The sequence below is a fragment of the Streptomyces sp. DT190 genome, from assembly GCF_049846985.1.
Taxonomy (GTDB): Bacteria; Actinomycetota; Actinomycetes; order Streptomycetales; family Streptomycetaceae; genus Streptomyces.
On the sequence record NZ_JBNCNM010000029.1, the window covers coordinates 1 to 55825 of the forward strand.

Here is a 55825-nt window from a genome sequence, read left to right on the forward strand (position 1 = left end):
CTAGACAGCTCCACCACATCGGAGGTCTTCGCCATGATCAAGCCCGGCAAGCGTTAACAACGCTCGTGATCAATACATCTAGCGCGCGGCCCGGGCACAACCCGAAAGCAACAGCGACAGCGACAGCGACAGCGACAGCGACAGCGACAGCGACAGGAAAGGACGTCGAACACCATGCGTATCGCGTTTCTGGTGGCACCCGAGGGCGTCGAGCAGGTCGAGCTGACCGATCCGTGGCAGGCGGCGAAGGACGCCGGCCACGAGCCCGTGCTGGTGTCGACGAAGGAGGGTGAGATCCAGGCGTTCAACCACCTCGACAAGGCGGACACCTTCCCCGTCGACGAGGTCGTGGGCGAGAGCGCTCCCGGCTCGTTCGGCGCGCTGGTACTGCCGGGCGGCGTGGCCAACCCGGACTTCCTGCGCATGGACGACAAGGCCGTCGCGTTCGTCCGTGACTTCTTCGAGCAGGGCCGCCCGGTCGCGGCGATCTGCCACGCGCCGTGGACGCTGGTCGAGGCGGACGTCGTACGCGGCCGGGTGCTGACCTCGTGGCCGAGTCTGCAGACGGACATCCGCAACGCGGGCGGCACCTGGGTCGACGAGCAGGTGAAGGTCTGCGACCACGGCGCCAACAAGCTGGTCACCAGCCGCAAGCCGGACGATCTGAAGGCCTTCTGCGAGACGTTCCTCGACGTCTTCGCCCGTGAGGCCGCCTGACGGCCGCCTGACGGCGGCCGGCACACCCCGAAGGGCGAGGGGCTCAGGTGCCGGGAGTCGTGGGAGTCGCCGACTCCCCGCTTCCGCGCTCCCGGGCCCCTTCCCGCGTGCGGCCGGCGGCGACGGGGCGGCTCGGATTGCGGCGCAGGTACTCGCCCTCCAGCTGCGCCATGCGTTCGTTGTGGGCCCGCAGCGCGTCGTTGGAGCCGTACAGCAGCGTGTCGTGACGCGTGCGGTGGATGGTCTCCAGCTCCTTCATGAGCTGCTGGTCGTCCAGCCGGTCAGGGTTCACTCCGGTCATCGTGTCGCCCCGCTCGTCGTGTTCGTTCATGCCGTCCGGGTACCCGCCCCGGGAGCAAGTGAGCACTGCCGCCGAGCGGTATCCGGAGGGAGCCATGGATCTCGCTTTCCTGCACCCACTGTACGAACACCCCGGCCCTTGGGCCTCCGTGTACGTCGACACCTCCCGGCACACGCAGGACACTCCTCACGAGCGGCAGCTGACGGCCCAGGCCATGGCGAGGCAGCTCGCCGCGCAGGGTGCGGACGAGGCGACCTGCCGGGCCGTGCAGAGCGCGATCGAGGATCTGCGGCACTCCTCCGACCCCCACGGCAGGGCCCTGTTCGCCCGCGCCGGCGAGGTGGTCCTCGACCCGCCGCTGGTCCGTCCCCCGCAGGGCGGCGACTGGGCCGAATGGGCGCCGCTGCCCCGCGTCACACCGCTGCTGGAGCTGGCCGGCGAGGACCCCGTGTGCATCGTCGCGTACGTGGACCGCAAGGGCGCCGACTTCGAGCTGCGCAACGCGCTGGGCCGGCAGGACGCCGGGGGCGTCACCGGCCGGCAGTGGCCGGTGCACCGGACGAGCTCCGTGGACTGGTCCGAGCGGCATTTCCAGCTGCGGGTGGAGAACACCTGGGAGCACAACGCCGCGGAGATCGCCGACGCGCTCGCCGTGTGTCAGGAGGAGACCCAGGCCGACCTGCTGATCCTCGTCGGTGACGACCGGGAGCGGCGGTCGGTGCGCGAGCGGCTGCCCAAGCGGCTGCACGGCCTCGTCGTGGAGGCGCCGCACGGCACGGGCAGCCGGCTGCTCGACACCGACGTGGAGCGGGCCCGCGCCGAGCACGTGGCGCGGCGGGCCGAGGCGGAGCTGGAGCGGTTCCGCGCCGCCCGCGCCCCCGACGACGAAGGCCGGGCCGGGGCCGTCGAGGGCGTTCCGGCGCTGATCGAGGCGGCGCGTGAGCACCGCATCGACGAGTTGCTGATCCGGCTCGACGGGCCCGACGCGCACCGCGAGGTGTGGATCGGGGAGGATCCCGACCAGGTCGCCGTGCGGCGGACCGATCTGAAGATCCTCGGCGAGCAGCACTCGTGGCCGGCGCGGGCGGACGACGCGTTGATCCGCTCGGCGGTGGCCACGGACGCGGCGGCGCTGTCGGTGTCCGAGCACGAGGTGCCGACGGGCGGCATGGGGGCGCTGCTGCGCTGGAAGTGAGCGACGGGGGGCCGGGCCGGGTGGCCCGGGCCCCCTTCTTTCGCTTGGGTGCGGCCCTGTTCCGGTTCGCCGGTGGCGCCCCGGTGCGGTGGCCGGCCGTTTCCGGCCGGCGGTCCCGTTTGCTAGCGGGCCCGTTCCACCCGGCGTTCGTCCCAGACCGGGTCCGGGGTCTCCCGGACCCGGCCGTCGCTGCCGAAGACCAGGTAGCGGTCGAAGGAACGGGCGAACCAGCGGTCGTGGGTGACCGCGAGGACGGTGCCCTCGAAGGCCTCCAGGCCCTCCTGGAGCGCCTCGGCCGACTCCAGGTCCAGGTTGTCGGTCGGCTCGTCGAGCAGCAGGGCCGTGACGCCCTGCAGCTCCAGCAGGAGGATCTGGAAACGGGCCTGCTGCCCGCCGGACAGCCGGTCGAACGCCTGCTCGGCCTGGTGGGTCAGCTCGTAGCGGCGCAGCCGGGACATGGCGGCGCCGCGGTCCTGCGCGTGCTCCTTCCACAGGACGTCCAGCAGCGTGCGGCCCTCCAGCTCCGGATGCGCGTGCGTCTGCGCGAAGTGGCCGGGTACGACCCGGGCGCCCAGTTTCCAGTCCCCCGTGTGCGCCACGTCGTCGCCGGCGAGCAGGCGCAGGAAATGGGACTTGCCGGAGCCGTTGGAGCCGAGGACGGCGACGCGTTCGCCGTAGAAGACCTCCAGGTCGAAGGGCTTCATCAGGCCCGTGAGCTCCAGGTTCTCGCAGGTGACGGCCCGGACGCCGGTGCGGCCGCCCTTGATCCGCATCCTGATGTCCTGCTCGCGCGGCGGCTCGGGGGGCGGGCCGGCCTCCTCGAACTTGCGCAGCCGGGTCTGGGCGGCCTGGTAGCGCGACGACATCTCGTGGCTGACCGCGGCGGCCTGCCGGAGGTTCAGCACGAGCTTCTTCAACTGGGCGTGCTTCTCGTCCCAGCGCCTGCGCAGTTCCTCGAAGCGGGCGAAGCGCTCGCGCCGGGCGTCGTGGAAGGTGCTGAAGCCGCCGCCGTGCACCCAGGCGTCGGCGCCGGTGGGGCTGGGTTCCAGGGAGATGATCCGCTGGGCCGCGCGGGCGAGGAGCTCGCGGTCGTGGGAGACGAACAGGACGGTCTTGCGGGTCTCGGCTAGGCGTTCCTCCAGCCAGCGCTTGCCGGGGACGTCGAGGTAGTTGTCGGGCTCGTCGAGGAGGAGGACCTCGTCGGTGCCGCGCAGGAGCGCCTCCAGGACGAGGCGTTTCTGCTCGCCGCCGGAGAGGGTGCGGACCTGGCGCCACTGCGCCCGGTCGTAGGGGACGCCGAGCGCGGCCGTGGTGCACATGTCCCAGAGCGTCTCGGCCTCGTAGCCGCGGGCCTCGGCCCAGTCGGCGAGGGCCTGGGCGTAGGCCAGCTGGGCGGCCTCGTCGTCGACGGTCATGATGGCGTGCTCGGCGGCGTCGACGGCCCGGGCCGCCTGCTGGATGCGGGGGGTGGCCACGGAGACGAGCAGGTCGCGCACGGTCGTCTCGTCGCGTACGGAGCCGACGAACTGGCGCATGACGCCGAGTCCGCCGCCGACGGTGACGGAACCGCCGTGCGGTTTCAGCTCCCCGGCGAGCATGCGCAGCAGGGTCGTCTTCCCGGCGCCGTTGGGCCCGACGAGCGCCACGACGGCGCCCTCCCCCACCCGGAACGAGACGTCACCCAGCAGTGCCCTTCCGTCGGGCAGGTAGTACTCCAGGTGTGCGGCTTCGAGGTGACCCATGGCGGTGATTCTGTGCGGCCGGGGGTGACGTGGGCAAACCCATTTCGGTTCGGGCGGGCGCGTCTTCGCCTGCGCGGTGGGGGTGGGGCGGGGCCGTGCCGGGGGGTGTCCGTCCTCGGAACGGCGCGATGGGGTTGCGTGCCGACTCGCTGTTCGTCGACGCGCCAACCGCTGCGGGCGGACACCCCCCGGCACGGCCCCTTGCGCCGTCCGGCGGGTGCGGGCCGTGCCGTTGGCGGTCAGACCTTCCGCAGCGGCCGGTGCGGTTCCGGCGGGAGTTGCGGCTCGACCGCATCGCCCGGGTGTACCACGCCGCCCTCCCGCACCACACTCATGATCCCGGCCCTGCGCACCAGGTTCCCCGTCTCGTCCCGGCCGACGACCCGCTTCAGCAGCCCTTGCTGGAAACGGTCGATCTGCACACAGGGATTGCGCAGCCCGGTCACCTCCAGGACCGCCCGGTCGCCGACGTGCAGCAGCGTGCCGGTCGGCAGGGCGAGGAGGTCGATGCCCCGGGTGGTGATGTTCTCGCCGAGTTCCCCGGGCGCCACCTCGAAGCCGGCCTCTCGGAGTTCGGCGAAGAGCTCCTCGTGGATGAGGTGCACCTGGCGCAGGTTCGGCTGCGTGGGGTCCTGGGCGATCCGGGACCGGTGCTTGACCGTCACACCGGCGTGCACGTCCCCCTGCACTCCGAGGCCGGCGAGCAGCGTGACGCTGTCCCGGTTCGGCTTGGTGAACGAGTACTCCCCGTTGCTGCTGACCGCCGTCACTCGCCCGCTCATGGCCCCGGTTCCCCCTCCGCTGCAGCGATGACCGGCCTCGAGCCTAGCCGCCGGCGGCGGTGCGCCGGCCCGTGCCGGGTACCCGCTCGGCATGACGACCCCCGACCTGGACCTCACCGCCGCGAAGCCCGGGCGGCATCCCCTGCGCGATCGCGCCCTCGCCCTGGACGCCCGTCTGTACCGGGCCGTGGCGGCCCGGCGCGGGCGGGGTGTGCGCCCCGTGCCACCGGGCGCGGGGCGCGGTGCGGTGTGGCTCGCGGCGGCGGCCGCGCTCGCGGCGAGCCGCACGCCCCGCGCCCGCCGCGCGGCGTCCCGGGGGCTGGCCTCGACGGCCCTGGCCTCCCTGGCGCTGAAGGCCGTCGGGACGCGCTCGGTCCGCCGGCCGCGGCCGGCCGCGCCGCCGCTGCTGCGGCGGCTGCGGCCCTTGACCACCTCGTTCCCCTCCCGCCGCGCGGCGCGGGCCGCCGCCTTCGCGGCCGGGGTCGCCCTGGAGTCGCCGGCCTGGGGGGCGGTCGCCGCCCCCGTGGCCGGCTCGGTCGCCCTCGGCCGGGTCCGCACCGGTGCGCACTTCCCGAGCGAGGTCCTGGCGGGCGCGGCCCTCGGCGCGGGCGCCGCGTTCGTCCTGCGCGGCCTGGTGCCGACGCGCGGGCAGACCACCCCGCCGCCCCGGCCGCGCGCCGAGGTCCCGGCCCTGCTGGAGGGTGACGGGCTCGTGCTGGTGGCGAACACCGCCTCGGGCACCGCCGAGCGGGCCCGGGCGCTGCGGGACGCCCTGCCGCGGGCGGACGTGGTCGAGTGCGAACCGGCGGACGTGCCCGCCGAGTTGGAGAAGGCGGCCGCCCGGGCCCGGGTCCTCGGGGTGTGCGGCGGCGACGGCACCGTGAACACCGCGGCCCGCGTCGCGCTCCGCTTCGGCGTCCCCCTCGCGGTCCTGCCCGGTGGCACCCTCAACCACTTCGCCTACGACCTGGGCGTGGAGGACGCCCGCGATCTCGCCCGGGCGCTGCGCCAGGGGGACGCCGTGCGCGTGGACGTGGGGCGGTACTCCTGCGGGGACCGGCACGGCGTCTTCCTCAACACGTGCAGCGTCGGGGTGTACCCGGAGCTCGTACGGGAACGGGAGCGCTGGTCGCACCGGATCGGCGGCTGGCCGGCCGGGGTGCTGGCCGCCCTGCGCGTGCTGCGGGCCGACCGGCATCCGCTGGAGGCCGAGTTCCAGGGTCGTACCCGTCCGCTGTGGCTGCTGTTCGCCGGGAACGGCACCTATCACCGCATGGGGCTGGCGCCCGGGCGGCGGGTGGACCTCGCCGACGGGCAGCTGGACGTGCGGGTCGTGCACGGGGGCCGGCGGCCGGCCGTGCGGCTGCTCGCCGCGGCGCTCGCCGGGCCCCTGACCCGCTCCCCCGCCCACGCGGCCGTCCAGGTGGGGCGGCTGCGGCTGGACCACGTGGCGCCCGGCACCCTGCTGGCCTACGACGGCGAGGTGACCGAGGTGGAGGGCCGCGTGACGCTGGAGAAGCTGCCCGAGGCCCTGACCGTGTACCGCCCCGTCACCCCTTACTGACACTCCGTCAGTCCGTATCGCGAGACGCGGGTCTCATCATGCGGTTGCGCTGCGTACGGTGATGCCATGCCGACCGGAACGGAAGGGGTGGGGTCCGCCATGCCGGAACCACGGGAGACCGCCGTCTACACGCACGGGCACCATGAATCGGTGCTGCGCTCGCACACCTGGCGGACCGCCGCCAACTCGGCCGCCTACCTGCTGCCTTCGCTCAAGCCGCACATGCGGATCCTGGACATCGGCTGCGGGCCGGGCACCATCACCGCCGACCTGGCGGAACTCGTGCCGGACGGGCAGGTCACCGGGGTCGACCGGGCGCCGGGGATCCTGGAGCAGGCGCGCGCCACGGCGGCGGCACGGGGACTGGCCAACATCGACTTCGCGGTGGCCGACGTGCACGCCCTGGATCACCCGGACGACACCTTCTGCGTGGTCCACGCCCACCAGGTGCTCCAGCACGTCGGCGACCCCGTGCGGGCCCTGCGTGAGATGAGGAGGGTCACCAGGCCCGGGGGGTTCGTCGCCGTGCGGGACGCCGACTACGCGGCGATGACCTGGTACCCGGCCGTCGAAGGGCTCGACGCCTGGCTGGACCTGTACCGCCGGGTCGCCCGGGCCAACGGCGGCGAGCCGGACGCCGGGCGCAGGCTGCGCTCCTGGGCGCTGCGGGCCGGGTTCACGGACGTCACGGCCGGCTCAAGCACCTGGACCTTCGCCACCCCCGAGGAGCGGGCCTGGTGGAGCGGGCTGTGGGCCGACCGCACCCTGGCCTCGGCGTACGCGGACCGGGCCCTGGAGGGCGGGCACGCGAGCGAGGAGGAGCTGCGGCAGGTGGCCGCGGCCTGGCGGGAGTGGGGCGCACGGGAGGACGGCTGGTTCAGCGTGCTGCACGCAGAGGTCCTCTGCCGCAAGGACGGCTGAACCGCCCTGCCCCCGCCGTGCCGCTTCAGTCCCTGGGGAGCAGCGGTCCCAGGGGCCCGAGGTCCAGGTTGAGGTCCTCGGGCCGCAGCCCGTAGCGGTCGCGCAGCTCCGCCATCCGCTCCTCCAGCAGCATGAGCGTGAGCCCGATCCGCTCCTCCTGGTCCTCGCTCAGGTCCCCGACGTCGAACCGGCGCAGCGCCTGGCGCTCCATGAGCTGGCGCAGCAACTCGACCACCGTCAGCACGAGTTTGATGAGGTCGCGCTCGACGGTGTCGGGCTCCAGCTCGACCTTGCGGCGAGGCCGGTCGGGCCCGCCCGGGTCCGGCCGGGGCTCGGGGGAGGTCACAGCAACTCCTCGAACGGTGAGGGCACCTGGGCGTTCACCGAACTGATCAGCGCGTTGAGGTCGATGCGGACGAGGTCGACGTCGGCGATCCGCAGCGTGATGTCCCCCGTGATGACGACACCGCCGGCCAGCAGCCGGTCGAGCAGGTCCACGAGGGCCACCTCACGGCGTTCCACTACGGTCACGGCTTCTCCCCGTCGGTCATGCGTCCTCCCCGGCGAACGAATAGGCGGCCCAGGGGCCGGTGAGCTCGACGCGCATCCCGGGTGCCTCGTCCTTGGTGCGGTCGACCATTTCCACGAACTCCTCCGAACGCGCGCGCGGCACGAGGTAGGCGGCGTTCAGCACGTTGCGTCCGGTCGCCTTGGAGAGCGCCGGATTCTGCGGCGGGTGCAGCCGGGCGTCCTCCGCGAACGCGGCGAGCCGCTCGTGCAGCCTCGTCGAGAACGCCTCGGCCTTCTGCCACATCTCCTCGTGCGACCGGGTCTGCATGCGCCGCTGGCGCAGGTAGTCCCGGCCCGAGGCGGGCTTCTGCGCCGGCCGGGCGCTCTCCTGCGGTTCGGACTCGGCGTAGACCTTGACGCCCCACTCGACCCGGCCCTCCAGCCGGTCGAGGGTGCGCCCGAAGTCCTCCTCGCGGGCCTCCATCATGGTCCGGACGCCGCTGTCGTCCCGGAAGACGGTGCCGAGCCGCAGCGGCAGGGGGGTGGTGACGGTGGTGAGCGCGTCGATCACGCCCTGGTGGGCGCGGGCGGTCGCGGTCAGCCAGTCCAGGTCCTCCAGATGGGCCCGGAGCGGTTCCTCGGCGAAGTCCCGCTCCGGTACGTGACTCACCACGGCCACCAGGCCGCGGTGAGTCAGCGCTCTGGGCGGATCGCCCGCCACCCCTGTCAACTGGGCCTGGAGCGGGGTACTGAAGGGGCGGCAGACGGCGTAGACGTACCGCAGTCCGGTCACGGTGCCTCCTTCTTCTCCGCGCGGCCGGGCTCCAGTTCCTCCAGCCGGGCCAGCCTCTCGCGCAACTCGGCGTTTTCACGGGTGAGTTCGTCGCGGCGGGCCCGAGAGCTGAGAGCCGGGTCGGTCTCCCACCAGTCGATACCCATCTCCTTCGCCTTGTCGACGGAGGCCACGATCAGCCGCAGTTTGATCGTGAGGAGTTCGATGTCGAGCAGGTTGATGCGGATGTCGCCCGCGATCACGATGCCCTTGTCGAGCACCCTCTCCAGGATGTCGGCGAGGTTGGCGCCGCTGGCCTGGCCGTAGGGTTCGGGCATCCTGCTGGGCGTCGTCATCGCCGGCTCCCCGCCTCGACGTCCTGGTCCTCGTCCTCGTCCTCCTCCTCGTACTCACCCTCCGGCTCGTCCTCGGGCTCCTCCTCGGGCTCGGCCTCGTCCTCGTACTCGCCCTCGGGCTCCTCCTCGTCCTCCTCTTCCTCTTCCTCGTCCTCGTACTCGCCCTCCGGCTCCTCGTCCTCCGGCCGCTCTTCCCCGGTGTCCTCGGTGTCCTCGGCGTCCTCGGCGCGGGGCTCCTGGTCCGAGCCCTCCTCCGACTCCGACTCCTCCTCGGCGAGGGCGTCCTCGTGGCTGGTCACGACCTCGCCGTCGCGGATCTCACCGCGCCAGCTGTCCTCCGCCTCGCCCTTGATGGTGATGAAGCGGGCGAAGTTCTTCAGGTCGAGCCGGGCCCGGCGGCCCTGGGCGCGCCAGATGTTGCCGGTCTTCTCGAAGAGACCGGACGGGTAGTACTCGATGACCAGCAGCACGCGGGTCAGGTTCTCGGCGATCCGGTGGAAGGAGACGACGCCCTTCGTGGTGCCCTTGGCGCCCTCCGACGTCCACACGATGCGGTCGTCGGGGACCTGCTCGGTGGTCTTCGCCTTCCAGCTGCGGTTGGACCACCAGATCTTCGCCTGCCAGTCCGAGGTGGTGTCGTCGGCGCGGCTCGCGCTCTTGACGCCCTTGGCGAAGGTGCTGAAGTCCTGGTACTGCGTCCACTGGTCGTACGCGGTGCGCAGCGGCACACCGACGTCGATGCTCTCCATGATGACGGTGGGCTTGTTGCCGGAACGGCCCTTGCCCTTCTTCTTGCCGCCGAACAGGTTCTTGACGGAACCCGTGACCTTGTCCTTGAGGTGCGAGCCGCCGGTCTCCAGTGCGCTGCGCAGCGGCCCCTTGCCCTCGGCGAGCTTGCGGCCGCCGTCGAGGGCCAGCTTGGCGAAGCCCGGGCTGTTGCCCTCCGCGATGTCGTTCAGCTTGCCGGTGGTCTCGCCGAGCTTGCGGCCGACGCCGGTGAGCATGCGGGTGGCCTGCGCCGCGAGGTACTCCTGCAGTTCGGCCTTGAGCCGGTCCGCGGCCTCGCTGTGGGCCACGTCGGTGAGTGGGTTCTTCGACGCTCCGCGCGCGGCGGAGGACGCCGATCCGAGGGTGTCGGTCATTCCTCACCGCCTCCCTTCGGCAGCCGGGACCGGGCGCTGCCGCCGCCGCTCCCGGAGGTCGCCTTTCTGGCGGCCGTGGTCTTCTTGGCCGCCGCCTTCTTGGCGGGGGCCCTCTTGGCGGCGCTCTTCTTGGCGGGAGCCTTCTTCGCCGCCTTCTTCGCCGGCGCCTTGCGGGCGGCTGCCTCCTCCTCCGCGGGCTCGTCGTCCTCGGGCTCGTCGTCCTCGGGCTCCTCGTCCTCGTCGGCTCGGGAGTCCTCGGGCTCCTCGTCCTCGTCGGCTCGGGAGTCCTCGGGCTCCTCGTCCTCGTACTCGGCGTCCTCGGCGTCGTCGTCCTGCCCCGCGGGCACCACGCCCGACAGCTGGTCGCGCACCTGGGCGGTACGGCCGTGCAGCCGGTCGGCGAGCGCGTCGATCTGGCGCTCGACCATGGCTCCGGAGGCGGCCTTGCCCACGCCGCGCAGGTCCTGGCGCAGCTGGTCGCCGATCTCCTTGAACTGCGGGTTGTTCCGCAGCTGCTCCTGGAGCAGTTCGGCCACCATGCGCGGACTCAGGTTCAGCTTCTTCCCGGCCACCACACCGCCGACGGCCATGGCCATCTTCAGTTTTTTGGTGCGTCCCAGGAGGTATCCGGCCCCTATGGCGAGACCCAGTCCCATTCGGTTCATCGTGTCGTCCCGTTGCCTGTTCCCGCGCTCCCGCGCGAAGCGGTCTCCAACCGGTCGAGGAGTTCGTCCTCCTGTCGGTCGAACTCCTCCTCGGTGATCTCTCCGGCCTCCAGCTGCTCTTCCAGCCGGGCCAGTTCGGCCCGGATGGTCGCGGGGTCGTAGTAGATGCGCTCGGCCTCCTGGACCACCTGTCTGATGGCCCAGGCGCTGCCGCGTACCGGTGCGAACGGCAGCAGCAGCACCTCAGAGATCAGGCCCACGTCGTCACCCCGCTCCGGTGTCCGTTCCGCTCGTCACCGTGCCCGCCGGCTCGGCCGGGCCGGGCTCGACGAAGCTGTACGGCGGCAGCGGACCGTTGACCCGCACCTCCAGGTGCGGCATGTCCTTGCGGACCTGCTCGACCGCGGCCAGGAAGGACTCCGCCGAGTCCCGCTCCACCAGGTACGACACGTTGGCCAGCCAGCCGGTGGACTCGGGGCCCACGCTGACGTCGTCGGCGGAGCCGTCCAGGGCGCGCTGCAGGGCGGCGCCGTCCTCGGCCTCCTTGGCCTTGACCGCGGCCGCGACCATCTCGCCGAGCCGGATCTTGTCGTCGTAACTGCCGCCGCCCGCCTGCCGGTTGGCCTCCGCGAGGCCGCGGATGTCGGGGCTCTCGGCCATCACCCGGTGCAGAACGGCCTCTTCGACGTGGTTGGCCTTGATGTTGTACTCGACCCGGTTGTCCAGGGCCCGCAGCCGCTCCTCGTAGTGCTCGGCGCGCTCGGCGAGCACCGCGGTGATCGAGTTGTCGTCCGGGGCGACGCTGCCGAACCGCATGGGCAGCACGCAACCGGCCGCACCCGCCTCGCTGAGCACGTTCTGGTGGGCGAGGAGCTCCTTGCGCTTGGGCCGCAGACCCTCGGGCGCCTCGCTCACGATGGCCGCCAGGCCGCCCTCGCGCAGGATGCGCACCGGGCGGGGCGGGTCACCGACACCGCTCATGCCCTCGGGCAGACCGGGGTGCGAACCCGACGCGATGCCGTAGACGTAAGTGCTCACTCCTGCTCCTCCTTCCGGCGGGCCGCGGTCTTGCGGGCTCGCGGACGCGACTCGGTCTCACCTTCGCTCCGCGCCTGCTTGAAGGCGTCGGAGATGGTCTCGGCGGCGCCGGACAGCGCCCCCTTGGACTTGCCGCGCGCGCCGGACTCGGTCATCTCGCCGACCAGGTCGGGCAGGCCCGGGTCCTTGCGCGGCCCGGCCTCCAGGTCGAGCCGGTTGCACGCCTCGGCGAAGCGCAGATAGGTGTCGACGCTGGCGACGACGACGCGGACGTCGATCTTGAGGATCTCGATACCGACCAGGGAGACGCGCACGAATGCGTCGATGACGAGCCCCCTGTCCAGGACAAGCTCAAGCACGTCGTAAAGGCCGCTGCTGCCGCCTCCGCCGCCGGACTGCTGTGCCGGTACGACTGTCATGCCGGATGTTCCTCCTCGTGTGTGGGTACGGGTGGACCGGTCGGGCGGCCTAGCGGCCGCCGGACCTGCGCGCGTCCGAACGACCGCGTTCGTAGCGGCGCACCCGCCGGTAGCCCATGAGCTGCCCGTCGCTGTCGAGCTCCACCTGGTAGCTCGCCATCAGGCTCATCGTGTCGGGCACGCGCTCGAGTTCGAGAACCTCGACCTCCAGCGCCCAGCCCTCCTCCGTCTGCTCGAAGGACGACACGGACTCGGCCTCCATGCCGGTGAGCTCCGCGAGCTGGCCGCGCGCCTGACGCAGCACCTCCATCGGGCTCGGCCGCTTACGAGCCGTCTCGTGGTCGTTCGACGTACGCGATTCCTGGGAGTCCTGTGACTTCTGTGAACTCTGTGAGTCCTGCGTGTTTTTTGTGTTCGACATGGCCACCTCCCCCTCCGTGTGGCCGCAAGCGTGTTCGCCAAACCTCTACGGACGCATGCATCTGCCACTCGACGGCTTGCCGGGCAGGCCGGTTCAGCCGCCCAGGGCGTTCAGCCGCCGCCGGGCGGGACCGAGCGCCCGGCCCCGGTCCAGCAGGCCCGACCACGGATCGGTGCGTGCCTGCTCCACCGCGTCGGCGACGGTCCAGCGGCGCGCGTGCAGCTCCGGGTCGTCGAGCTGCTCCCAGGTGACCGGGGTGGCCACGGGCGCACCCGGCAGGGGCCGGACGGTGTAGGGCGCGACGGCGGTCTGCGCGTAGGCGTTGCGCTGGATGTCGAGGTAGAGCCGCTCGCCGCGCTCCTTCTTGCGGGCGGCGGTGGTGAGGCGGTCGGGGTGGGCCTCGGCGAGGGTGTCGGCGACGTCCCGGGCGAAGGCGCGGACCTCGTCGAAGTCGTGCCGGCCGGTCAGCGGCACGATCACGTGCAGCCCGCGCGAGCCGGTGGTCATCAGCGCCGACGGCAGCTCCAGCTCGTCGAGCAGTTCCCCGAGCAGCCGGGCGGCCTCGCGCACGTCCTCGAAGTCGTCGCCCGTCGGGTCGAGGTCGAAGACCATCCGGTCCGGGTGGTGCGGGCTGCCGGCGCGCGAGAGCCAGCGGTGCAGGGTGATGCTCGCCTGGTCGGCCAGGTAGAGCAGGGTGGCGGTGTCGTCGCACACGGCGTGGTGGACGGTGCCGCCCTCCTTGGCCAGCTCGACGCGCCTGATCCACTCCGGGTAGTGCTCCGGGGTGTTCTTCTGCATGAACCGCGGCCCGTCGATGCCGTCCGGGTGCCGTTCCAGCATCAGGGGCCGGCCGCGCAGGTGCGGCAGCATGAAGGGCGCGACGGCCCGGTGGTAGTCGACCAGGTCGCCCTTGGTGTACTCCTTGGCGTCGCCGCCGCCGGGGAAGAGCACCTTGTCCGGCCGGTGCACCTCCACCGTGCGGCGGCCCGCCCGCACCCTGCGCGGGCCCTGGTCGCCGCTCACCGCACGACCGCCTCCTCGACCAGCAACTGTCCGGCCGCCGCGATGGACTCCGCGTCGATGCCGGCGGCGTGCAGTTGCTCGTCCGGGGACGCCGAGCCGGGCATGGTCCGTACGGCGAGCCGCACCAGGCGCGGCACGGGCCGGCCGTCGGTGAACGCGTCCAGGACGGCGTCGCCGATGCCGCCCTCGGGGTGGTGGTCCTCCACGGTCACCAGGCAGCCGGTCTCCTCGGCCGCCCGGTGCAGGGTGGCACGGTCGACGGGCTTGACCGAGTACAGGTCGATCACCCGGGCGCGGATGCCCTGCTCCTCCAGCGCGTCGGCCGCGGCCAGCGCCTCGTGCACGGTGACGCCCGCGGCGACCAGCGTCAGCCGGTCCTCCCCGGAGGAGCGCAGCACCTTGCTGCCGCCGACCGGGAACTCCTCGTCGGGGCCGTAGATCACCGGGCTCTCGCCGCGGGAGGTGCGCAGGTAGCGGATGCCCTCCAGGCCGGCCATGGCGCCGACGAGCCGCGCCGTCTGGTTGGCGTCGCAGGGGTAGAGCACGGTCGAGCCGTGCACCGCCCGCATCATCGCCAGGTCCTCCAGGCCCATCTGGCTGGGCCCGTCCTGGCCGATGGCGACACCCGCGTGGCTGCCGACGAGGTTGATGCCGGCACCGCTGACCGAGGCCATCCGGATGAAGTCGTAGGCCCGGGTCAGGAAGGCCGCGAAGGTGGCCGCGTACGGCACCCAGCCGCGGGAGGCGAGCCCGACCGCCGAGGCGACCAGCTGCTGCTCGGCGATGTAGCACTCGAAGTAGCGGTCCGGGTGCTCCTTGGCGAAGGCCTCGGCGCGGGTGGAATCGCCGACCTCGCCGTCCAGGGCGACGATGTCGCCGCGGCCGGTGCCGAGCGCGGTGAGCGCCTCGCCGAAGGCGTTGCGGGTGGCGACCTCCTCGCCCTGGTCCCAGCGCGGAAGCCGGATGTCCCCGGTGTGGACGGAGTGCAGCATGCGGGTGGCGAGCGGCTCCTGCACCCGGATCCGCAGGTCGCGGGGGCCGCCCAGCTCGGCGATCGCCTCGTCGGCCTCGGGCAGGGGCTTGCCGTGCAGGCCCTCGCGGTCCTGGACGCCCTCGACGCCCTTGCCCTTGAGGGTGCGGGCGAGGATCGCGGTGGGCTGGCCCTTGGTGGAGGCGGCCTCGCCGTACGCGCGGTCGACGGCGTCGACGTCGTGGCCGTCGACCTCGATGGTGTGCCAGTCGAAGGCCTGGAAGCGGCGGGCGTAGGCGTCCAGGTCGTGGCCGTGCCGGGTCGGGCCGCGCTGGCCGAGCCGGTTGACGTCGACGATCACGGTCAGGTTGTCGAGGTGCTCGTGGCCGGCGTGCTCGGCGGCCTCCCACACGGATCCCTCGGCCAGTTCGCTGTCGCCGCACAGCACCCAGGTGCGGTAGTCGGTGCGGTCCAGCCGCTTGCCGGCCAGCGCGATGCCGACGCCGACGGGCAGGCCCTGCCCGAGCGAGCCGGTGGCCGTCTCCACCCACGGCAGGCGCTGCGGGGTGGGGTGGCCTTCGAGGCGGCTGCCCAGCTTGCGGAAGGTGAGCAGTTCCTCGTCGTCGATGGCGCCGGCCGCCTTGTACGCGGCGTACATCAGCGGCGAGGCGTGGCCCTTGGACAGCACGAAGCGGTCGTTGCCCGGGTGGGCCGGGCGGTCGAAGTCGTAGCGGAAGTGGTGGGCGAGCAGGACGGCCAGCAGGTCGGCGGCGGACATGGAGGACGTCGGGTGCCCGGAGCCCGCCGCGGCGGCGGCGCGGACGCTGTCCACGCGCAGCTGCTGTCCGAGGTCGGTGAGTTCACCGGTGTTCATGAGTCTCCTTTCGCGGAGTCGTCCGGGGCGTCGGTTCGTTTGACGGGGCCGGGGGCGGCACCGGGGTCCGGAGGTGCCTGCTCGGCCGGCGGCTGCGGCGAGGACCCGGGCTGGTGCTTCGCGGGCCCGCCGCCGGGCTGGTTACGGGCCTGCTCCCCACCCGGCTGGTTCCTCGCGGGCTCATTACCGGGCTGATTCTTCGCGGGCTCGCCTCCGGCCTGGTGGTGAGCCGGTTCACCACCCGGCTGGTTCCTCGCGGGCTCGCCGCCGGGCTGATTCTTCGCGGGCCCGCCGCCGGGCTGGTTACGGGCCGACTCGCCGCCCGGCTGGTTTCTCGCGGGCTCACCGCCGGGTTGGTTCCTCGCAGGCTCACCGCCGGGTTGGTTCCTCGCAGGCTCGCCGCCGGGTTGGTTCCTCGCAGGCTCGCCGCCGGGTTGGTTCCTCGCGGGCTCGCCGCCGGGACGCCCCTGGCCCGGCTGACCGGCCCGCCGGTCCGTCATGGCCTCGCCGCCGGGTCCGTCGGCGGTCGCCTCCTCGCCCGGACGGCCCTTCGCCGTCTCCGACTCGGTGCGGTGCAGGACCGCCGACGCGGACCCGGCACCGGTCCCGGCCGCTCGGTGTTCCGGGCGGCCCTTCGCCGTCTCGGACTCCGTGCGGCGCAGCACGGCAGCGGGGCCGGGTCCGGGCCGCGCGCCGGCCGGGCCGGGTCCGGCCCCGGACGGCGGCCCGGACCCGGCCGAGGCCCCGTCGGCGCCCGGGCCGGACCCGCTGCCGCCCTCCTGCGTGTCGGCCTCGATCGCCGCCCCCGGCCCCGACCGCGCGCCGGTCTCCTGCCGCTGCCCGGGTCCGCCCGGCACCCGGGCGACCTCGGGCGACGAGGTGTCCAGCGGCACCGACCAGGACCGTACGAGCCCCAACTGCACGGTCTGGCGCGGCAGTACGGCGTCCAGCAGCCAGTCCGCTGCGACACGGACACGGTTGCCGGGCATCGCGGCGAGGTGGTAGCCGCGCGTCACCGCGCCCGCCGGTACGCCGGAGAGGGTCACGCCGAGCGGATTGGCGGCGGCCTTGGCGCCGCCCAGGTCGACGACGAAGCCCAGGTCCCGGTGGCGGTACGGCTTGCGCGCCCCGCCGAGTCCCAGCGACGCGGCGACGTTCTCCGCCGCGACCTTGCCCTGCCGCCAGGCGTGCTGCGCGGTCATCGGCGTGTAGCCGCCCGGCTTCTCCAGGTCGGGCACGGCGGCCACGTCACCGCAGGAGAACACCTCGGGCCGCCCCGGCACCTGCAGGTGCGGGTCGACGAGCAGCCGCCCCTTCTCCATCGGCAGCCCGAGGGACTCGACCAGCGGGTCGGGCCGTACGCCCACGCACCACACCAGGGTCCGTGTCTCGACGAACTCGCCGTCGGTCAGCAGGACCCCGTCGTGCGTGGCCTCCTTCACGGAAGTGCCCATCCGCACGTCCACGCCCCGCTGCCGCAGCACCCGGTCGGCGGTGGCGGACAGCTTGCCGTCCATCTCCGGCAGCACCCGCGGCGCCACGTCCAGCAGCATCCAGCGCGGCCGCATGCCCCGCCGCAGCGGGTGTTTGCGGACCTGCGCGTCGGTGAACATCTGCCCGTGCGCGGCGACCTCGGTGCCGGTGTATCCCGCGCCCACCACCACGAAGGTGCAGCGCGCGGCGCACGTCCTGGGATCGTCGGCGGCGGCCGCGAGCTCCACCTGCCGGGTCACGTGGTCGCGCAGGTACAGCGCCTCGGGCAGTCCGCGGAAGCCGTGCGCGTGCTCGGCGACGCCGGGGATCGGCAGCAGCTTGTTGACACTGCCCGCGGCGAGCACCAGCCGGTCGTAGGCGAGGGTGCCCGCCTCGCCCTCGGGGCCCGTGTAGTGCAGGGTGCGCTCGTCGAGGTCGATCCGGTCGGCCTCGCCCAGGACGAGCCGTACGTTCGGCAGCGTGTCGGAGAGGGAGACCGTGACCCGGCGCGGCTCCAGGACGCCGGCGGCGACCTGGGGCAGCAGAGGCAGATAGAGGAAGTAGTCGGTCGGGTTCAGCACGGTGATGTGGGCCCGGCCCCGGGTGAGCCGGGACAGGGTGCGGGCCGTGCGGTATCCGGCGAAGCCGGCTCCGACGACCAGGATGCGGGGTCGACTCACGGTTGACTCGCCTCCGGCGCTGTCGCGTACCTCGGGAGCCTTCCGCGTCCCCCTGGCCAGGGCACCCAAACGTCCGCCCGCCCCGGTGCGACCGGTTTCCGGCCGCCCGCCCGGGTACCCGGTGCGGGATACGGACCGCCGACGTCGCGGAGGCACCCCCCATGCCCGAGTACGGCTATTTCCTCTCGTGCGAGCAGTACGGACCCGCGGAGCTGATCGAGCAGGCGCGCATGGCCGAGCAGGCCGGATTCCAGGCGCTGTGGATCTCCGACCACTACCACCCGTGGAACGACGAACAGGGCCAGAGCCCGTTCGTGTGGTCGGTGATCGGCGCGCTGTCCGAGGCGGTGTCGCTGCCGATCGAGACGGCGGTGACCTGCCCGACCGTGCGCATGCACCCGGCGGTGGTGGCGCACGCAGCGGCGACCAGCGCGGTGATGACGAACAACCGCTTCCGTCTGGGCGTGGGCTCCGGCGAGGCCCTCAACGAGCACATCCTGGGCGACCACTGGCCGCCGGCCCATGTCCGGCTGGACATGCTGGAGGAGGCCATCCAGGTGATGCGCCGCCTGTTCACGGGCGAGGAGGTCAACCACCACGGCCCGCACTACACCGTGGAGAACGCCCGCCTGTACACGGTCCCGGACGAGCCGATCCCGATCGACATCTCCGGCTTCGGCCCGGCGGCGACCGCGCTCGCCTCCCGCGTCGGCGACGGCTACATCACGGTCATGCCCGACGAGACGATGGTGGAGCAGTACCGCAAGGGCGGGGGCGGCGGGAAGCTGGTCAGCGGCGGCACCAAGGTCTGCTACGGCACCGACAAGGAGGAGGCCGTACGGACCGTGCACCGCCTCTGGGCGAACGAGCAGCTGCCGGGCGAACTGGGCCAGGTGCTGCCGTCCCCGAAGCACTTCGAGCAGGCGCAGCAGCTGGTCACCGAGGACATGGTGCGGGAGAACCGGGTGTGCGGCGACGACGTGGACGAGCACGTCGCGGAGCTGAAGCAGTTCGCCGACGCGGGCTTCGACCGGGTCTACGTCAACCAGATCGGCCCCGACCTGCGCGGCTTCTTCGACTTCTACCGCACGAAGGTGCTGCCGCAGCTGGACTGAGCGGAAATCGGCGGGCGGCCCGGGGCCCGGGTCGCCTACAGTCGCCGGCATGTCTCTTCGTCTGCGTCTGCGTGCCGCCCTGCCCGAGGCGATCCGGTCCCGTGACAAGGCGGCGGTGAGCGCCCTGCGCGGAGCGCTGGCCGCGCTGGACAACGCCGAGGCGGTTGCCGTGGACGAGCGGTCGACGCGCGCCGGCGCCCTGGAGGCCTCGCCTGCCGGTGCCGGCGCGACCGAGGCGGCCCGGCGCGAACTCGGCGAGCGTGAGGTGCTCGGCGTGGTGCGCGCGGAGGCCGACGAGCGGCTGGCGGCGGCGGCCGGGCTGACGGCACCCGCGCACGCCGCCCGGGCCGAGCGGCTCCGGGCGGAGGCGGAGGTGCTGCTGCGTTTCCTGGGCGAAGAAGAAGAGACCTTGCCGGTCACGGAGCGCCGTTAGCGTCGGACCGGGCCGCTCAGCCAGGGCCCTGACCGCGGCGGCGAGGGCCACGCCCAGCCACCCCGGCTGCGTGCCGGCCACTGCTGCCAGTACCGCGCCCCGTCAGGGGCGCGGGGAACTGCGCGACCGGCCCCCGCCGGCCCGCACCCGGCACTCAGCACCGCGAACCCGGTGTCACGCCCGGTGGCGCGGCACGTCCAGGTCGCCGGTCGGCCCACCTCGCGTTCAGTACGGCGCCCCGTCAGGGGCGCGGGGAACTGCGCGACCGGCCCCCGCCGGCCCGCACCCGGCACTCAGCACCGCGAACCCTGTGTCACGCCCGGTGGTGCGGCACGTCCGGGTCGTCGGCCGGCCGCGGGGGCACGGTGCCCGGGGTGGTCCCGGCGGGGCCGCCCGCGACGGGAGGAGCCGGCGGGACGGGCGGGACGGGCATGCCGCCGGCGGCATGCTCCGCTCCGGCGTGGCCCGGGGCCGGGCCGGCCGCGTGCCCGCCGCCGGGCCGGGAGGGCCGGGCCATGCCGCGCAGCACGTAGGCGAGGACGCCCAGGATCACGGCGGTGATCAGCGCGGCGGCCCAGTCGGGCAGGCCGAGCGCGAGGGCCAGTCCCACGGCCAGCGCGAGGGCCGCGCCCGCGTAGAGGGCGAGGGCACCGGACGCGGCGTACAGCGCGGCCTTGCGGCGCTGCTTGCGCGTCTGCTCGCGCAGTTCGTCCCGTACGGTCTCGCGCGCCACCTGTGCCAGTTCGTCGACCAGGTGCTTGTCAAGATGCTCCAGGTGATCCAGCGGCTTCATGCCCGTCCGGGTACCCTCGGCCCTGCGCCGGTAACTAGGCTCTGGCGCATGGAGATTCTGGGTGCCACACTGCGCGTCTGCGTCGACGACCTCGAGACGGCGATCCCCTTCTACGAGCGGCTGGCGGGCGGCAGAGCCCAGCGCTTCGAACGGGGCGGTGTCCAGGTGGCGGCGATCGGCTGCTTCCTGCTGATGAGCGGTCCGCCGGCCGAGCTGGAGATCCTGCGCAAGGTGGCGGCGACGATCGCCGTGACGGACGTCGAGGAGACGCACAAGGTGCTGACGGGGCTGGGCGCCCACATCGTCGCGGGCCCCATCGCCTCACCGGCGGGCCGCAACCTGATCGCCCTGCACCCGGACGGCTCGGTGTACGAGTACGTGGACCGCCAGGCGTGATCCCGGCCGGGGCCCGGTTCAGCGCCGTCCGGGCCCGCCGGTCATCTCGGTGGTGATCGCCCAGCGCTCGTGGTCGCGCCAGGCCCCGTCGACGAACAGCATCTTCGGCGAGAAGCCCTCAAGGCGGAAGCCGCAGCCGCGGGCCAGGGCGATCGAGGCGGCGTTGCGGGGCTGGACGTTGATCTCCAGCCGGTGCAGCCGCAGGGGGCCGAAGGCGTACCCCACGACGAGGTCCAGCCCTTCGCGCATCAGCCCGCGTCCGGCGGCGTGCGCGAAGGCGCCGTAGCCGAGGGCCCCGGACTGGAAGCCGCCCTGGACGATGTTGTTGATGTTGATGAACCCGGCGATGGACCCGTCGTCCTTCTCGCAGACGAGGAAGCCGGCCTTGGTGGGGTCCTCGATGAGCCGGCCCGCGTACGCGGTGTACGCCTGGGCGGTGAGCGGCGGGAACAGCCAGGGGTGGTGCAGGTCCTTGCTCTCCCGGGCCCGGGCGGTGAACTCGGCGCCGTCCTCATGGGTGAAGTGGCGTATGCCCACCCGGGGGCCTTCGGCGAGGTAGCGGGATGTGGTGTGCGGCACCCCGCCACAGTAACCTCACCGGCCCTGTCGTCTCAGCCGGCCGTCATGGGCAGCCGGAGGGTCCCGGGCCGGCCCGGGCCGCTGACGACGGTGACGGGTTTGGTCCCGCGGTTGCCGAAGTAGGCGCCGTCGCTCGCCGCGATGACGAACCGCAGCCGGTGCCCGGTGTCGAAGCGGTGCACGATGCCGGGCAGGGTGACGGTGAAGCTCCTGGTCACGTCCGGCACCCGGACCGGGGCGACCAGGCGCCGCACCAGGGTGCGGGTGCCGTCGGGGGCGACGTCGTAGACCTTGGCGAACAGCACGAGTCTGTCGGCCGCGTCGCCGGGGTGCTGGACGCGTTCGGCCTGCGGGGAGACGACCTGGAGCGTGGCCCGGGGCGCGCCGACGACGTCGAGGGGCTCGCGCAGCGGGGCGCTGGTCCAGGCGAGGTGGGTGCCCCTGGTGTCGCGCGGCGGGGAGTCCGGCAGCCCGAGGAGCCCGGCCAGGGAGCTCTCCGAATGGCTCGTGGGGACGGCCAGGTTGGTGTAGGTCCGGCGGCCCGGTGTCACCTGGCCGGGGTTGTCGACGAGCCTGCCGTCGCCCGAGAGGTACAGGGCGCGGTTCAGGGCGGGGAGGCGGTCGGCGGTGGCGTAGACGCGGTCCGGGTCCGCGATCCAGTCGCGGTAGTAGGCGAAGGCGGGCCCCGTGCCGGTGTCCGCCTGCTTGCGCAGGTGGCGGTCGAACCAGGCGAGGACGCGTCGGCCGACGTAGCTGGTCTCCAGGTTGCCGCGGGACAGGTCGAGTTCGGCGGCGGCCCCGGGGCCGCCGATGCGGCCGCTGTGTCCCCAGGACTGCCAGATCATCTTCACGGGGGTGCCCTGCGCCCGGAGCGTCCGGTAGGTCGCCGTCGCCTCGTTGAGGTTGAACAGGGTGTCGGCCTGTCCCTGCACCAGCAGGGTGGGGGTCCGGACGCGGTGCAGGTACGACACCGGGGACACGCGGCGCGCGTAGCCGAGCAGCTCGGCGGTGCGGTCGGCGGGGTAGCTGCCGGAGTTGAGGGTGTGGACGGTCCGGCAGGCCTCGGTGACGAAGTGCAGGCACGCCAGGGAGTTGACGCGGGAGGGGTCCAGGCTCGGCTGGAGCAGCGGCTGGCCCTCGCCGATGAGGTAGAAGCCGTTGGTCCACTGCCACTTGAAGGCGCCGGGGACGCCGGTGGCGCCGACGGCGTTGTTGGGGTCGAGCGCGTACGCCAGGTCGTGCCAGGTGATCATCGGCACGAGCGCGTCGAGGCGGTGGTCGACGGCGGCCGTCGCCAGCTGCACGGCACCGCCGTAGGAACCGCCGATCATGCCCACGCGGGGGTCCCCGGGGGCGTCGCGCGTGACGAAGTCGGCGGTGGTGCCGTCGTCGGCGGCGCGCCGGCCGCCGAGGAAGTCGACGAGTTGTGAGGCCGCCGCGCCGTCGATGGCCGGGTCGTCCAGGGAGACGAGGCAGCCGCTGCGGCCGAAGCCGAGCCCGGAGTAGATCAGCGAGACGTACCCGCGCCGGGCGAAGGCCTTGCCGATGGTGTCCGTCGAACCGTCCGCCTTGCTGCCGCCGAAGCCGTTCGTGCCGAGCACGGCGGGCGCCGGGTGGTCCCGGTCCACGCCGGCCGGACGGTACAGGTCGGCGTCGACGGTGCAGGCGCGCCCGCCGGCCCGGACGGTGAACCGCAGCGGGGTGACGGTGTGGTCGCCGGACGCCGTCGCGGGCGGGGTGAGGGCGAGCGGGCCGGCCAGGGCGGTGCCCAGAGCCAGGGCGAGGGGGGCGCGGAATCGGGGCACGCGTCGGAACACACGGACCTCCACGGTGAGGACAACGGCGGGACAGGGGCCATGCGGACGAGGCGGCGAAGCGGGATACCGACCGGTAGGTACCGGTCGGTAGTCATGGTGTGACACGTGTCAGGAGGCGTCAATCACCGAAACGAGGGTTTCTTGACGGCCTTTCAGCAGCGGTCCCGCTCAGCTCAGGGCAGGTTCGTCGAGCGTCAACGTGCCCGCGTCGGCGTCGAGTTCGGCCAGGACCCCGAAGGGCATGGTCAGCGCGCCCGCGCCGTGCCCGAAGCCGAACTCCTCCACGACCGGCACCCCGAGACCCTCCAGCCGGTCGGCGAGGACCGGGCGCAGTTCCTCGTAGAGGCCGCAGGTCTCCCAGGAGCCGAGCAGGAGCCCGGCCACCCCGTCCAGCCAGCCGGAGCGCAGGAGTTGCGTCAGGTACCGGTCGATGCGGTAAGGGCTCTCGCCGACGTCCTCCATCAGCAGCAGCCCGCCCCGGGCACCCGCGTGGGCGTGCGGCGTGCCGAGGTCGCTCGCGAGCAGGCTGAGGCAGCCGCCCAGCGTGACGCCCCGGGCCCGGCCGGGCACCAGCACGGGACGGCCCGGGGGCACGGCCGTGAGGGTCCGTACGGACTCGGGCTCGAAGAGGGTGGCCCGCAGGTGCTCCTGGGCCCGGGCGTGCTTGAGGAAGTCGACGCCGGCCGCCGCCGGACCGTACAGCGTGACCAGGCCCAGGCGGGTGGCGAAGGCCTGGTGCAGGACGGTGATGTCGCTGAACCCGGCGAAGATCTTCGGGCCCGCGGCCCGCATGGCGTCCCAGTCGAGCAGGTCGACCATGCGCTGTGCGCCGTAGCCGCCCCGGGCGCACAGCACCGCCGAGACGGACGGGTCGCACCAGGCGTCCCGCAGGTCGGCGGCCCGCTGCCGGTCGGTGCCCGACAGGTAGCCCAGCTCGCGGTGGCGGCCGAGGGCGTGCGGCGCCACCACGGGGTCGAGGTCCCAGCCGCGCAGCACGTCGAGCCCGGCCTGGAGCCGTTCCTCGGGCACCGGGCCGCTGGGGGCGACGACGGCCACACGGGCGCCGGGCGCGAGCCGGGGCGGCCGGACCAGCGCGTTCACCGGGTGAGCTCCAGGGTGGGGACGCCGAGCGGGTCCAGCCGGAACACCTGGGCGTACAGCGACAGTTCGGCCTCCAGGGCGCGGACCATGGTCTCCGCCCTGCGGAACCCGTGGCCCTCCCCCTCGAAGGCGAGATAGGCGTGCGGCACCTTGCGGCCCGCCAGGCGGGCCAGGAACCGCTCGCACTGCGCGGGCGGGCAGATCACGTCGTCCAGCCCCTGGAGCAGCAGGAACGGCACGCGCAGGCGGTCGGCGTGGGCGGCGGGCGAGCGCTCGGCGTACCGGGCGGGCACCTCGGCGAGCGGGCCGATCAGGCTCTCCAGGTACAGCGACTCGAAGTCGTGGGTCTCCCCCGCGCCCCAGCCGGTGAGGTCGAGGACGGGGTACTTGATGGTGCCGCAGGCGTAGACGTCGGTCGTGGTGAGCGAGGCGGCCGCGGTCCAGCCGCCCGCGCTGCCGCCGCGCACGGCGAGCCGGCTGCGGTCGGCGGTGCCCTCGTCGGCGAGGGCCAGGGCGACGGCGGCGCAGTCCTCGACGTCGACCACGCCCCACTGCTCGCGCAGCCGCTCGCGGTAGGCGCGGCCGTACCCGGTGGAGCCGCCGTAGTTGACCTCGGCGACGCCGATGCCGCGCGAGGTGAAGTAGGCGATCTCCAGGTCGAGGACGAGCGGCGCGCGGCCGGTGGGCCCGCCGTGCGCCCAGACGACGTACGGCGGCAGTTCGTCGCCGGGGGCCACGCAGGCGGGGTGGTGCGGCGGGTAGATGTGGGCGTGGACGTCGCGTCCGTCGGGGCCGGTGAAGGTGCGGATCTGCGGCTCGGGGTAGAACGCGGGGTCCACGGCGTCGTCGTGCTCGGCGCCGATCACACGCGCGTGGCCGGTGCGCGTGTTCAGCTCCACGACCTCGTGGGCGCTGCGCGGGCTGGCTCCCACGGCGACGACCCGTTCGCCGTGGGCCGCGAGGGTGGGCGCGAACTCGGTCCAGGGGCCGGCCGCGTCGACGACCTCGCCCGTCTCGGGGTCGAGGACGCCGAGGGCGGTGGCGCCCCGGCCGTGGACGACGGCGACGAGACCGCTCTCCAGGGGCGCGAACCAGCGCGACCCCAGCTTCCACAGCGCGTCGGCGAACTCCTCCTCGCGCGGGCACACCGGCTGCCCGTCGAGGTGGAGGTTCCACCAGCCGGTGCGGTCGCTCGCGTGCAGCAGACGGTTGTCGTGGGTCCAGTCGGCCTGGGCGATCGCCTCCCCGGGCCCCCCGGCCACGGTCCGGGCGCCGCGCAGGGTGCCGTCCTCCGCGACGTCGGCGACGACCAGTTCGGTGCCGTCCCAGGGCATGCGGGGATGGTCCCAGGCGAGCCAGGCCGCCCGCCGGCCGTCGGGCGAGAGCTTCGGTCCGGTCACGAACCGGTGCCGGGCGTCGGTGAGTTCGCGCACGGCCCTGCGGTCCTGGGCCGCGGATCCGTCCAGCGGCACGGCGGCCAGGACGCGGCGCACGTCGGTGGGCCCGTCGCCGGTGAACTCCTCCAGCACGCACCACACCTCGCCGTGCTCCGGCCGCAGCAGCGGCTCCGCCCAGCGCAGCCCGGCGCCCACCGGGGAGACAGGGGTGAGCGGGGTGGGTTCACCGCCCGGGCCGCAGCGGTAGAGGCGCTGGTCGGCGAAGTTCACGAACGCCACCAGCGGGCCGTCCTCGCCCGGCAGGCCCGCCCAGGGGTGCCCGCCGTACTCGATGACACGGCTGCGTACGTTCCACGGCGGGGGCAGCAGCGGTTCCTCCCGGCCGTCGGCGTGCCGCCGGACCAGGGTGCGGCGGCCGCCCTCGGCGGGGCGCGGTTCGGTCCACCACACCTCGTCGCCGACGAAGCCCACGTACTCCGGGTGCCCGTCGTGCGCGGCGGCCAGGGCCGCGTCGATGGGCGAGGGCCAGGCCCCGTACGCCAGCGTCCGCACCGTCTCCCCCACTCGTTCAGGCGGTCCGCAGGAACCGGTCGAGGACGCGGACGCCGAAGTGCAGCGCCTCGACCGGTACCCGTTCGTCGACGCCGTGGAACATGGCAGCGTAGTCGTAGCCGACGGGCAGCCTCAGCGGGGTGAAGCCGTAGCCGGTGATGCCGAGGCGGGAGAACTGCTTGGCGTCCGTGCCGCCCGACATGGTGAACGGCACGACGTGGCCCTCCGGGGCGAACTCCTCGACGGCGGCCCGCATCCGCGCGAAGGTCGCCGAGTCCACCGGCGCCTCCAGGGCGACCTCGCGGTGGAGGAACTCCCACTCCACGTCCGGGCCGGTGAGCCGGTCGAGGGTGGCGCGGAACTCCTCCTCGCCGCCGGGCAGATACCGTCCGTCGACGTGGGCCACGGCCTGCCCGGGGATCACGTTGACCTTGTACCCGGCCTCCAGCATGGTCGGGTTGGCGCTGTTGCGCAGGGTCGGCTCGACGAGCCTGCCCGCCGGGCCGAGCTTGTCCAGCAGGGTGTCGACGTCGGTGAGGTCGGCCTCGATGCCGTACACGGCGGCGAGTTCGGTGAGCGCGGCGCGCACGGTCGGGGTCAGGCGCAGCGGCCACTCGTGCGCGCCGATCCGGGCGATCGCACCGGCCAGGCGGGTCACGGCGTTGTCCCGGTTGACCTTGGAGCCGTGCCCGGCGCGTCCGCGCGCGGTGAGCCTGAGCCAGGCGGTGCCGCGCTCCCCTGCCGCGATCGGGTAGATCTGCCGTCCGTCGCCGTCGTGGAAGGTGAAGGCGCCGGACTCGCCGACGGCCTCGGTGCAGCCCTCGAAGAGCGCGGCGTGCCGGTCGGCGAGGAATCCGGCCCCGTCAGCGGCGCTGTCCTCCTCGTCCGCGGTGAACGCGACGACGACGTCCCGGCGGGGCCGGACGCCCTGCCGGGCCCAGGCGCGCACCACGGCCAGGATCATCGCGTCCATGTTCTTCATGTCGACCGCTCCGCGCCCCCAGACGACGCCGTCGCGGATCTCCCCGGAGAACGGGTGCACGCTCCAGTCGGCGGCCGCGGCGGGCACCACGTCGAGGTGGCCGTGCAGGAGCAGCGCGCCGGCAGAGGGATCGGTGCCCTCGACGCGGGCGACGACGTTGGTGCGTCCCTCGGTGCGCTCCAGGAGCACCGGTTCGAGTCCGGCCTCGGCGAGCCGCGCGGCGGCGTACTCGGCGGCGGGCCGCTCCCGGCAGTCGCCGCCGCCCCGGTTGGTGGTGTCGATGCGGATGAGGTCGGACGTGAACGTCACGACCTCGTCCAGCGCCTGCCGGTCGGTCTGCTCAGCCATACTGCTCCTCCACCGCGGCCGAGACGATCGTGGTGACCGCCTTGAAGGCGCGGATGCCCTCGTACATGGTCGCGCTGGTGTACGCCACCTTCCGCTCCGCGATCCGGTCCACACCGGGCACGACGGTGGCGGCCATCGCCAGGTGCTCCGCGTCGAACTCGACGGCGACGGTGAACGGGCCGCCGCGCACGGGTTCGTGGCGCACCGCGAGGGCGGCGGCCTCCTTGGCCGCGGCCCGGATGTCGGCCGCGGTCCGGGCGGGCGTACGGCACACCGCCGCGTACCGGGAGACGTGGTCCTTCACGGCGACCTTCAGCGCCCCGGGCGCGTACCCGAGCGCGTCCTCGCAGGCCACGTCGTCCCCGGTGACCAGCACGACCGGCACCCCGAACTCGGCGGCGACGTGCGCGTTGAGCAGCCCCTCGCTCGCCCGCACGTCGTTCAGCCAGACGCCGGTGATGGAGTTGGCCAGGTAGGTGTGGGCCAGGACGCCCTCCATGCCGGCGCCCGCGTGGTAGCCGACGAACGCGACGCCGTCGACGTCGCCGTACTGCACGCCCTCCACCATGGACAGCGCCTTGTGCCGCCCGGTGAGCAGCTGGGCGCGGTCGTCCAGCTGCTCCAGCAGGAGGTTGCGCATCGTCGCGTGGGCCTCGTTGATGAGCACCTCGTCGGCGCCGCCGTCGTGGAAGCCGAGCACGGCGGCGTTGACGTCGGAGGTGAACAGCGACCGGCAGCGCTCCCACTGGGACGCGCCGGGCATCACGTCGTCCGGCCACGTGACGCCGGTGGCGCCCTCCATGTCGGCGCTGATGAGGATTCTCATGACGAGCCGCCCGGGCTGGAGATCTTCATGGTTCGTCACGTTACGCGCTGCGGGCGGAACCGGCTACGACGTGGGCGCCTGCCGGCCGACGGGTCGGCCGGCAGGCGGCTGCGTCAGCCGGTGCGGCCCGCCACCAGCCAGAGGGACGGCAGCTCGACGCGCGTGCCGTCGGGGCGGTACTCGGTGGTCTTCAGGGGCAGTTCGCCGTGCGCGAGGACGGTGAGCCCGGCGGAGCGCAGGTACGCGGGCACGGCCTCGTCGGCGACCTCGCCGGGGGCGATGCCGTTCCGCAGGATGGTCGCCAGTTTGGCCGGCGGGCCGTCCGGGCCGCTCGCCAGGCCCATGAGCACCGCCTTGGCGGCGCCGGAGAGCTCCACGAGGAACGCCCGGCCGCGCTCGCCGACCAGCGTGGCGATCCCGTCGGCGAGGGCCTGCCGGTCGTCCGGATCGCACTGGTGCAAGACGCCCCGCACGTAGACGTTGGTGTCGCCGAGCTCCGCGTGCAGGGCCTGCACCTCGTCCTTCCCGGCCGCGTCGAGCTGCCGGTACGCCGCCTGACCCGCCGGATCGGCGCGGCGCGCGTGCTCCAGGGCTGCGGCGGACAGGTCGGCGCCCACGACCCGCGGGAAGCGGTCGGCGAGGTACCGGGTCTGGGTGCCGTTGCCGCAGCCGAGGTCCACCAGCGGCAGCGCCGGATCGGCCAGGTGCGGTTCGAACAGGGCCAGGTGCGGGCCGACGGTCAGGGCCGGCTCCGCGTCCCACAGCACCGCCCCCGGTGCGTCGGACGCCTCCCGCCAGAACCCCTCCCAGGACTGCCGGTACCGACTCGTCACGCTCATGCCCACTCCCCGGGGTGCGAACCGATCCCGCCCTCAGTGACGGGCCAGTACGGTGTACCGCGCCCCGGCCGCGGCCACAAGGACATGGCGCGTTCCTTCACCGCGCGTTCGACGCGGGTGGCGGTCAGCGGCGCGGCAGGGTCAGTTCGAACCAGACCGTCTTGCCGGTCCCGGTGCGGCTGGTCCCCCACTCCCGGGCGAGGGTGCTGACGACCCGCAGTCCGCGTCCCCGGTCCTCCAGCGGGCTCGCGCTGAGCAGCGTCGGCAGCTCGTGGTCGTCGTCGTCCACCTCGCACAGCAGGGTGTCGCCGCGCACCAGGCGCAGCACGACCGGCCGGGCGTGGGAGTGCCGCACGGCGTTGGTGACGAGTTCGCTGACCAGGAGTTCGGCGGGCGCGGCCAGCTTGGCCAGGCCCCAGTCGTGCAGTTGCTCGCGGACCACCGTGCGGGCCCGGCCGGCCTCGGCCGGGTCCAGGGCCAGGCGCCATTCGGCGACGTCGTCCGGTGCGATGCCGTTGAGGCGGGCCATCAGCAGGGCCACGTCGTCCTTGCGGCCGCCGCGCGTGTTGAGGGAGCGGATGATCGTGTCGCAGGCGTCGTCCATGGAAGCGGCCGGGTGGGCGGCGGACTCGCACAGGGTCGCCAGGCCCACGCCGATGTCCTCGCCGCGCACCTCGACCAGCCCGTCGGTGCACATCACCAGCCGGTCGCCGGGCTCGACGCGCACCCGGACCGCCTCGAAGGGCACGCCGCCGACGCCGATGGGCGCGCCCGTGGGCAGGTCGAGCAGTTCGCTGCGGCCGTCCTCGGCCCGGACCAGCACGGGCGGGATGTGCCCGGCGTTGGCGAGGTGCAGTTCGCTCGCGATGGGGTCGTAGACGGCGTAGAGGCAGGTCGCGAGATAGGTGTCGCCGAGGCGCTGGGCGAGGTCGTCGAGGTTGCGCAGCAGCTGCGCGGGCGGCAGGTCGAGTCCGGCCATCGTCTGCACGGCCGTGCGCAGCTGGCCCATCATGGCGGCCGAGTTCAGGCCGTGGCCCATGACGTCCCCGACGACGAACGCGGTGCGTCCGCCGTGCAGTTTCACCGCGTCGAACCAGTCGCCGCCGACTCTGCCGAGCAGGGTGCCCGGCAGATAGCGGGTGGCGATGTCGCAGCCCGCCATGCGGGGCGGGATGTGCGGCAGCATGCTGTCCTGGAGCGTCTCGGCGACGTTCTCCTGGAAGGTGTACATGCGCGCGTTGTCGAGCACCAGGCCCGCGCGGGCGGCGAGTTCGGCGCCGGTGACCCGGTCCATGTCGTTGAAGACGGGCCGCTCGGGGTGGCGCAGCAGGATCATGAAGCCCAGGACGACGTTGCGTGCCTTCAGGGGCACGACCAGCATGGAGCGGCCCGTGATGAGCGGCCGGATGTCGCGCTTTTCGAACTGCGCGGCGATGGCGTGGCCCATCTCCTCGCTGATGCGCGGCACGAGCACGGGCTCGCCGGTGGTCATGCACTGGAAGAACGGCGTGTGCGCCGGGAACGGCATGGCCTCGCCGACCGGCACGACGTCGTCCCAGCGGCCGGGTTCGTCGGTGTGCTCGACGGCGACCCGGTGCCACAGGGTGGTGGTGTCGGGCACGCCCTCGGCGAACCCCTCGCCCGCGACGACCTGTTCGCGCAGGTAGGTGCCCGCGACGTCCGTGAAGCGCGGCACGACCGCCCGGCTGACCTCGGCGATCGTGCGGGACAGGTCCAGGGAGGTGCCGATGCGGCCGCTGACCTCGTTGAGGAACTCCAGGCGTTCGCGGACGGCGGCGTACTCCAGATCCTCGCCCTCGTCGCGCAGTTCCTCCGGCACGGGCTCGCCCAGGGCCCGGGCCCGCGCGGCCCGTTCCCGGCGCGCCTTGCGTTCGGCGCGCCGGGCCACACCCCAGTCGGGGGTGACGGGCACCCGGTCGTTCTGGCTGAACTCCAGGACGGGATAGCCGAGTTCGAGGATCTGCCCGACGATGCGGGAGCTCTCGCCGACGCTCATGCTGGGCAGGATCTCGGGCAGCCGGCGGGCGAGATCCTGCGCGCCGGGGAAGTCGGTGTGCAGCGCGAAGCCGGGGGCGATCCGCTCGAAGGTGCCGTCGCCGGGGCGCAGCCCGTCCGCGTCGGCGGCGAGGACGAGCAGCCGCTCGGGTCCGGGGCCGACCAGCGGGTAGGCCCACCACAGGACGTCGGCCCGCTCCCGCCCGGGCACGGCGAGACGGGCGCGGCCCGCCGCGGGGTAGGAGAGCCCGCCGTCCAGGGAGGATTCGAGGTCGGGTCCGAGGCCGTCGTCGGCGTGCGGGGCGGGGTCCCGTCCCTCGGCCAGGGCGCCGGAGACGGGGAGCAGGTCGAGGGCCGTTCGGCCGATGGCCTCTTCCTTGGGGACGCCGAACAGGCGGCGTGCGCCCCGGCTCCAGTGCGACACGAGGCCCGCGCGGTCGACGACGACCACGGCCAGGGGGACGCGTCCCGGCTCGGCGGGGTCCGCCGCGGCGCCGTGCCCGGCATCCGGGCGGGGCGGCGTCTGCCTCTCGCTGCCACGGTCCATGGCCAGGCCCTCTCTCCCCACGGATCCGCAAGATCTGTGCCGGCGTCACCACCGTACGGCGACGGTCACCGGCGATGTGCGGCAATGCGCGAATTGCTCGCGCGGGGTGCGCACCGGCGTGCGACCCCGCGCGCCGTGCGGGTTCAGTCCTCGTGCCCCAGTTGCAGGTCCCGCTCGGTCCGCCCCCCTCCGGCGACCTGGAGCACGGTGGCGACGGGCGGGTAGCCGGCGGCGATGACGGTGTACTCGCCGGAGGACAGGTCGACGAAACGGAACGTGCCGTCGGGGCCGGTGGTGAGGGTGTCGACGACGTTGCCCGCCACGTCGAGCAGGGTCACGCGGGCGTCCTCCACGGGCCGCCCGCCCCCGGCCCGGACGGTGCCGCGCAGGACGGCGCCGCCGGCCAGCTCGATGTCGCGGCGGGTCTCGCGGGCGGCCTGGACGGTGACCGGGAGCGCGGCCGGGCGGAAGGCGGGGGCGCTGGCGGCGAGGGTGTACTCGCCGGCGACCAGCTCGGTGATGACGTAGCCGCCCTCCCGGCCGCTGCGGGTGGTGGCCACGACCTCGCCGTGCACGTTGGTGAGCGTGACGGTGGCGTCCCGCACGGGCGTGCCGTCGGCGGTGACGACGCTGCCGACGAGGTTCCCGGCGCCGCCGAGGACGATGTCGAGCTCGACGGGGCGCTCGCCGACGGTCACGGAGACCGCCTGCGGCTGGTGCCCGCCGGCGGCCGCGATCAGCACGTACGAGCCCGGGCCCGGCGTGGCCAGGGCGTAGCGGCCGTCCTCGCCGCTGGCCCCGCGCCCGGTCTGCTGTCCGGTGACGTCGATCAGCGTGAGGGCCGCGCGGGGCACGACGGACCCGTCGTGGTGCTGCACCGAGCCGCAGACGGGGACGCCCGCGGTGTACGCGCCGCGCGCCTGCGGAACGGGGACGGTCCCCGGGGCCGTGTCCGGGTCGGTGACGGGGGCGTTGTGGGACACCAGGGGTTTCTCCTTGAGGAAGAGGGCGAGGACCAGTCCGAGGACCAGTACCGGCACCAGGTAGAGGAAGATCCGCGGCATGGCGTCGGCGTACGCCCGGATGTAGCCGTCGCGCAGGGCCGGGGGCAGGCTGTGCACGAGCTGCGGTGTGACGGACTCGGGGTCGGGCAGCCCGCCGCCCGCGCGCGGGGGCAGCCGGTCGGCCAGGGCGCCGGCGAGCCGGTCGGCGAGGAGGGTGCCGAAGACGGCGGCTCCGACGCTGCCGCCGATCTGCCGGAAGTAGTTGCCGGCGCTGGTGGCGGTGCCGAGGTCGGCGGGGCGGACCGCGTTCTGCACGGCGAGGACCAGCACCGGCATCACCATGCCGATGCCGGCGCCGAGGACGGCCATCCAGATGCTGTAGTGCAGCCGGGGTGTGCCGGCCTCCAGGCGGGACAGCAGCCACATGCCGGCGACGGACAGAGCGCCGCCGAGGATCGGGTAGGCCTTGTAGCGGCCGGTGTGGCTGATGAGCTGCCCGGCGATGATCGAGGCGCCGACGATGCCGCCCATCATCGGGAGCATGAGCAGGCCCGACTCGGTGGCGGTGGCCCCGTCGACCATCTGCAGGTACGTCGGCAGGTAGCTGGCGGCGCCGAACAGCCCGGCGCCCACCACCAGGCCGATCAGGCCCGTGACGTTGAAGACCGGGTCCCGGAACAGCCGCAGCGGGATGAGGGGTTCGGCGGCGAAGCGCTCGGCGACGAGGAACAGGACGGTGGACACCACCGCTGCGGCCCCGAGGCCGAGGATCACGCGCGAGTTCCAGGCGTGCTCGGTGCCGCCCCAGCCGGTCAGCAGGACCAGGCAGGTGGAGGCGGCGGTGAGCAGCAGTGCGCCGAGGACGTCCAGCCGGCCCCTGGCGGCCGGTTTGGGCAGCTTGAGCGCGAACGCGACGACGACGAGCGTGAGCAGGCCGAAGGGCACGTTGACGTAGAAGCACCAGCGCCAGCCGAGGTGGTCGGTGAAGTAGCCGCCGAGCAGGGGCCCGGCCACCGAGGCGAGGCCGAAGGCGGCGCCGATCAGGCCCATGTGGCGGCCGCGCTGCCGGGGCGGCACGATGTCGGCGATGATCGCCTGCACGCCGATCATGAGGCCGCCCGCGCCGACGCCCTGCAGGGCGCGGAAGGCGATCAGCTGGTCCATGGTCTGCGCCTTGCCCGCGAGCGCGGAGCCGGCCACGAAGACGACGATGGCGAACTGGAAGACGCCCTTGCGGCCCAGCAGGTCGCCGAGCTTGCCGTAGATCGGCAGGCCGACCGTGGACGTGAGCAGGTAGGCGGTGATCGCCCAGGACATCCGGTCCAGGCCGTGCAGTTCGCCGACGATCTTCGGCAGGGCCGTGGCGACGATCATCTGCTCCAGGGCCGCCAGGAGCAGGGCGAGCATGAGCGCCAGGAAGATCAACCGCACCCGGCGCGGGCTGAGTCCGGCGGCCGGGGACGGTGGTGGGGCGGGGGTGTCGGGGGATGCCACCGCCGGTTCGTCCTGCGCCAGAGTGATCCCGCCCACTCACCGCTCCCCTCGTCGCGCTGCCGCACAATTCCCGCGTAAAAGCGACAACTATGAGCAAGCGCGACGAGTTACGGCATAAGGCAGAGCGGTACGGAGATCACCCGAACCGGTGAGGGGCACAACACCCGCGCCCCGCTTGGGGCTTGGGCCCCGGGACTACTTCTCGACCTCGGCCGCGAGCCGGGCGAGCAGCGCGTCGTGGATCCGGGCGAGGCCCTTGGGCGCGAAGGTCCTCTCGAAGAAGCCGCCGATGCCGCCGGCGCCGGTCCAGGTGGTGGTCACCACGACCCGGGCCTTGCCCTCCCCGGCCGGGGTGACACGCCAGGTGGTCACCATGGAGGAGTTGCGGTCCTTCTCGACCAGCTCCCCGTCGGTGGGCTCGGTGACCTCCAGGAGGCAGTCGCGCACCCGCTTGCTGGTGGCCTGGAGCTTCCAGTGGACGAGGGTGCCCTCGCCGTCGCCGCCCTCGCGGACCTCGTACTCGCTGAACTGCTCGGGCATCAGCTTCGCACGCGTACCGCTGTAGTCGGCGAGGGCGTCGAACACCGTCTCCGCGTCCGCCGCGACGATCCGCTCCGTAGTGGCCTCGACCTGCGCCATCGCTTTCCTCCAGGACCTGGTTGCTCGGGGGTCGGGGCAAGCCAACCACCCCGCTGCCCGGCCCCCCAAATCGGGGGCGTCCAACCCGGTCGAACACGTTCGGAAAAGACACTCGCACGATCAAGGGAACATGTGTTCTATTCTGTGGTCAGTGCTACCGAGGAGGCGTCATGCGCTGGGAGAACCTCACCGTGGACTCCGAACACAGCCGGGCCGACGCCGCGCTGTTCGGCGCGGACGCGGTGACGACCCGCACCTTCGACACGCCGGAGTTCCGCGGGATCACCTTCCACGAGATACGGGCCCGGTCGGTCATCAACCGGGTGCCGGCGGTCTCCCGGATGTCGTTCCAGTGGACGGTGAACCCCTACCGGGGCTGCTCGCACGCGTGCGTGTACTGCTTCGCCCGCAAGACGCACAGCTACCTCGACCTCGACACGGGCCTCGGCTTCGACAGCCAGATCGTCGTCAAGATCAACGCACCGGAGCTGCTGCGCCGCCAGCTGGCCTCGCACCGCTGGCGGGGCGAGCACATCGCCATGGGCACGAACGTCGACTGCTACCAGCGCGCCGAGGGCCGCTACCGGCTGATGCCGGGCATCATCACGGCCCTGCGCGACCGCGCCAACCCCTTCTCGATCCTGACCAAGGGCACGCTGATCCTGCGCGACCTGGACCTGATCCGGCAGGCGGCCGAGGTGACCGACGTGGGCATCTCCGTCTCGGTCGGCTTCACCGACCAGGAGCTGTGGCGCACCGTCGAGCCGGGCACGCCCGCGCCGGAGCGGCGCCTGGAGGTCGTGCGGGCCTTCGCCGAGCACGGCATCGACTGCGGGGTGCTGATGGCGCCGGTCATCCCGTTCCTTGGCGACCGGCCGGCCCAACTCCGCGAGACGGTACGGGCCATAGCCGCCTCCGGGGCCACGTCCGTCACCCCGCTGGTGCTGCACCTGCGGCCCGGCGCCCGCGAGTGGTTCATGACCTGGCTGGGGAAGCACCACCCGTACCTGGTGCCGCGCTACGAGCGGCTGTACGCGGACGGGTCCTACGCGCCGAAGTGGTACCAGCGCCGGATCACCCGCCAGGTGCACGAGCTGGCCGAGGAGTACGGCATCGGACCCACGCGCGCGCAGCCGCCGCGGCGGATCCGGCCCTCCGAGCCCGCGGCGGAACCGCCCGTGTCCGGGCCCACCCAACTTTCGCTTCTTTAGGAGCATACGAGCGCATCCGAAGATCCAATTGGGTCATGAGTTTGACGGAATGAGTTCTTCCGGGACCGCTTTCCGGGACGATGCCGCGAGGACGGCGACCCTCGCGGGCCTCCATCCCGCCGTCCTGGGAGGACTCCATGAGAAAACGCGCAGCCGCGCTGTGCGGTGCCGCCGTCGTCATGGCCGGGACCTTCACGGCCGTACCCGCCGAAGCGAGCGCCCCGGTCGCCGCCGGCCCCGCGCACTCCGCGCAGCTCGCCTGGAAGAGCTGCGCCACCGAGAACTACCCGACGCTGCTGTGCGCGTCCCTGAAGGTGCCGCTGGACCACCGCAGGCCGCAGGGCCGGCAGATCACCCTCGCCCTGTCCCGCGTCCCGCACACCGCCAAGACCTACCAGGGCCCGCTCCTGGTCAACCCGGGCGGTCCCGGCGGCAGCGGCCTGACGCTCGCCGGCTTCGTCGCGTCCGCGCTGCCGAAGAAGGTCGCGGCCCAGTACGACGTCATCGGCTTCGACCCGCGCGGCGTGGGGGCGAGCAAGCCCGCGCTGGACTGCCGGCCGGGCCACTTCGCCCCGGTCCGCCCGAACTCCCTGCCGACCTCGCCCGCGATCGAGAAGGCCAACCTCGACCGCGCCAAGTCCTTCGCCGCCGCCTGCGGCAGGAAGTACGGGGACCTGCTGCCGTACATCGACACCACCAGCGCCGTGCGCGACATGGACGCCGTCCGGCGGGCCCTGGGCGCCGAGAAGATCAACTACTTCGGCTACTCGTACGGCACCTACCTGGGCGCGGTCTACGCCAAGTTCTTCCCCGAGCGGGTCCGGCGGCTGGTGCTGGACTCCGTGGTCGACCCGACCGACGTCTGGTACGAGGCCAACCTCAACCAGGACCTGGCCTTCAACGACCGCCACCGCGCCTTCCTCGCCTGGGTCGCCCGGCACGACTCGGCGTACCGGCTGGGCACCGATCCGGAGAAGGTCGAGGCCCGGTGGTACGCGATGCGGTCAGCCCTGGCCAAGAGTCCGGCGGGCGGCACGGTGGGGGCCTCGGAGCTGGAGGACACCTTCCTGCCGGGCGGCTACTACAACGGCTACTGGCCGGCCCTCGCCGAGGCCTTCGCGGCGTACGTCAACGGCAAGGACCCCGAGCCGCTGGTGCAGGCGTACGAGGACTTCGGCGCGGTCGACGCCTCCGGTGACAACGGCTACAGCGTCTACACCTCGGTGCAGTGCCGGGACGCCGGCTGGCCGCGCGACTGGCGGCAGTGGCGCGAGGACAACTGGGCGGTGTACGCGAAGGCACCGTTCATGACCTGGAACAACGCCTGGTACAACGCGCCCTGTGCGTTCTGGCCGACCGGCTCCCTGCGGCCGGTGAACGTCGCCAACGGCAAGCTGCCGCCGGTCCTGCTGTTCCAGGCGACCGGCGACGCGGCCACCCCGTACGAGGGCGCCGTGACGGCCCACCGTCTGCTGGCCCGCTCCAGCCTGGTCGTGGAGGAGGGCGGCGGCAACCACGGCATCACGCTGAGCGGGAACGCCTGCCTGGACGAGCATCTGACGGCCTATCTGACCGACGGCACCGTGCCCCGCGGGTACGGCACCGCGGACGCGGTGTGCGAGGCGCTGCCGGACCCGGAGCCGGCCGCGCAGCAGGCGGCCTCGGCGAAGGCCGGGTCGCCCTCCGCCAAGGGCTCGACGCTGCACGGTCTGCTCGGCTTCCGCGGCTGAGCCCGCGCCGGTGTGTCCGCCGGGGGCGGGCTCCGTCGGTTCCGTGGTCCACCATGGACCCATGAGTGGACTGACGAGGATCCCCGCCCCCGCCGGAGTCGCCCCCGCGGCGCAGTACAGCCATGTGGTCCTGGGCACGGGCCGTTTCGTGGCGGTCGCCGGTCAGCTCCCGCTCGACGAGCGGGGCCGGCCGGTCGGCGAGGGCGACCCGGCGGCGCAGGCCCGCCAGGTGTTCGAGAACCTCCGGCGGTGCCTCGCCGCCGCCGGGGCGACCTTCGACGACGTCGTCAAACTCTCCTACTTCGTCACGGACATGGCCCACATGCCGGCGATCCGCGCCGCCCGGGCCGCGCACATCTCCGACGAGGCACTGCCCGCCGCTTCGGCGGTGCAGGTCGCCGCTCTGGTCCGCCCCGAGTGCCTGATGGAGATCGAGGCCTTCGCGGTGGTGTCCGCGTGACGGGCCTGCGGATACGGGAGATGACCCTCGCCGACTGCGACCGGGTCGCGGAGATCCGCGTCCGCGGCTGGCAGCGCGCGTACCGGGGCATGATCCCGCAGTCGTACCTCGACGGGCTCGATGTCGCGCAGGACGCCGAGCGGCGCCGCGGGTATCTCACGCGGCCCGACGACGCGGTGGTGGACCTGGTCGCCGAGGACGCGGGCGGCAGGGTCGTCGGCTGGGCCTGCCACGGCCCGTACCGGGAGGGCGAAGTGCGCATCGCGCAGGGCGAGTTGTACGCCCTCTACGCCCACCCGGACCACGTCGGCCAGGGCGCGGGCCGGGCGCTGCTCGCGGAGACCGTCCGGCGCTGCTCCGCCGCGGGCCACGACCGCCTCCTGCTGTGGGTGCTCGCGGCCAACGCCCGGGCCCGCCGCTTCTACGAACGGGCCGGTTTCCGGCCGGACGGCGCGCGGGAGCCCTTCGAGGTGGACGGCGTCACGGTGCCCGAGGTGCGCTACGCCAGAGCGCTGTGACCTCACCGCCGCCCGGGACGCCGTGGCCTCACCGCTGCTTGGGGATCCGCCCCAGGGCCCGGACCGCCGCCTCCGCCAGCGCCGGGTGCGCCAGTGCCTCGTTCAGCACGGGTCCGGCCCGGCCGTCCCCCAGCGCGCCCAGTCCGTCCACGCAGGCGAGAGCCACGCGGCGGTAGGGATCGTGCGGGCGCAGCCGGCGCCGCAGGGTGGTGATCAGCGCGGGCACGGCCTCCGGGGCGCGCAGCTCGACCAGCAGGCGGACCGGGTGCAGGGCGTAGGCGACCCGCAGTTCGTTGGTGGCGAGGGCGGCGGCCGCGCGGGCGGTGCGCGGGTCGCCGAGGCGGGCGAGGGCGTACGCGGCGGAGGCGCAGCGCGGCGGATCACGGTGGTTGAGCAGCAGCACCAGGGACTCGAAGGCCCGCCGGTCCCCCGCGAGACCCAGCCGGAACGCCGCGAGCTCCCGCGCCCACAGCGGCTGCCGGGGCTCGGTCAGCACCCCCGCCAGGGCGTCGAGGTCGTCGGTCGCCACGAGCCGCTCGAAGGCGGGCGGCGCCCCCGACTCCTGCCGTAAGCGCTCCGTGAGTGATCGCAACTCTTCGTCCATGACACCGAGGTTAGGACGCCGGGCGGCCGCTCGGGACGTACATCACAAAGACGAGGTCTGGCGCGCTCGTTACCCGCCGGTTAAGCTCAGACGAGCGAGTTACCCACTCGTATTCCTCGCGGCGGTCTGGTGACGCGGCCACCGCGGGAGCAGTCGGTTCGGTGCCTCAGGTACCGCAGTACGGCTCGGCCCCGGGACAGGGCCGGTCGGAACGGCCGTTCGCCCCGGGCGTGTGCACGCCCGCGACGGCGGCACCGGGCGTGTGCGCATCGCAGCCCGGCCCACACCCGCACTTCTCACGCCCCCGGTGCGCCCCGGAACCCGGCCCTCGCGGGCCCTTTCGCGGCGCACCCGGGAGGCGTTCCCCGTCGTCACCCTCATCCTGGAGTCCCGCGATGGCCACTCCCCTTTCCGACCCGTCCCCGTCCCCGCTGCGGACCGTCGCCGTCGTCGGCCTCGGCACGATGGGCACCGGCATCGCCGAGGTGCTCGCCAAGGCCGGCCGCGAGGTCGTCGGCATCGACATCAGCGAGGCCCAGGCCGCGAAGTGCCTCGCCGCCCTTGAGGCCTCCACGGCCCGTGGCGTCGAGCGCGGCCGGCTGACCGAGGAGGAGCGCGCCGAGATCCTGGCCCGCGTCCGCACCTCCGCCGACCTGCGGGCCGCGGCCGACGCCGACCTGGTGATCGAGGTCGCCCCGGAGTCGTACGAGGTCAAGCAGCAGATCTTCCGGGAGCTCGACGGGATCGTGCGCCCCGGAACCATCCTGGCGACCGGCACCAACGCCCTGTCCGTCACGCGGCTGGCCGCCGACTCGGCGCGCCCCGAGCGGGTGCTGGGCCTGCACTTCTTCAACCCGGCCCCGGCGATGCGCCTGGTCGAGGTCGTCTCCTCGGTGCTGACCGCGCCGGCGGCCGTCACGGCGGTCACCGACCTCGCGCTCGACCTGGGCAAGGAGCCCGTCGCGGTCGGCGACCGGCCCGGCTTCGTCGCCGACGGCCTGCTGTTCGGCTACCTCAACCAGGCGGCCGCGATGTACGAGGCGAAGTACGCCTCCCGCGAGGACATCGACGCCGCGATGCGGCTCGGCTGCGGTCTGCCCATGGGCCCGCTGGCGCTGCTCGACCTGATCGGCGTCGACACCGCCCGCACGGTCCTGGACGCCATGTACGCCGAGTCCCGCGACCGGCTGCACGCCCCCGCGCCCATCCTCAAGCAGCTCAGCGAGGCCGGCCTGACGGGCCGCAAGGCCGGGCGCGGCTTCTACACCTACGAGGCGCCGGGCAGCGGCACGGTCGTGCCGGACGCGCTCACCCCGCAGGAGGGCGGCGACACGGTCACCGGCCGCACGGTCCGCTCGGTCGGTGTCGCGGGCTCCGGCACGATGGCCTCCGGTATCGCCGAGGTCTTCGCCAAGGCCGGGTACGAGGTCGTGCTGGCCGCCCGCAGCGAGGAGAAGGCGCGGACCGCCAAGGCCCGCATCGGCAAGTCCCTGGCCCGCTCGGTCGACAAGGGCCGGATGACCGCCGAGGCGGCCGCCGAGACCCTGGACCGCATCACGGCCACCGGCACCTACGACGACTTCGCGGACGTCGATCTGGCCCTGGAGGCGGTCGCGGAGGACCTGGAGGTCAAGCGGCAGCTGTTCGCCGCGCTGGACAAGGTCTGCAAGCCGGGCGCGATCCTGGCCACCACCACCTCGTCCCTGCCGGTCGTCGCCTGCGCCCGGGCCACCGCGCGCCCGCAGGACGTGATCGGCATGCACTTCTTCAACCCGGCCCCGGCCATGAAGCTGGTCGAGGTCGTCCGCACGGTGCTGACCGCCGACGACGTGCACGCCACGGTCCGCGAGGTCTGCGGCCGCATCCGCAAGCACGCGGTGGACTGCGGGGACCGCGCGGGCTTCATCGTGAACGCGCTGCTGTTCCCGTACCTCAACAACGCCGTCAAGATGGTCCAGGAGCACTACGCCTCGCTGGACGACATCGACGCGGCGATGAAGCTGGGCGGCGGCTACCCGATGGGTCCGTTCGAGCTGCTCGACGTCGTCGGGCTCGATGTCTCGCTCGCCATCGAGAAGGTCCTGCACCGCGAGTTCCGCGACCCGGGCCTCGCCCCGGCGCCGCTGCTGGAGCATCTGGTGGCCGCGGGCTGCCTCGGCCGCAAGACCGGCCGTGGCTTCCGCGAATATGCCAAGCGCTGAGCGTCCCGGCGACCGGTTCCGGTCCGGCTCCGAGTGGGGCGGCCTGCTCGGCCCGGACCGGTTCCCGCCCCCCTCGGGCGGGAGCGTGGGACCAGCTCACGCGCACCGAGCTGCGCACATGCAGTACGTTCAGGGCATGTCCCAGCCCGCCAAGTCCTCACGTACACCAGCCACGGCCGACGCGCCGGAAAGTGCCGCAGGCTCCCGTGCCGCCGCCCAGCGGCTCAAGATGCGCCGGGAACTGGCGGCCGCCGCGATGGAGCTGTTCGCGACCAAGGGGTACGAGGCGACCACCGTCGACGAGATCGCGGCCCAGGCCGGGGTCGCCCGCCGCACCTTCTTCCGCCACTTCCGTTCCAAGGAAGAGGCCATCTTCCCCGACCACGACGACACCCTGATCCGCGCCGAGGCGGTGCTCAACGCCGCGCCGGCGCACGAGCATCCGCTCGACACGGTGTGCCGCGGCATCAAGGAAGTCATGCGGATGTACGCGGCCCGGCCGGAGATCTCGGTGGCCCGCTACAAGCTGACGCGCGAGGTGCCCACCCTGCGCGAGGCGGAGATCGCGTCGGTGGCCCGCTACGAGCGCCTGTTCACCCGGTATCTCCTCGGCCACTTCGACGAGCGCGCGCACGCCGACGACGCCAACGACGATCCGCTGCTGGCGGAGGTCGCCGCGTCCGCGGTCGTCACCGCCCACAACCACGTCCTGCGGCGCTGGCTGAGGGCCGGCGGGCAGGGGGACGTGGAGGCGCAGCTGGACCACGCCTTCGCGATCGTGCGCAGGACGTTCGGCACCGGGATCGGCGCCGGGCGCTCCGCCGAGCCGCAGCCGGCCGCGGCGACGGCGTCGGCGCAGGGCGAGGTCCTGGTCACGGTCGCCCGGACGGACGCCCCGCTCGACGAGGTCATGCGGACGATCGAGCAGGCGCTCAAGGAGCGCTGAGCGGCGCACCGCACTGTGATGACGGCCACCCTTCGGGGTGGCCGTTTTGGCATGTCAGGGGCGGTTTTGCAGCGCCCTGGCGAGCCCGTTCGATCGATCATCGCTCATGTGTTACGTAAAGATTTCATCTGAGAGCAACTTCTGGCACTCAGTGCCTTGCGGGGTGACACGCGGTGTCATACGTTGAAGAGGTCCGGGCGGCGTCCCAACGGGCCGCGTGCCCGTCCGCCCCGGACGCCTGCGTCACAGGCAACCTCCCGCGCCACCAGCGCTGCCGAACAGCACCACCGCCGAACCGACGGCACACCCTCAACCCTCAGCAGCACCGACGTAACCATCGGCGCCCCTCCCTCAGGGCGCTCACCGCCGGAGGCAACACCGTGACCGTGAAGGACATCCTGGCCGCGATCCAGTCGCCCGACTCCACGTCGGAGGACTTCGCCGCCCTCCCGCTCCCCGAGTCGTACCGCGCGATCACCGTGCACAAGGACGAGACGGAGATGTTCGCCGGGCTCGCCACGCGCGACAAGGACCCCCGCAAGTCGATCCACCTGGACGAGGTGCCGCTGCCCGAGCTCGGCCCGGGCGAGGCCCTGGTGGCCGTCATGGCCTCCTCGGTCAACTACAACTCGGTGTGGACGTCGATCTTCGAGCCGCTGTCCACCTTCGGCTTCCTGGAGCGCTACGGCCGCACCAGCGAGCTGGCCAAGCGCCACGACCTGCCGTACCACATCATCGGCTCCGACCTCGCGGGCGTCGTCCTGCGCACCGGCCCGGGCGTCAACGCCTGGCAGCCCGGTGACGAGGTCGTCGCGCACTGTCTGTCCGTCGAGCTGGAGTCGTCCGACGGCCACAACGACACGATGCTCGATCCGGAGCAGCGGATCTGGGGCTTCGAGACCAACTTCGGCGGGCTCGCCGAGATCGCGCTGGTGAAGTCCAACCAGCTGATGCCGAAGCCGGACCACCTCAGCTGGGAGGAGGCCGCCGCCCCGGGCCTGGTCAACTCCACCGCCTACCGGCAGCTGGTCTCCCGCAACGGCGCCGGCATGAAGCAGGGCGACAACGTCCTGATCTGGGGCGCGAGCGGCGGTCTCGGCTCGTACGCCACGCAGTTCGCGCTGGCCGGCGGCGCCAACCCGATCTGCGTGGTCTCCTCCCCGCAGAAGGCGGAGATCTGCCGCGCGATGGGCGCCGAGGCGATCATCGACCGCAACGCCGAGGGCTACAGGTTCTGGAAGGACGAGAACACCCAGGACCCCAAGGAGTGGAAGCGCTTCGGCAAGCGCATCCGCGAACTCACCGGCGGCGAGGACATCGACATCGTCTTCGAGCACCCCGGCCGCGAGACCTTCGGCGCCTCCGTGTTCGTCACGCGCAAGGGCGGCACCATCACCACCTGCGCCTCGACCTCGGGCTACATGCACGAGTACGACAACCGCTACCTGTGGATGTCCCTGAAGCGGATCATCGGCTCGCACTTCGCCAACTACCGCGAGGCCTGGGAGGCCAACCGGCTCATCGCGAAGGGCAAGATCCACCCGACCCTGTCCAAGGTGTACTCCCTGGAGGACACCGGCCAGGCGGCCTTCGACGTGCACCGCAACCTGCACCAGGGCAAGGTCGGCGTGCTGTGCATGGCCCCCGAGGAGGGCCTGGGCGTGCGCGACGAGGCCAAGCGGGCCCAGCACATCGACGCCATCAACCGCTTCCGGAACGTCTGAAGGACAGCTGAGGTCACAGATGACTGAGCGTCACAAGGACCGGCCGTGGCTCATGCGCACGTACGCCGGTCACTCCACGGCCGAGGCGTCCAACGAGCTGTACCGGCGCAACCTCGCCAAGGGTCAGACGGGTCTGTCGGTGGCGTTCGACCTGCCGACGCAGACCGGCTACGACTCCGACCACATCCTCGCCCGCGGCGAGGTGGGCCGGGTCGGCGTGCCGATCGCGCACGTCGGTGACATGCGCCGGCTGTTCCAGGACATCCCGCTGGAGCAGATGAACACCTCGATGACCATCAACGCCACGGCCATGTGGCTGCTGGCGCTCTACCAGGTCGTCGCCGAGGAGCAGGGTGCCGACATCACCAAACTCCAGGGCACGACCCAGAACGACATCGTCAAGGAGTACCTGTCCCGGGGGACGCACGTCTTCCCGCCGGGACCCTCCCTCCGCCTGACGACGGACATGATCGCGTACACGGTCTCCCACCTGCCGAAGTGGAACCCGATCAACATCTGCAGCTACCACCTGCAGGAGGCGGGCGCCACGCCGGTGCAGGAGATCGCGTACGCGATGTCCACCGCGATCGCCGTGCTCGACGCCGTGCGCGACTCCGGCCAGGTGCCGCAGGAGCGCATGGGCGATGTCGTCGGCCGTATCTCGTTCTTCGTGAACGCGGGCGTCCGCTTCATCGAGGAGATGTGCAAGATGCGCGCCTTCGGCCGCATCTGGGACCAGGTCACCCGCGAGCGGTACGGCATCGAGAACCCCAAGCACCGCCGCTTCCGCTACGGCGTCCAGGTCAACTCCCTGGGCCTGACGGAGGCTCAGCCGGAGAACAACGTCCAGCGGATCGTGCTGGAGATGCTGGCCGTGACGCTCTCCAAGGACGCCCGGGCGCGCGCCGTGCAGCTGCCCGCCTGGAACGAGGCCCTCGGCCTGCCCCGCCCCTGGGACCAGCAGTGGTCGCTGCGCATCCAGCAGGTGCTGGCGTACGAGAGCGACCTGCTGGAGTACGAGGACGTCTTCGAGGGCTCGAAGGTGGTCGAGGAGAAGGTGACCGGCCTGGTCGAGGCGGCGCTCGCCGAGATGGACCGCATCGAGGAGATGGGCGGCGCGATGGCCGCCGTCGAGTCCGGCTACCTCAAGTCGCAGCTGGTCGCCTCGCACGCCGAGCGCCGGGGCCGGATCGAGTCCGGCCAGGAGAAGATCGTCGGCGTCAACATCTTCGAGGGCACCGAGCCCAACCCGCTCACCGCCGACCTGGACACCGCGATCCAGACGGTGGACCCGGAGGTCGAGGCCCAGGTCATCGACGCGCTCCAGCGCTGGCGCGACAGCCGCTACCAGCCGCCCTTCAACCACCCGCGGCCCTGCAAGGCCCTGGAGCGGCTGAAGGAGGCCGCGCGCGGCACCGAGAACCTCATGGAGGCGACCCTGGAGTGCGCCCGCGCCGGGGCGACGACCGGCGAGTGGGCCGGGGCGCTGCGCGAGGTCTTCGGCGAGTTCCGGGCCCCCACGGGCGTCTCCTCGGCGCCGGTGGCCGTCCCCGTGGAGGAGGGCAGCACGCTCGCCCTGGTGCGCCGCAAGGTGGATCTGACGGCCAAGGACCTCGGCGTGGGCAAGCTGCGCTTCCTGGTCGGCAAGCCGGGCCTGGACGGGCACTCCAACGGCGCCGAGCAGATCGCGGTGCGCGCGCGGGACGCCGGCTTCGAGGTGGTCTACCAGGGCATCCGGCTGACGCCCGAGCAGATCGTGGACGCGGCCCTCGCGGAGGACGTGCACGCGGTCGGGCTGTCGATCCTGTCCGGATCGCACGCCCAGCTGGTGCCGGACGTCCTGACACGGCTGCGTGTGGCCGGTGCCACAGACATCCCGGTGATCGCCGGTGGCATCATCCCGAACGGGGATGCCGAGCAGCTCAGGCAAGCCGGAGTGGCGGCGGTGTTCACCCCGAAGGACTTCGACATCACCGGAATCATCGGCCGCATCGTCGACGAGATCCGGAAAGCGAACAAGCTCGACCCCCTGGAGGTCCCCGCATGACCACGGTCAACCGCCTTCGCCCCCGGCGTTCCTGCCTGGCGGTACCGGGCTCGAACCCGCGCTTCCTGGAGAAGGCCCAGGGCCTCCCGGCGGACCAGGTCTTCCTCGACCTGGAGGACGCGTGCGCCCCGCTGGCCAAGCCCGAGGCCCGGCACACCATCGTCAAGTTCCTCAACGAGGGCGACTGGACGGGCAAGACGCGCGTCGTGCGCGTCAACGACTGGACGACCGAGTGGACGTACCGCGACGTCGTCACGGTCGTCGAGGGCGCCGGGCCCAACCTCGACTGCATCATGCTGCCGAAGGTCCAGGACGCCCAGCAGATCGTGGCGCTCGACCTGCTGCTGACGCAGATCGAGAAGACGATGGGCTTCGAGGTCGGCCGGATCGGCATCGAGGCGCAGATCGAGAACGCGCAGGGCCTGAACAACGTCAACGAGATCGCGCAGGCCTCCCCGCGTGTGGAGACCATCATCTTCGGCCCGGCCGACTTCATGGCCTCCATCAACATGAAGTCGCTGGTCGTGGGCGAGCAGCCGCCCGGCTACCCGGCGGACGCCTACCACTACATCCTGATGAAGATCCTGATGGCCGCCCGCGCCAACAACCTCCAGGCGATCGACGGCCCCTACCTGCAGATCCGCAACGTCGAGGGCTACCGCGAGGTCGCGCAGCGCGCCGCCGCGCTCGGCTTCGACGGCAAGTGGGTGCTGCACCCGGGCCAGGTCGAGGCGTCCAACGAGATCTTCTCGCCCTCCCAGGAGGACTACGACCACGCCGAACTGATCCTGGACGCGTACGACTACTACACGTCCGAGGCCGGCGGCAAGAAGGGCTCGGCGATGCTCGGCGACGAGATGATCGACGAGGCCAGCCGCAAGATGGCCCTGGTCATCTCCGGCAAGGGCCGCGCCGCCGGCATGCGGCGCACGTCGAAGTTCGAGATCCCGGAGGCCTGAGCGCGATGCAGTTCGGACGCACCTACGAGGAGTTCGAGGTCGGCGCGACGTACAAGCACTGGCCGGGCAAGACGGTCACGGAGTACGACGACCACCTGTTCTGTCTGCTCACCATGAACCACCATCCGCTCCACATGGACGCGAACTATGCGGAGAAGACGACCGACTTCGGCAAGAACGTCGTCGTGGGCAACTACATCTACTCGCTGCTGCTGGGCATGTCCGTACCCGACATCTCCGGCAAGGCGATCGCCAACCTGGAGATCGAGTCGCTGAAGCACGTGGCGCCGACCTTCCACGGCGACACGGTCTACGGCCAGACGACGGTGCTCGACAAGTGGCCGTCGAAGTCGAAGAACGACCGCGGCATCGTCTACGTCGAGACCAAGGGCTACAAGCAGGACGGCACGCTGGTCTGCGTGTTCCGCCGCAAGGTGATGGTGCCGACCGAGACGTACATCAAGGAGCGCGGCGGCGAGCAGCCCGGCCGCCCCGAGCTCAGGGAGCAGGAGAAGTAGCCATGGCGCGACTCGCCCAGACCGCCGGTCTGACGGACGTCCAGCAGGAGATCCTGTCCACCGTCCGGGACTTCGTGGACAAGGAGATCATTCCGGTCGCCACGGAGCTGGAGCACCGCGACGAGTACCCGCAGGCGATCGTCGACGGGCTGAAGGAGTTGGGCCTGTTCGGCCTGATGATCCCCGAGGAGTACGGGGGCCTCGGCGAGTCGCTCCTGACCTACGCGCTGTGCGTGGAGGAGATCGCCCGCGGCTGGATGTCGGTGTCCGGCATCATCAACACCCACTTCATCGTGGCCTACATGCTCAAGCAGCACGGCACGCAGGAGCAGAAGGACCACTTCCTGCCGAGGATGGCGGCCGGCGACATCCGGGGCGCGTTCTCGATGTCCGAGCCGGGTCTCGGCTCGGACGTGTCCGCGATCACCTCGAAGGCGGTGAAGGACGGCGGCGAGTACGTCCTCAACGGCCAGAAGATGTGGCTCACGAACGGCGGAACGTCGTCCCTGGTGGCCGTTCTGGTGCGAAGTGACGAAGGTCACCCCGAGGGCACCGCACCCCACAAGTCGATGACCACCTTCCTCGTCGAGAAGGAGCCCGGCTTCGGCGAGGTCCGGCCCGGCCTCACCATTCCCGGCAAGATCGACAAGATGGGGTACAAGGGGGTCGACACCACCGAACTCATCATGGATGGCCTGCGGATTCCTGCGGATCGTGTGCTCGGCGGGGTCACCGGCCGTGGTTTCTACCAGATGATGGACGGTGTCGAGGTCGGCCGTGTGAACGTGGCGGCGCGTGGTTGCGGCGTCGCGCAGCGTGCGTTCGAACTCGGCGTCCAGTACGCGCAGCAGCGCCACACCTTCGGCAAGCCGATCGCCCAGCACCAGGCGATCCAGTTCAAGCTGGCCGAGATGGCTACCAAGGTCGAGGCGGCGCATGCGATGATGGTGAACGCAGCACGCAAAAAGGACTCCGGGGAACGAAACGACCTTGAAGCCGGTATGGCGAAGTATCTTGCTTCCGAATACTGCAAGGAGGTCGTGGAGGACGCCTTCCGGATCCACGGCGGCTACGGCTTCTCCAAGGAGTACGAGATCGAACGCCTCTACCGGGAGGCGCCGATGCTGCTGATCGGTGAAGGTACCGCCGAGATCCAGAAAATGATCATCGGCAGGCGCCTGCTCGAGGAGTATCGATTCCAGGGCTGATTGTCCGGATACGGGGTGTTTTCTTGGAGAAGAAGATCACACCCCGTCAGCACTCTTCGGACGCCGACTCGGCTGCCTGGCTTACCCAGTTACGGCCCCGAGCCGCTACGATCGCCGGAAAGCCGCCGTCCCCCGTCAGAGTGCGGCATCATCCGCTACGAAGGTCATCCATGCCCCACAGCCAAACCTCTGCACCTCGCGACAGCCGGGCCGGCGTACGCCTCGCGCGCGGAGCATCGCCGTGGCTCCTTCCGACCGTCGCCACCGCAGCCCTCAGCCTGGCCCGTGCGCGCCGCTCCGGCGCCGCCAAGGCCGTCGCCGTTCCCGCCACCGCGCTCGCGGCGGGAATGCTGTGGTTCTTCCGCGACCCCGAGCGTGAGATCACCCAGGGCCGGGTCATCTCGCCCGCCGACGGTGTGGTGCAGAGCATCATGCCGTGGAAGGACGGCCGCACCCGCGTCGCGATCTTCATGAGCCCGCTCAACGTCCACGTGAACCGCGCCCCGCTGGCCGGCACCGTGACGTCGGTCGAGCACATCCCCGGTGGCTTCGTTCCCGCCTTCAACAAGGAGAGCGAGAACAACGAGCGCGTCGTCTGGCACTTCGACACCGAGCTCGGCGACATCGAGATGATCCAGATCGCCGGCGCGGTCGCCCGCCGCATCGTTCCCTACGTGCCCGAGGGCACCAAGGTCGAGCAGGGCGAGCGGATCGGCCTGATCCGCTTCGGCTCGCGCGTCGACCTCTACCTGCCCGAGGGCGTGGAGGTCGCGGTCGAGGTGGGGCAGAAGACCGTGGCTGGGGTGACTCGCATTGACCGTGATTGATCCTGACACCAAGGCCGGCTGGGTCCCGGAGGTCGACGAGGTCGACGAAGAAGAGGAGATGCCCCTCTCTCTGCGCCTGTCGATAGCGGACACCCTGACGCTCGGTAACGCCACGTGCGGCTTCATGGCGGTGTACTTCACCACCACCGGCATCCTGATCCCGCACCTCACGGGCAGCCAGGAGACCGGCATGGCCCGCCACAGCGCGGCCACGGCGGTCATCCTGATGCTCTGCGCGGCGGTCTTCGACCTCTTCGACGGGCTGGTGGCGCGCAAGCTGCGCTCCTCCCCCATGGGCGCGGAGCTGGACAACCTCTCCGACCTGATCAGCTTCGGGCTGGCGCCGGCGTACTTCGTGCTCGTGTACGGCATGGTCGCGGACGACGCGCACCAGCGGGTGGCCGCGGTCGGGGCGATCGTGGTGCTGCTGGCGGTGGTGCTGCGGCTTGCCCGGTTCTCCTGCGTCACGGTCAAGGACGGCACCTTCCAGGGCATGCCCTCGCCGTTCGGCGCGCTGACGGTCGTGTCCATCGTGCTGCTGGAGCTGCCCTTCGTGGCGACGCTGCTGGCGATCCTGGGAACCGCGTGGCTGATGGTGTCCCGTGTGGAATACCCCAAGCCCCGGGGCCGGCTCGCGGTGGCGATGCTTTCGTGGATCGTGCTCAGCATGGGGCTGCTGGCGGCGTGGGCCTTCGACGCGCCGAGCGGACAGCTGCTGCTCCAGACGGGCTGCGCGCTGCAGCTGGTCATGGGTGCGGTGATCCCGCTGTTCGCGACGGCCCGGCGGGTGAACAACTTCCGCGACAACCGGCGTGAGGCACGGGCGGCGCAGCTCCCGTAGCGGCGGGACGACCTCCCTGCCGAGGCAGACGACGGCGAAGGCCCCGAGCACCTGGTGCTCGGGGCCTTCGCCGTGTCCGCGCGGTGTCCCGGTCCGCCCTCCGGCCGCCGGGCGGCCGTACGGGGACGGCGGGCTCAGGTCAGGAAGTCGCGCCCGACCCGTTCCGCGACCCGTTCCAGGATCGGGCCCGCCTCCGCGATGCACTTCGCCACGTCCGGCTCGGCGTCCGTCAGCGGGTAGGCGCGGCGGAAACCGGACCGGCCCAGGACCTCCGGGCGCAGGGCGAGGCGGCCGCAGACCGCGACGACGTCCTTGCCGGCCGCCCGGGCCGCGGCGGCGACGCCCGCCGGGGCCTTGCCGTGCAGGGTCTGCTCGTCGAGCGAGCCCTCACCGGTGATCACCAGGTCGGCGCGCTCCAGCGCGGGGGCGAAGCCCAGCACGTCGAGCATGACCTCGATACCGGGGCGGAACCGGGCGCCCAGCAGCAGCGCGCCGTAGCCGATGCCGCCGGCGGCTCCCGCACCGGGCGAGGCGGCGTACTCGGCGGCCCCGGGGCCGGCCGGGCCCTCCAGGACCTTCGCGAAGTGCGCGAGGGCCGCGTCCAGGGCCGCCACGTCGTCCGGTGAGGCGCCCTTCTGCGGCCCGTAGACCGCGGGCGCGCCCTTCGGGCCGGTCAGCGGGTTGTCGACGTCGCTGGCGAGGACCAGTTCGACCTCGGAGATCCGCGGGTCCAGATCCGACAGGTCCGCCGAGGCCAGCTCGGCGAGGCCGCCGCCGCCCGGGGGCACCGGCTCCCCGTCCGCGTCCAGGAAGCGGGCGCCCAGCGCCGACAGCATCCCGGCGCCGCCGTCCGTGGTGGCACTGCCGCCGACCCCGAAGACGATCGTGCGGGCCCCCGCGTCCAGGGCGGCCCGCAGCAGCTCGCCGGATCCGTACGTCGACGCCGTGAGCGGGGCGAAGACCCCGGCCGGGAGCCGCTGCAGTCCGCTTGCCTCGGCCATCTCGACGACCGCGGTGTCCTCGCGCAGCGCGAACGCCGCCGTCACCTCGTCGCCGAGGGGACCGGCGACGCGTACCTCCCGGCGTTCGAACCCGGCCGCGACCGCCGCGGCCACCGTCCCGTCCCCGCCGTCGGCCACGGGCAGCGCCTCGACCTCGAGGTCCGGCACGGCCCGGCGCAGCCCGGCCGTCACCCGCTCGGCGACCTCCACGGCCGTCAGGGACCCCTTGAACTTGTCCGCGGCGACGAGCACCCGCCGCGTCCTTCGGGTGCCGCTCACTGCAGCGTCCGCCACTTGCACTCCCCTTGCTCTCCGGGCCCTCACGCATGTCAGGGCCAGTCGCGCCGCTGCGACCTTAACCGGGAGACGCCCCCGCCGTCAGCCCGTGCCCACCCCATGGACCTGAGGGGTGTCGCCCCCCGGGGGCGCGGGCAGCCGCGCGCGGCCCCTGCGGACCCGCATCCGTAAGCCGGCCCCCGGCCCCCCTCGGACACTGCGCCGGAAACGGGTAGACGGAAGGCATGACCCCCGTCGGCAACGAAACGGCGCTCGCCGAGCGCATCCTCGGCGGCTGGACGGGCCGCATCGCCGGCAACATGCTCGGCAAGCCGGTCGAGCAGGGCGAGGTGTGGACCCGCGACCGCATCGACCGCTACCTCCGGCAGGCCGCCGCGCTGCCCCTCACCGACTACCTGCCCGAGCCGATCAGCGAGCACGACGGCTTCGCGCTGCGCCCGGAATGGCGCCAGTGCGTCCGCGGCCGCATCCACGGCAGCTGCCGGGACGACGACGTCGACTACGCGATCCTCGGCCTGGACCTGCTGGAGACCCACGGTTTCGGCTTCAGCACCGAGCAGGTCGGCGACCTGTGGCTGCTGCGGCTGCCGTACCTGCAGACCTTCACGGCCGAGCGGGCCGCGTACCGCAACCTCGCCAACGGGCTCAAGCCGCCGCTGACGGCGACCTACGACAACCCGTACCAGGAGTGGATCGGCGCCCTCATCCGCGCCGACATCCACGGCTGGACCTGCCCCGGCGCGCCGCGCCGGGCCGCCGCGCTGGCCCGGCGGGACGCGGTGCTCTCGCACACCGGCAACGGGGTGTACGGGGCGATGTGGGCGGCGGCGCTGGTCGCGGCGGCGTTCACGGCCCCCACCGTGCGGCACGCCCTCGACGAGGCCCTGACCGTGATCCCGGCGAGCAGCCGCCTCGCGCGCACGGTCCGCCGGGTGGCGTCCCTGCACGACACCCGGATGTCCTGGGAGGACACGCTCAGCACGCTCACCGAGGAGACCGCGGGGATGGGCTGGATCCACACCGTCCCGAACGCCGCCGTCCTCACCGCGGGCCTGCTCTACGGCGAGGGCGACTTCACCCGCACCATCACGCTGACCGTCCGCGGCGGCCTGGACACCGACTCCAACGGCGCGACGGCCGGCTCGGTCGCGGGCGTGTTCGGCGGGGCGGCTGCCATCCCGGACCAGTGGAAGGTTCCGCTCCAGGACACGGTCCGCAGCGCGGTGTTCGGCTTCGACGGAGTGCGGATCAGCGAACTGGCGGAGCGGACGGTGCGGCTCGCGCGGGCGGGCGGACGGGCGTCCAGGCCGGTGCCGGCGGCGCACCAATCCGCCGCAATCGCCACCGGTGAGGACGCTTGATCGGCACAATGAGCTCATGCCCGACTACGTGGAGCTCGACCTGGCCGACGCCACCGTCCGTGTGGAACTGGCCGATGTCGGTGAGCCGTTGCCGCCGTCCGGCCTGCCCGAGCAGTTCGGGGCCCCGAGGCCCGTCGCATCCGGCTCGGGCCGGGTCACCGCGCTGGCCGCCGCCGGACTGCGGGCGGCCCTGCGCCCGCTCGGACCGCTCCTCGACGAGGTCCACACAGCGGTGTCGGGTGCCCAGGAACCGCCCGAGTCGTTCACCGTCGAGTTCGGCGTCGAAGTGGGCAAGGACCTCAAGCTCGGCATCGTGAGCACGGGCGGCAAGGCCACGATGACCGTGTCGGCGACCTGGCGGCGACCCGGTTCCGCCGGAGCGTAGGTGAGCTGGTTCAGACGGGCCCCGGGGCCCCCGCCGGTCGTGTCCGTGCACGCGCGCGGCGGTGCCGAGGTGAGCGGGACGGCCGCGCTGCTCTCCTCCTGGCAGGTGCTCACCTGTGCACATGTGGTCAACGAAGCCCTCGGGCTCCCGCAGCTCAATCCGCGGCGGCCCGCGGACGCGGCAGAACTCGACGTGGTCTTCGCCCAGGGAGAGCGCCGGATCGCTGCCCGGGTCGGCGTCTGGGTGCCACCGCGCACCGGCACCGCGGTGTGGCACGGCGACCTGTGCGTCCTTTCCCTTGCCGAGCCTGCCCCCACCTGGATACCGCCCGTGGTCTGGGCGGACATGGTCCAGCGGCAGACCTTGCGGGCATGGCACGGCTGCGGCGACCCGGTTGCCTTCGCCGACGTCGAACTGAAGCTCCTGGACCAGCACGTCGGCTACCTGGACGGGGAGTTCTCGGGCGCGGCCATCGGTCCGGGTTTCAGCGGCGGACCTCTGTGGACCCCGTCCGGCCACACGGCGGTGGGCCTGGTGGTCGGCCGACTGGCGCCCGACGGAGCGCTGGCCGCGGACCAGACGGTGCGCCGGGCCTGGGCGCTGCCCTGGCAGACGGTCCGTGCCGAGCTGGCCCGCGCGGACGCCGCGGACATCTTACGGACCTGCCGCTGGGTGCGTTCGGCCGCGTTGCACGACCCGGTCGGCGCGGAACTCGTCTCGGCGCTGCGGACGCTGCTGCCCGTTCAGGCAGCTCGGGCGGAACCCGCCCGGCACCTCGCCCAGGAGTTGAAGCTCGACACCCCCGAGGACGGCAGTGCGCCTTCGGTCGAGGAACTGGCGTCCGAACTGCTGACCACGCCCCGGGCGCTGCCGACGCTCAGCGAGCACCTGGCCATCGGCCCGGACGGGAAACGTCCACGGCGCCTGACCTCGTTACTCGCGCTCGGCCGCGTCATCGAGGCCGCGGGACTGCTGTCCCACGGCGAGTACACGTTCCTGGAGGAGCGGCTGCGTGAGGTGGTCACCTGGGACGACACCCTGCCCGCTCGGGCCACGCAAGCGGCACTGCGGTTCACCCAGCCGCCCGACGCCCTCTGCGAGCCGGTGCTGGCGCCCGAAGCGGTGGGCGAGGTGATCACCGGTCTTGAGGGGTGCCAGGAGGGAGACGCGGTTTCCGAGGGGACACCCAGGGTGCCCGCCCTGGTCCATGTCGTCGAGTTCATCGCGGCGGCATTGCCCGGACCCCAGCGCGAGGCGCTGCACTGCTGGAGCAAGCGGGTCTGTACCCGGCTGGGCGTGCACCCGGCCGCACTCGACCAGCGGCGCACGGATGCCCAGCTGTGGGCGGACCTCCGGTCGGTCCCCCGTGGCAGGTTGCTGGCACGGCTGAGCGCCTACGGCCCCGCGGCGCCCGGGCGATTCCGATGCCGGCTCTGGCAGCTGCAGCCGGACGGATCGCGCCTGCGCATGGACACTTCAGCGGGCGACGCCCCCCTCACCGCGGAGCAGGTCGCGACGCTGATCCGTGAGGGCGCCGAGCGGCTGCAGCACGGAAGCCGCTCGGAACCGCCCGTGGTGGACATAGAGGTGGACCGCGCCGGGCTGCACCTGCCGGTCGACGAATGGGAGTCGGGGCCGCCCAATGACTTCGAGCCGAGTCTGCCCCTCGGTGCCGCGTTCGAGGTGACCTTGCGCTGTCCCGAGATGAGCCGCCGCGTCCCCAAGCGCGATCTGGAACGGCAGCGCCGCTGGGGCGACGGGCAAGGGAGGCCACTGGTCATCGGACCCGCGCAGGCGGACAGCCGGGAAGTGGCCGGGCTGCTGCGCTCCACGCACCTGGACGTCAATCAGGTCGTGGTGCACGGCCCGCCCGAGCTGCGCAACCAGTTCCTCGATCTGTGTCTCGCCCTCGGCGTGCCGGTGGTGCTGTGGGACCGCGAGGCACTGGGCCACGAACACGCCGGCCATCTCGACCCGGTCTCGCCGAGCGGACCGTTACGGGAACTCCCCCGGCGCGTGCACCGGTACCGGGCCCGGTCGCTGACGGAGCCGTCGGCGCATCCTGCGCGTCCCGCGCTGGTGTGGGAGGACGACGCCTGGGACGGCCTGGCACACGACGACCACGAACTGCAGTTGACCGATCCCGACGAAGGAGCACTCAACCGATGACGGGACCACAGACCGCCGGTGGTACGCCGGACGACCCCGGCACCGAAGACGACTGGCGGATGTTCCGGGGCGACGGCCAAGCCCGGCAGGTCACGTTCCCCGAGGCTCCGCCCTGGCGCCGGTTCACCTCCGGACCGGGCGGCCCGCGAGCCGCGCGGCCCCTGCCCTATCTGATCGGACCGGCCGAAGCGGACGTGGTCAACGCCGCGCTGCTGCTGCGTCGCCCGCTGCTGGTCACCGGACATCCGGGCACCGGCAAGTCGTCCCTGGCGCACGCAGTGGCGCACGAACTGTCCCTGGGCCGGGTACTGAGCTGGCCGGTCAACAGCCGGTCCACACTGCAGGACGCCCTGTACCGCTACGACGCCATCGGAC

53 protein-coding genes (1 of these 53 cut by a window edge) are annotated in these 55825 nt (G+C 72.8%); 24 read left to right on the forward strand and 29 right to left on the reverse strand.

Annotation, left to right across the window (positions count from 1 at the left end):
• Window positions 1–174 precede the first annotated feature (174 nt).
• On the forward strand, window positions 175–717 hold the full coding sequence (locus ACPXCS_RS34805; protein ID WP_425951517.1) for a type 1 glutamine amidotransferase domain-containing protein: 543 nt from the start codon (window positions 175–177) through the stop codon (window positions 715–717).
• 43 nt (window positions 718–760) lie between these two features.
• Here ACPXCS_RS34805 and ACPXCS_RS34810 read toward each other — a convergent pair whose 3' ends face one another.
• Complete coding sequence (locus ACPXCS_RS34810; protein ID WP_425951518.1) at window positions 761–1048, reverse strand: DUF6158 family protein; 288 nt, start codon at window positions 1046–1048, stop codon at window positions 761–763.
• A gap of 64 nt (window positions 1049–1112) precedes the next feature.
• On the opposite strand from ACPXCS_RS34810, the gene ACPXCS_RS34815 reads away from it, so the two are divergent.
• Window positions 1113–2213 (forward strand): Vms1/Ankzf1 family peptidyl-tRNA hydrolase, encoded by a 1101-nt coding sequence (locus ACPXCS_RS34815; protein WP_425951519.1) that lies wholly within the window; start codon window positions 1113–1115, stop codon window positions 2211–2213.
• 122 nt (window positions 2214–2335) lie between these two features.
• Here the strand turns inward: ACPXCS_RS34815 and ACPXCS_RS34820 are convergent, their stop codons facing one another.
• Both ACPXCS_RS34820 and ACPXCS_RS34825 read right to left on the reverse strand, forming a co-directional pair.
• A complete protein-coding gene (locus ACPXCS_RS34820) occupies window positions 2336–3955 on the reverse strand; it encodes an ABC-F family ATP-binding cassette domain-containing protein (protein ID WP_425951520.1) in 1620 nt (539 codons plus the stop codon).
• 239 nt (window positions 3956–4194) lie between these two features.
• Entirely contained in the window at window positions 4195–4737 is a 543-nt protein-coding gene (locus ACPXCS_RS34825) for an MOSC domain-containing protein (protein ID WP_425951521.1), read from the reverse strand.
• 91 nt (window positions 4738–4828) lie between these two features.
• Here ACPXCS_RS34825 and ACPXCS_RS34830 point away from each other — a divergent pair, with 91 nt between their 5' ends.
• Window positions 4829–6301, forward strand: a complete 1473-nt coding sequence (locus ACPXCS_RS34830; RefSeq protein WP_425951522.1) for a diacylglycerol/lipid kinase family protein — start codon at window positions 4829–4831, stop codon at window positions 6299–6301.
• Window positions 6302–6400: 99 nt separating this feature from the next.
• Window positions 6401–7222, forward strand: a complete 822-nt coding sequence (locus ACPXCS_RS34835; RefSeq protein WP_425951523.1) for a class I SAM-dependent methyltransferase — start codon at window positions 6401–6403, stop codon at window positions 7220–7222.
• Between the two features lie 25 nt (window positions 7223–7247).
• Here the strand turns inward: ACPXCS_RS34835 and ACPXCS_RS34840 are convergent, their stop codons facing one another.
• From ACPXCS_RS34840 to ACPXCS_RS34900, 13 genes are all read right to left on the reverse strand, one after another.
• Entirely contained in the window at window positions 7248–7568 is a 321-nt protein-coding gene (locus tag ACPXCS_RS34840; protein ID WP_425951524.1) for a gas vesicle protein K, read from the reverse strand.
• Window positions 7565–7753, reverse strand: a complete 189-nt coding sequence (locus ACPXCS_RS34845; RefSeq protein WP_003994122.1) for a gas vesicle protein — start codon at window positions 7751–7753, stop codon at window positions 7565–7567. The genes ACPXCS_RS34840 and ACPXCS_RS34845 overlap by 4 nt, the downstream gene beginning before the upstream one ends.
• Window positions 7754–7769: 16 nt before the next feature.
• Window positions 7770–8525 carry a GvpL/GvpF family gas vesicle protein gene (locus tag ACPXCS_RS34850; protein WP_425951525.1) on the reverse strand — a complete coding sequence of 252 codons (756 nt, stop codon included), beginning with the start codon at window positions 8523–8525 and terminating at the stop codon, window positions 7770–7772.
• Entirely contained in the window at window positions 8522–8860 is a 339-nt protein-coding gene (locus ACPXCS_RS34855) for a gas vesicle protein (RefSeq protein ID WP_094055984.1), read from the reverse strand. Before ACPXCS_RS34855 ends, ACPXCS_RS34850 begins: the two co-directional genes overlap by 4 nt.
• Window positions 8857–10002: an SRPBCC family protein gene (locus ACPXCS_RS34860; protein WP_425951526.1), complete on the reverse strand. Its 1146-nt coding sequence runs from the start codon at window positions 10000–10002 to the stop codon at window positions 8857–8859. The genes ACPXCS_RS34855 and ACPXCS_RS34860 overlap by 4 nt, the downstream gene beginning before the upstream one ends.
• On the reverse strand, window positions 9999–10667 hold the full coding sequence (locus ACPXCS_RS34865; protein ID WP_425951527.1) for a DNA primase: 669 nt from the start codon (window positions 10665–10667) through the stop codon (window positions 9999–10001). Before ACPXCS_RS34865 ends, ACPXCS_RS34860 begins: the two co-directional genes overlap by 4 nt.
• Window positions 10664–10927 (reverse strand): gas vesicle protein GvpG, encoded by a 264-nt coding sequence (locus ACPXCS_RS34870; RefSeq protein ID WP_425951528.1) that lies wholly within the window; start codon window positions 10925–10927, stop codon window positions 10664–10666. Before ACPXCS_RS34870 ends, ACPXCS_RS34865 begins: the two co-directional genes overlap by 4 nt.
• A 4-nt stretch (window positions 10928–10931) precedes the next feature.
• Window positions 10932–11705, reverse strand: a complete 774-nt coding sequence (locus tag ACPXCS_RS34875) for a GvpL/GvpF family gas vesicle protein (RefSeq protein WP_425951529.1) — start codon at window positions 11703–11705, stop codon at window positions 10932–10934.
• Window positions 11702–12124, reverse strand: a complete 423-nt coding sequence (locus ACPXCS_RS34880; protein ID WP_425951530.1) for a gas vesicle structural protein GvpA — start codon at window positions 12122–12124, stop codon at window positions 11702–11704. Before ACPXCS_RS34880 ends, ACPXCS_RS34875 begins: the two co-directional genes overlap by 4 nt.
• 49 nt (window positions 12125–12173) lie before the next feature.
• Complete coding sequence (locus ACPXCS_RS34885; RefSeq protein WP_425951531.1) at window positions 12174–12545, reverse strand: gas vesicle protein; 372 nt, start codon at window positions 12543–12545, stop codon at window positions 12174–12176.
• Window positions 12546–12638: 93 nt separating this feature from the next.
• On the reverse strand, window positions 12639–13568 hold the full coding sequence (ligD, locus tag ACPXCS_RS34890; protein WP_425951532.1) for a non-homologous end-joining DNA ligase: 930 nt from the start codon (window positions 13566–13568) through the stop codon (window positions 12639–12641).
• Window positions 13565–15412, reverse strand: coding sequence for a transketolase (locus ACPXCS_RS34895; protein WP_425951533.1), 1848 nt, complete (start codon window positions 15410–15412; stop codon window positions 13565–13567). Before ACPXCS_RS34895 ends, ligD begins: the two co-directional genes overlap by 4 nt.
• Window positions 15409–17565, reverse strand: a complete 2157-nt coding sequence (locus tag ACPXCS_RS34900) for an FAD-dependent oxidoreductase (protein ID WP_425951534.1) — start codon at window positions 17563–17565, stop codon at window positions 15409–15411. The genes ACPXCS_RS34895 and ACPXCS_RS34900 overlap by 4 nt, the downstream gene beginning before the upstream one ends.
• A gap of 161 nt (window positions 17566–17726) precedes the next feature.
• On the opposite strand from ACPXCS_RS34900, the gene ACPXCS_RS34905 reads away from it, so the two are divergent.
• On the forward strand, window positions 17727–18680 hold the full coding sequence (locus ACPXCS_RS34905; protein WP_425951535.1) for a TIGR03557 family F420-dependent LLM class oxidoreductase: 954 nt from the start codon (window positions 17727–17729) through the stop codon (window positions 18678–18680).
• A 91-nt stretch (window positions 18681–18771) separates the two neighbouring features.
• Window positions 18772–19113, forward strand: a complete 342-nt coding sequence (locus ACPXCS_RS34910; RefSeq protein ID WP_425951607.1) for a hypothetical protein — start codon at window positions 18772–18774, stop codon at window positions 19111–19113.
• A 313-nt stretch (window positions 19114–19426) separates the two neighbouring features.
• Here ACPXCS_RS34910 and ACPXCS_RS34915 read toward each other — a convergent pair whose 3' ends face one another.
• On the reverse strand, window positions 19427–19906 hold the full coding sequence (locus ACPXCS_RS34915; RefSeq protein ID WP_425951536.1) for a phage holin family protein: 480 nt from the start codon (window positions 19904–19906) through the stop codon (window positions 19427–19429).
• Between the two features lie 48 nt (window positions 19907–19954).
• Here ACPXCS_RS34915 and ACPXCS_RS34920 point away from each other — a divergent pair, with 48 nt between their 5' ends.
• Window positions 19955–20302, forward strand: a complete 348-nt coding sequence (locus ACPXCS_RS34920; RefSeq protein WP_425951537.1) for a VOC family protein — start codon at window positions 19955–19957, stop codon at window positions 20300–20302.
• 18 nt (window positions 20303–20320) lie between these two features.
• Here the strand turns inward: ACPXCS_RS34920 and ACPXCS_RS34925 are convergent, their stop codons facing one another.
• From ACPXCS_RS34925 to ACPXCS_RS34970, 10 genes are all read right to left on the reverse strand, one after another.
• Entirely contained in the window at window positions 20321–20881 is a 561-nt protein-coding gene (locus ACPXCS_RS34925) for a GNAT family N-acetyltransferase (protein ID WP_425951538.1), read from the reverse strand.
• Between the two features lie 32 nt (window positions 20882–20913).
• The gene (locus tag ACPXCS_RS34930) at window positions 20914–22698 is read right to left on the reverse strand and encodes a CocE/NonD family hydrolase (protein ID WP_425951539.1); all 1785 of its coding nucleotides are present in this window, start codon (window positions 22696–22698) and stop codon (window positions 20914–20916) included.
• A gap of 168 nt (window positions 22699–22866) precedes the next feature.
• Window positions 22867–23799 carry a S66 peptidase family protein gene (locus ACPXCS_RS34935; RefSeq protein ID WP_425951540.1) on the reverse strand — a complete coding sequence of 311 codons (933 nt, stop codon included), beginning with the start codon at window positions 23797–23799 and terminating at the stop codon, window positions 22867–22869.
• Window positions 23796–25748, reverse strand: coding sequence for a prolyl oligopeptidase family serine peptidase (locus ACPXCS_RS34940; RefSeq protein ID WP_425951541.1), 1953 nt, complete (start codon window positions 25746–25748; stop codon window positions 23796–23798). The genes ACPXCS_RS34935 and ACPXCS_RS34940 overlap by 4 nt, the downstream gene beginning before the upstream one ends.
• Before the next feature lie 16 nt (window positions 25749–25764).
• The gene (locus tag ACPXCS_RS34945) at window positions 25765–27078 is read right to left on the reverse strand and encodes a M20/M25/M40 family metallo-hydrolase (RefSeq protein WP_425951542.1); all 1314 of its coding nucleotides are present in this window, start codon (window positions 27076–27078) and stop codon (window positions 25765–25767) included.
• Window positions 27071–27904: a M55 family metallopeptidase gene (locus tag ACPXCS_RS34950; protein WP_425951543.1), complete on the reverse strand. Its 834-nt coding sequence runs from the start codon at window positions 27902–27904 to the stop codon at window positions 27071–27073. Before ACPXCS_RS34950 ends, ACPXCS_RS34945 begins: the two co-directional genes overlap by 8 nt.
• A 113-nt stretch (window positions 27905–28017) precedes the next feature.
• Window positions 28018–28743, reverse strand: a complete 726-nt coding sequence (locus ACPXCS_RS34955) for a class I SAM-dependent methyltransferase (RefSeq protein WP_425951544.1) — start codon at window positions 28741–28743, stop codon at window positions 28018–28020.
• A 124-nt stretch (window positions 28744–28867) separates the two neighbouring features.
• Window positions 28868–31306 carry a SpoIIE family protein phosphatase gene (locus tag ACPXCS_RS34960; protein ID WP_425951545.1) on the reverse strand — a complete coding sequence of 813 codons (2439 nt, stop codon included), beginning with the start codon at window positions 31304–31306 and terminating at the stop codon, window positions 28868–28870.
• Window positions 31307–31449: 143 nt separating this feature from the next.
• On the reverse strand, window positions 31450–33840 hold the full coding sequence (locus ACPXCS_RS34965) for an MFS transporter (protein WP_425951546.1): 2391 nt from the start codon (window positions 33838–33840) through the stop codon (window positions 31450–31452).
• A gap of 159 nt (window positions 33841–33999) precedes the next feature.
• On the reverse strand, window positions 34000–34443 hold the full coding sequence (locus ACPXCS_RS34970; protein ID WP_425951547.1) for an SRPBCC family protein: 444 nt from the start codon (window positions 34441–34443) through the stop codon (window positions 34000–34002).
• A 170-nt stretch (window positions 34444–34613) separates the two neighbouring features.
• On the opposite strand from ACPXCS_RS34970, the gene ACPXCS_RS34975 reads away from it, so the two are divergent.
• The 4 genes from ACPXCS_RS34975 to ACPXCS_RS34990 all read left to right on the forward strand — a co-directional run bounded on the left by ACPXCS_RS34975 (window position 34614) and on the right by ACPXCS_RS34990 (window position 38362).
• Window positions 34614–35654, forward strand: coding sequence for an Rv2578c family radical SAM protein (locus tag ACPXCS_RS34975; RefSeq protein ID WP_425951548.1), 1041 nt, complete (start codon window positions 34614–34616; stop codon window positions 35652–35654).
• Between the two features lie 137 nt (window positions 35655–35791).
• Window positions 35792–37384 (forward strand): alpha/beta hydrolase, encoded by a 1593-nt coding sequence (locus ACPXCS_RS34980; RefSeq protein WP_425951549.1) that lies wholly within the window; start codon window positions 35792–35794, stop codon window positions 37382–37384.
• Window positions 37385–37445: 61 nt separating this feature from the next.
• The gene (locus ACPXCS_RS34985; protein WP_425951550.1) at window positions 37446–37844 is read left to right on the forward strand and encodes a RidA family protein; all 399 of its coding nucleotides are present in this window, start codon (window positions 37446–37448) and stop codon (window positions 37842–37844) included.
• Window positions 37845–37864: 20 nt separating this feature from the next.
• Window positions 37865–38362: a GNAT family N-acetyltransferase gene (locus tag ACPXCS_RS34990; protein ID WP_425951609.1), complete on the forward strand. Its 498-nt coding sequence runs from the start codon at window positions 37865–37867 to the stop codon at window positions 38360–38362.
• Window positions 38363–38390: 28 nt separating this feature from the next.
• Here the strand turns inward: ACPXCS_RS34990 and ACPXCS_RS34995 are convergent, their stop codons facing one another.
• Window positions 38391–38966: an adenylosuccinate lyase gene (locus tag ACPXCS_RS34995; protein ID WP_425951551.1), complete on the reverse strand. Its 576-nt coding sequence runs from the start codon at window positions 38964–38966 to the stop codon at window positions 38391–38393.
• A gap of 395 nt (window positions 38967–39361) precedes the next feature.
• Between ACPXCS_RS34995 and ACPXCS_RS35000 the strand changes: the two genes are divergently transcribed.
• The 9 genes from ACPXCS_RS35000 (at window position 39362) to pssA (ending at window position 50237) form a co-directional block, all read left to right on the forward strand.
• Window positions 39362–41167 carry a 3-hydroxyacyl-CoA dehydrogenase family protein gene (locus ACPXCS_RS35000; RefSeq protein ID WP_425951552.1) on the forward strand — a complete coding sequence of 602 codons (1806 nt, stop codon included), beginning with the start codon at window positions 39362–39364 and terminating at the stop codon, window positions 41165–41167.
• Between the two features lie 136 nt (window positions 41168–41303).
• A complete protein-coding gene (locus ACPXCS_RS35005; protein WP_383338714.1) occupies window positions 41304–42113 on the forward strand; it encodes a TetR family transcriptional regulator in 810 nt (269 codons plus the stop codon).
• Window positions 42114–42493: 380 nt separating this feature from the next.
• Window positions 42494–43837 (forward strand): crotonyl-CoA carboxylase/reductase, encoded by a 1344-nt coding sequence (gene ccrA, locus ACPXCS_RS35010; protein ID WP_425951553.1) that lies wholly within the window; start codon window positions 42494–42496, stop codon window positions 43835–43837.
• Window positions 43838–43856: 19 nt separating this feature from the next.
• Window positions 43857–45884: a protein meaA gene (locus ACPXCS_RS35015; protein WP_425951554.1), complete on the forward strand. Its 2028-nt coding sequence runs from the start codon at window positions 43857–43859 to the stop codon at window positions 45882–45884.
• On the forward strand, window positions 45881–46843 hold the full coding sequence (locus ACPXCS_RS35020; RefSeq protein ID WP_425951555.1) for an HpcH/HpaI aldolase/citrate lyase family protein: 963 nt from the start codon (window positions 45881–45883) through the stop codon (window positions 46841–46843). Before ACPXCS_RS35015 ends, ACPXCS_RS35020 begins: the two co-directional genes overlap by 4 nt.
• Window positions 46844–46848: 5 nt before the next feature.
• Window positions 46849–47361, forward strand: coding sequence for a MaoC family dehydratase (locus tag ACPXCS_RS35025; RefSeq protein WP_425951556.1), 513 nt, complete (start codon window positions 46849–46851; stop codon window positions 47359–47361).
• Window positions 47362–47363: 2 nt separating this feature from the next.
• Complete coding sequence (locus tag ACPXCS_RS35030; protein ID WP_425951557.1) at window positions 47364–48569, forward strand: acyl-CoA dehydrogenase family protein; 1206 nt, start codon at window positions 47364–47366, stop codon at window positions 48567–48569.
• Between the two features lie 170 nt (window positions 48570–48739).
• Window positions 48740–49396, forward strand: a complete 657-nt coding sequence (locus ACPXCS_RS35035; protein ID WP_351361704.1) for a phosphatidylserine decarboxylase — start codon at window positions 48740–48742, stop codon at window positions 49394–49396.
• 58 nt (window positions 49397–49454) lie between these two features.
• Window positions 49455–50237 carry a CDP-diacylglycerol--serine O-phosphatidyltransferase gene (gene pssA / locus ACPXCS_RS35040; RefSeq protein WP_050810223.1) on the forward strand — a complete coding sequence of 261 codons (783 nt, stop codon included), beginning with the start codon at window positions 49455–49457 and terminating at the stop codon, window positions 50235–50237.
• 134 nt (window positions 50238–50371) lie between these two features.
• Here pssA and ACPXCS_RS35045 read toward each other — a convergent pair whose 3' ends face one another.
• The gene (locus tag ACPXCS_RS35045; RefSeq protein ID WP_425951610.1) at window positions 50372–51490 is read right to left on the reverse strand and encodes a glycerate kinase; all 1119 of its coding nucleotides are present in this window, start codon (window positions 51488–51490) and stop codon (window positions 50372–50374) included.
• Between the two features lie 269 nt (window positions 51491–51759).
• Between ACPXCS_RS35045 and ACPXCS_RS35050 the strand changes: the two genes are divergently transcribed.
• The 4 genes in view from ACPXCS_RS35050 to ACPXCS_RS35065 are tightly spaced (at most 16 nt apart) and all read left to right on the forward strand, a layout consistent with a single transcriptional unit that may run on beyond the window.
• Window positions 51760–52896, forward strand: a complete 1137-nt coding sequence (locus ACPXCS_RS35050; protein WP_425951558.1) for an ADP-ribosylglycohydrolase family protein — start codon at window positions 51760–51762, stop codon at window positions 52894–52896.
• A 16-nt stretch (window positions 52897–52912) separates the two neighbouring features.
• Window positions 52913–53281: a CU044_2847 family protein gene (locus tag ACPXCS_RS35055; RefSeq protein WP_425951559.1), complete on the forward strand. Its 369-nt coding sequence runs from the start codon at window positions 52913–52915 to the stop codon at window positions 53279–53281.
• Window positions 53282–55450, forward strand: coding sequence for a trypsin-like peptidase domain-containing protein (locus tag ACPXCS_RS35060; protein WP_425951560.1), 2169 nt, complete (start codon window positions 53282–53284; stop codon window positions 55448–55450). It abuts the gene before it with no gap.
• Window positions 55447–55825, forward strand: partial view of an AAA family ATPase gene (locus ACPXCS_RS35065; protein ID WP_425951561.1) — the 5' end (the start) only. The gene runs 644 nt beyond the window's last position; only the first 379 of its 1023 coding nucleotides appear in the window; the start codon lies at window positions 55447–55449; its stop codon lies beyond the right edge, outside the window. The genes ACPXCS_RS35060 and ACPXCS_RS35065 overlap by 4 nt, the downstream gene beginning before the upstream one ends.

Bases quoted from the DNA above. Each gene is read 5' to 3' on its own strand.
- ACPXCS_RS34805 (WP_425951517.1), top strand. From the start codon at position 175: ATGCGTATCGCGTTTCTGGTGGCACCCGAGGGCGTCGAGCAGGTCGAG.
- ACPXCS_RS34810 (WP_425951518.1), bottom strand. From the start codon at position 1,048: ATGAACGAACACGACGAGCGGGGCGACACGATGACCGGAGTGAACCCT.
- ACPXCS_RS34815 (WP_425951519.1), top strand. From the start codon at position 1,113: ATGGATCTCGCTTTCCTGCACCCACTGTACGAACACCCCGGCCCTTGG.
- ACPXCS_RS34820 (WP_425951520.1), bottom strand. From the start codon at position 3,955: ATGGGTCACCTCGAAGCCGCACACCTGGAGTACTACCTGCCCGACGGA.
- ACPXCS_RS34825 (WP_425951521.1), bottom strand. From the start codon at position 4,737: ATGAGCGGGCGAGTGACGGCGGTCAGCAGCAACGGGGAGTACTCGTTC.
- ACPXCS_RS34830 (WP_425951522.1), top strand. From the start codon at position 4,829: ATGACGACCCCCGACCTGGACCTCACCGCCGCGAAGCCCGGGCGGCAT.
- ACPXCS_RS34835 (WP_425951523.1), top strand. From the start codon at position 6,401: ATGCCGGAACCACGGGAGACCGCCGTCTACACGCACGGGCACCATGAA.
- ACPXCS_RS34855 (WP_094055984.1), bottom strand. From the start codon at position 8,860: ATGACGACGCCCAGCAGGATGCCCGAACCCTACGGCCAGGCCAGCGGC.
- ACPXCS_RS34860 (WP_425951526.1), bottom strand. From the start codon at position 10,002: ATGACCGACACCCTCGGATCGGCGTCCTCCGCCGCGCGCGGAGCGTCG.
- ACPXCS_RS34865 (WP_425951527.1), bottom strand. From the start codon at position 10,667: ATGAACCGAATGGGACTGGGTCTCGCCATAGGGGCCGGATACCTCCTG.
- ACPXCS_RS34880 (WP_425951530.1), bottom strand. From the start codon at position 12,124: ATGACAGTCGTACCGGCACAGCAGTCCGGCGGCGGAGGCGGCAGCAGC.
- ACPXCS_RS34885 (WP_425951531.1), bottom strand. From the start codon at position 12,545: ATGTCGAACACAAAAAACACGCAGGACTCACAGAGTTCACAGAAGTCA.
- ACPXCS_RS34895 (WP_425951533.1), bottom strand. From the start codon at position 15,412: ATGAACACCGGTGAACTCACCGACCTCGGACAGCAGCTGCGCGTGGAC.
- ACPXCS_RS34905 (WP_425951535.1), top strand. From the start codon at position 17,727: ATGCCCGAGTACGGCTATTTCCTCTCGTGCGAGCAGTACGGACCCGCG.
- ACPXCS_RS34915 (WP_425951536.1), bottom strand. From the start codon at position 19,906: ATGAAGCCGCTGGATCACCTGGAGCATCTTGACAAGCACCTGGTCGAC.
- ACPXCS_RS34920 (WP_425951537.1), top strand. From the start codon at position 19,955: ATGGAGATTCTGGGTGCCACACTGCGCGTCTGCGTCGACGACCTCGAG.
- ACPXCS_RS34945 (WP_425951542.1), bottom strand. From the start codon at position 27,078: ATGGCTGAGCAGACCGACCGGCAGGCGCTGGACGAGGTCGTGACGTTC.
- ACPXCS_RS34950 (WP_425951543.1), bottom strand. From the start codon at position 27,904: ATGAGAATCCTCATCAGCGCCGACATGGAGGGCGCCACCGGCGTCACG.
- ACPXCS_RS34955 (WP_425951544.1), bottom strand. From the start codon at position 28,743: ATGAGCGTGACGAGTCGGTACCGGCAGTCCTGGGAGGGGTTCTGGCGG.
- ACPXCS_RS34960 (WP_425951545.1), bottom strand. From the start codon at position 31,306: ATGGACCGTGGCAGCGAGAGGCAGACGCCGCCCCGCCCGGATGCCGGG.
- ACPXCS_RS34970 (WP_425951547.1), bottom strand. From the start codon at position 34,443: ATGGCGCAGGTCGAGGCCACTACGGAGCGGATCGTCGCGGCGGACGCG.
- ACPXCS_RS34975 (WP_425951548.1), top strand. From the start codon at position 34,614: ATGCGCTGGGAGAACCTCACCGTGGACTCCGAACACAGCCGGGCCGAC.
- ACPXCS_RS34980 (WP_425951549.1), top strand. From the start codon at position 35,792: ATGAGAAAACGCGCAGCCGCGCTGTGCGGTGCCGCCGTCGTCATGGCC.
- ACPXCS_RS34985 (WP_425951550.1), top strand. From the start codon at position 37,446: ATGAGTGGACTGACGAGGATCCCCGCCCCCGCCGGAGTCGCCCCCGCG.
- ACPXCS_RS34990 (WP_425951609.1), top strand. From the start codon at position 37,865: ATGACCCTCGCCGACTGCGACCGGGTCGCGGAGATCCGCGTCCGCGGC.
- ACPXCS_RS34995 (WP_425951551.1), bottom strand. From the start codon at position 38,966: ATGGACGAAGAGTTGCGATCACTCACGGAGCGCTTACGGCAGGAGTCG.
- ACPXCS_RS35000 (WP_425951552.1), top strand. From the start codon at position 39,362: ATGGCCACTCCCCTTTCCGACCCGTCCCCGTCCCCGCTGCGGACCGTC.
- ACPXCS_RS35005 (WP_383338714.1), top strand. From the start codon at position 41,304: ATGTCCCAGCCCGCCAAGTCCTCACGTACACCAGCCACGGCCGACGCG.
- ACPXCS_RS35015 (WP_425951554.1), top strand. From the start codon at position 43,857: ATGACTGAGCGTCACAAGGACCGGCCGTGGCTCATGCGCACGTACGCC.
- ACPXCS_RS35020 (WP_425951555.1), top strand. From the start codon at position 45,881: ATGACCACGGTCAACCGCCTTCGCCCCCGGCGTTCCTGCCTGGCGGTA.
- ACPXCS_RS35025 (WP_425951556.1), top strand. From the start codon at position 46,849: ATGCAGTTCGGACGCACCTACGAGGAGTTCGAGGTCGGCGCGACGTAC.
- ACPXCS_RS35030 (WP_425951557.1), top strand. From the start codon at position 47,364: ATGGCGCGACTCGCCCAGACCGCCGGTCTGACGGACGTCCAGCAGGAG.
- ACPXCS_RS35035 (WP_351361704.1), top strand. From the start codon at position 48,740: ATGCCCCACAGCCAAACCTCTGCACCTCGCGACAGCCGGGCCGGCGTA.
- pssA (WP_050810223.1), top strand. From the start codon at position 49,455: ATGCCCCTCTCTCTGCGCCTGTCGATAGCGGACACCCTGACGCTCGGT.
- ACPXCS_RS35050 (WP_425951558.1), top strand. From the start codon at position 51,760: ATGACCCCCGTCGGCAACGAAACGGCGCTCGCCGAGCGCATCCTCGGC.
- ACPXCS_RS35055 (WP_425951559.1), top strand. From the start codon at position 52,913: ATGCCCGACTACGTGGAGCTCGACCTGGCCGACGCCACCGTCCGTGTG.